The organism is Pseudomonas fluorescens (genome assembly GCF_041354075.1).
In the GTDB taxonomy this organism is placed as follows: domain Bacteria; phylum Pseudomonadota; class Gammaproteobacteria; order Pseudomonadales; family Pseudomonadaceae; genus Aquipseudomonas; species Aquipseudomonas fluorescens_CE.
Genome location: NZ_JARZGC010000016.1, coordinates 1 through 56418, shown reverse-complemented (window position 1 = coordinate 56418; position 56418 = coordinate 1). Strand labels below are relative to the sequence as shown.

50 protein-coding genes and 1 pseudogene (1 of these 51 only partly in view) are annotated in these 56418 nt (G+C 62.4%); 16 read left to right on the top strand and 35 right to left on the bottom strand.

Annotated features, from left to right (window positions below):
- The 7 genes from QIW53_RS19290 to QIW53_RS19260 all read right to left on the bottom strand — a co-directional run.
- On the bottom strand, window positions 1–1074 hold the 5' portion of the coding sequence (locus QIW53_RS19290; RefSeq protein ID WP_371051230.1) for an SfnB family sulfur acquisition oxidoreductase. Its footprint begins 120 nt before the window's first position; only the first 1074 of its 1194 coding nucleotides appear in the window; the start codon lies at window positions 1072–1074; the stop codon falls past the left edge of the window.
- A gap of 38 nt (window positions 1075–1112) precedes the next feature.
- Window positions 1113–2354, bottom strand: a complete 1242-nt coding sequence (locus QIW53_RS19285) for an SfnB family sulfur acquisition oxidoreductase (RefSeq protein ID WP_371051229.1) — start codon at window positions 2352–2354, stop codon at window positions 1113–1115.
- Window positions 2355–2637: 283 nt separating this feature from the next.
- On the bottom strand, window positions 2638–3384 hold the full coding sequence (locus QIW53_RS19280) for a hypothetical protein (RefSeq protein WP_371051228.1): 747 nt from the start codon (window positions 3382–3384) through the stop codon (window positions 2638–2640).
- A gap of 450 nt (window positions 3385–3834) precedes the next feature.
- Complete coding sequence (tcyN, locus tag QIW53_RS19275; RefSeq protein WP_371051227.1) at window positions 3835–4590, bottom strand: L-cystine ABC transporter ATP-binding protein TcyN; 756 nt, start codon at window positions 4588–4590, stop codon at window positions 3835–3837.
- Window positions 4591–4594: 4 nt separating this feature from the next.
- Window positions 4595–5260, bottom strand: coding sequence for a cystine ABC transporter permease (gene tcyL, locus QIW53_RS19270; RefSeq protein WP_192307450.1), 666 nt, complete (start codon window positions 5258–5260; stop codon window positions 4595–4597).
- Window positions 5260–6054, bottom strand: a complete 795-nt coding sequence (gene tcyJ, locus QIW53_RS19265) for a cystine ABC transporter substrate-binding protein (protein ID WP_371051226.1) — start codon at window positions 6052–6054, stop codon at window positions 5260–5262. Before tcyJ ends, tcyL begins: the two co-directional genes overlap by 1 nt.
- A gap of 325 nt (window positions 6055–6379) precedes the next feature.
- Window positions 6380–7372, bottom strand: a complete 993-nt coding sequence (locus tag QIW53_RS19260; protein ID WP_371051225.1) for a D-cysteine desulfhydrase — start codon at window positions 7370–7372, stop codon at window positions 6380–6382.
- A 189-nt stretch (window positions 7373–7561) separates the two neighbouring features.
- Here QIW53_RS19260 and epsC point away from each other — a divergent pair, with 189 nt between their 5' ends.
- Window positions 7562–8488, top strand: coding sequence for a serine O-acetyltransferase EpsC (gene epsC / locus QIW53_RS19255; protein WP_371051224.1), 927 nt, complete (start codon window positions 7562–7564; stop codon window positions 8486–8488).
- A 424-nt stretch (window positions 8489–8912) separates the two neighbouring features.
- A complete protein-coding gene (gene betT / locus QIW53_RS19250; RefSeq protein ID WP_371051300.1) occupies window positions 8913–10868 on the top strand; it encodes a choline transporter BetT in 1956 nt (651 codons plus the stop codon).
- 15 nt (window positions 10869–10883) lie between these two features.
- Here the strand turns inward: betT and QIW53_RS19245 are convergent, their stop codons facing one another.
- Complete coding sequence (locus tag QIW53_RS19245; RefSeq protein ID WP_371051299.1) at window positions 10884–11144, bottom strand: hypothetical protein; 261 nt, start codon at window positions 11142–11144, stop codon at window positions 10884–10886.
- Between the two features lie 138 nt (window positions 11145–11282).
- Window positions 11283–12023, bottom strand: coding sequence for an SDR family oxidoreductase (locus QIW53_RS19240; protein ID WP_371051223.1), 741 nt, complete (start codon window positions 12021–12023; stop codon window positions 11283–11285).
- A 119-nt stretch (window positions 12024–12142) separates the two neighbouring features.
- Here QIW53_RS19240 and QIW53_RS19235 point away from each other — a divergent pair, with 119 nt between their 5' ends.
- Together QIW53_RS19235 and mgrA are read left to right on the top strand one after the other, a co-directional pair.
- Window positions 12143–13033, top strand: a complete 891-nt coding sequence (locus QIW53_RS19235; protein WP_371051222.1) for a LysR family transcriptional regulator — start codon at window positions 12143–12145, stop codon at window positions 13031–13033.
- A gap of 185 nt (window positions 13034–13218) precedes the next feature.
- Window positions 13219–14256: an L-glyceraldehyde 3-phosphate reductase gene (gene mgrA / locus QIW53_RS19230; protein ID WP_371051221.1), complete on the top strand. Its 1038-nt coding sequence runs from the start codon at window positions 13219–13221 to the stop codon at window positions 14254–14256.
- Between the two features lie 89 nt (window positions 14257–14345).
- Here mgrA and tauD read toward each other — a convergent pair whose 3' ends face one another.
- The 7 genes from tauD to QIW53_RS19195 all read right to left on the bottom strand — a co-directional run bounded on the left by tauD (window position 14346) and on the right by QIW53_RS19195 (window position 22716).
- Window positions 14346–15188, bottom strand: a complete 843-nt coding sequence (gene tauD / locus QIW53_RS19225) for a taurine dioxygenase (RefSeq protein ID WP_371051220.1) — start codon at window positions 15186–15188, stop codon at window positions 14346–14348.
- Window positions 15189–15327: 139 nt separating this feature from the next.
- The gene (gene tauC, locus QIW53_RS19220) at window positions 15328–16158 is read right to left on the bottom strand and encodes a taurine ABC transporter permease TauC (protein WP_371051219.1); all 831 of its coding nucleotides are present in this window, start codon (window positions 16156–16158) and stop codon (window positions 15328–15330) included.
- Window positions 16155–16949 (bottom strand): taurine ABC transporter ATP-binding subunit, encoded by a 795-nt coding sequence (tauB, locus tag QIW53_RS19215; RefSeq protein WP_371051218.1) that lies wholly within the window; start codon window positions 16947–16949, stop codon window positions 16155–16157. Before tauB ends, tauC begins: the two co-directional genes overlap by 4 nt.
- Window positions 16950–16964: 15 nt before the next feature.
- Entirely contained in the window at window positions 16965–17942 is a 978-nt protein-coding gene (gene tauA / locus QIW53_RS19210) for a taurine ABC transporter substrate-binding protein (RefSeq protein WP_371051217.1), read from the bottom strand.
- A 218-nt stretch (window positions 17943–18160) separates the two neighbouring features.
- A complete protein-coding gene (gene gshA, locus QIW53_RS19205; protein ID WP_371051216.1) occupies window positions 18161–19744 on the bottom strand; it encodes a glutamate--cysteine ligase in 1584 nt (527 codons plus the stop codon).
- A gap of 270 nt (window positions 19745–20014) precedes the next feature.
- A complete protein-coding gene (locus QIW53_RS19200) occupies window positions 20015–20398 on the bottom strand; it encodes a PaaI family thioesterase (protein ID WP_371051215.1) in 384 nt (127 codons plus the stop codon).
- Window positions 20398–22716 (bottom strand): Tex family protein, encoded by a 2319-nt coding sequence (locus tag QIW53_RS19195; protein WP_371051214.1) that lies wholly within the window; start codon window positions 22714–22716, stop codon window positions 20398–20400. The genes QIW53_RS19200 and QIW53_RS19195 overlap by 1 nt, the downstream gene beginning before the upstream one ends.
- A 360-nt stretch (window positions 22717–23076) precedes the next feature.
- Between QIW53_RS19195 and ompR the strand changes: the two genes are divergently transcribed.
- Entirely contained in the window at window positions 23077–23817 is a 741-nt protein-coding gene (gene ompR, locus QIW53_RS19190; protein ID WP_201196372.1) for an osmolarity response regulator transcription factor OmpR, read from the top strand.
- 103 nt (window positions 23818–23920) lie between these two features.
- Entirely contained in the window at window positions 23921–25234 is a 1314-nt protein-coding gene (locus tag QIW53_RS19185) for an ATP-binding protein (protein ID WP_371051213.1), read from the top strand.
- A gap of 88 nt (window positions 25235–25322) precedes the next feature.
- Here QIW53_RS19185 and rimK read toward each other — a convergent pair whose 3' ends face one another.
- From rimK to rimA, 3 genes are read right to left on the bottom strand one after another with little or no spacing between them, the layout of a single operon-like run.
- The gene (rimK, locus tag QIW53_RS19180; RefSeq protein ID WP_371051212.1) at window positions 25323–26228 is read right to left on the bottom strand and encodes a 30S ribosomal protein S6--L-glutamate ligase; all 906 of its coding nucleotides are present in this window, start codon (window positions 26226–26228) and stop codon (window positions 25323–25325) included.
- Window positions 26225–26704, bottom strand: a complete 480-nt coding sequence (gene rimB / locus QIW53_RS19175; protein WP_442439650.1) for a retropepsin-like aspartic endopeptidase RimB — start codon at window positions 26702–26704, stop codon at window positions 26225–26227. Before rimB ends, rimK begins: the two co-directional genes overlap by 4 nt.
- A 16-nt stretch (window positions 26705–26720) precedes the next feature.
- Entirely contained in the window at window positions 26721–27500 is a 780-nt protein-coding gene (gene rimA / locus QIW53_RS19170; RefSeq protein ID WP_371051211.1) for a S6 modification regulatory phosphodiesterase RimA, read from the bottom strand.
- Between the two features lie 116 nt (window positions 27501–27616).
- On the opposite strand from rimA, the gene QIW53_RS19165 reads away from it, so the two are divergent.
- Entirely contained in the window at window positions 27617–28024 is a 408-nt protein-coding gene (locus QIW53_RS19165) for an RNA-binding S4 domain-containing protein (protein WP_371051210.1), read from the top strand.
- 125 nt (window positions 28025–28149) lie between these two features.
- On the opposite strand, the gene QIW53_RS19160 is transcribed toward QIW53_RS19165, so the two are convergent.
- Window positions 28150–28950, bottom strand: a complete 801-nt coding sequence (locus QIW53_RS19160; protein WP_371051209.1) for a phosphatase PAP2 family protein — start codon at window positions 28948–28950, stop codon at window positions 28150–28152.
- Between the two features lie 103 nt (window positions 28951–29053).
- On the opposite strand from QIW53_RS19160, the gene hslO reads away from it, so the two are divergent.
- On the top strand, window positions 29054–29956 hold the full coding sequence (gene hslO / locus QIW53_RS19155; RefSeq protein WP_371051208.1) for an Hsp33 family molecular chaperone HslO: 903 nt from the start codon (window positions 29054–29056) through the stop codon (window positions 29954–29956).
- A 179-nt stretch (window positions 29957–30135) separates the two neighbouring features.
- Entirely contained in the window at window positions 30136–31677 is a 1542-nt protein-coding gene (locus QIW53_RS19150) for a phosphoenolpyruvate carboxykinase (protein WP_371051207.1), read from the top strand.
- Between the two features lie 49 nt (window positions 31678–31726).
- Here QIW53_RS19150 and QIW53_RS19145 read toward each other — a convergent pair whose 3' ends face one another.
- The 3 genes and pseudogenes from QIW53_RS19145 to QIW53_RS19135 all read right to left on the bottom strand — a co-directional run bounded on the left by QIW53_RS19145 (window position 31727) and on the right by QIW53_RS19135 (window position 34065).
- Window positions 31727–32581: an EamA family transporter gene (locus QIW53_RS19145; protein WP_371051297.1), complete on the bottom strand. Its 855-nt coding sequence runs from the start codon at window positions 32579–32581 to the stop codon at window positions 31727–31729.
- A 152-nt stretch (window positions 32582–32733) separates the two neighbouring features.
- Window positions 32734–32904: pseudogene (locus QIW53_RS19140) on the bottom strand (helix-turn-helix domain-containing protein); the annotation flags it as partial.
- A 102-nt stretch (window positions 32905–33006) separates the two neighbouring features.
- Entirely contained in the window at window positions 33007–34065 is a 1059-nt protein-coding gene (locus QIW53_RS19135) for a S8 family peptidase (RefSeq protein WP_371051206.1), read from the bottom strand.
- 254 nt (window positions 34066–34319) lie between these two features.
- On the opposite strand from QIW53_RS19135, the gene QIW53_RS19130 reads away from it, so the two are divergent.
- The 3 genes from QIW53_RS19130 to QIW53_RS19120 all read left to right on the top strand — a co-directional run bounded on the left by QIW53_RS19130 (window position 34320) and on the right by QIW53_RS19120 (window position 38218).
- Window positions 34320–36254, top strand: a complete 1935-nt coding sequence (locus QIW53_RS19130; RefSeq protein ID WP_371051205.1) for a RecQ family ATP-dependent DNA helicase — start codon at window positions 34320–34322, stop codon at window positions 36252–36254.
- Window positions 36255–36485: 231 nt separating this feature from the next.
- Window positions 36486–37712: a 3-hydroxyacyl-CoA dehydrogenase gene (locus QIW53_RS19125; protein ID WP_371051204.1), complete on the top strand. Its 1227-nt coding sequence runs from the start codon at window positions 36486–36488 to the stop codon at window positions 37710–37712.
- Window positions 37713–37798: 86 nt separating this feature from the next.
- Window positions 37799–38218 (top strand): acyl-CoA thioesterase, encoded by a 420-nt coding sequence (locus QIW53_RS19120; RefSeq protein WP_371051203.1) that lies wholly within the window; start codon window positions 37799–37801, stop codon window positions 38216–38218.
- A 69-nt stretch (window positions 38219–38287) separates the two neighbouring features.
- Here QIW53_RS19120 and QIW53_RS19115 read toward each other — a convergent pair whose 3' ends face one another.
- The 4 genes from QIW53_RS19115 to QIW53_RS19100 form a co-directional block, all read right to left on the bottom strand.
- Complete coding sequence (locus QIW53_RS19115; RefSeq protein WP_371051202.1) at window positions 38288–38773, bottom strand: glycine zipper domain-containing protein; 486 nt, start codon at window positions 38771–38773, stop codon at window positions 38288–38290.
- A 334-nt stretch (window positions 38774–39107) separates the two neighbouring features.
- Entirely contained in the window at window positions 39108–41456 is a 2349-nt protein-coding gene (locus tag QIW53_RS19110) for an FdhF/YdeP family oxidoreductase (RefSeq protein WP_371051201.1), read from the bottom strand.
- Entirely contained in the window at window positions 41453–42292 is an 840-nt protein-coding gene (fdhD, locus tag QIW53_RS19105; RefSeq protein WP_371051200.1) for a formate dehydrogenase accessory sulfurtransferase FdhD, read from the bottom strand. Before fdhD ends, QIW53_RS19110 begins: the two co-directional genes overlap by 4 nt.
- A gap of 94 nt (window positions 42293–42386) precedes the next feature.
- On the bottom strand, window positions 42387–43274 hold the full coding sequence (locus tag QIW53_RS19100; RefSeq protein WP_371051199.1) for a LysR family transcriptional regulator: 888 nt from the start codon (window positions 43272–43274) through the stop codon (window positions 42387–42389).
- A gap of 138 nt (window positions 43275–43412) precedes the next feature.
- Here QIW53_RS19100 and lysM point away from each other — a divergent pair, with 138 nt between their 5' ends.
- Window positions 43413–43862 (top strand): peptidoglycan-binding protein LysM, encoded by a 450-nt coding sequence (lysM, locus tag QIW53_RS19095; protein ID WP_371051198.1) that lies wholly within the window; start codon window positions 43413–43415, stop codon window positions 43860–43862.
- 108 nt (window positions 43863–43970) lie between these two features.
- On the opposite strand, the gene yrfG is transcribed toward lysM, so the two are convergent.
- Window positions 43971–44633, bottom strand: coding sequence for a GMP/IMP nucleotidase (gene yrfG / locus QIW53_RS19090; RefSeq protein WP_371051197.1), 663 nt, complete (start codon window positions 44631–44633; stop codon window positions 43971–43973).
- Window positions 44634–44723: 90 nt separating this feature from the next.
- On the opposite strand from yrfG, the gene nudE reads away from it, so the two are divergent.
- Together nudE and cysQ are read left to right on the top strand one after the other, a co-directional pair.
- Window positions 44724–45290 (top strand): ADP compounds hydrolase NudE, encoded by a 567-nt coding sequence (gene nudE / locus QIW53_RS19085; RefSeq protein ID WP_371051196.1) that lies wholly within the window; start codon window positions 44724–44726, stop codon window positions 45288–45290.
- Complete coding sequence (gene cysQ / locus QIW53_RS19080) at window positions 45287–46114, top strand: 3'(2'),5'-bisphosphate nucleotidase CysQ (protein WP_371051195.1); 828 nt, start codon at window positions 45287–45289, stop codon at window positions 46112–46114. The genes nudE and cysQ overlap by 4 nt, the downstream gene beginning before the upstream one ends.
- Before the next feature lie 33 nt (window positions 46115–46147).
- Here the strand turns inward: cysQ and QIW53_RS19075 are convergent, their stop codons facing one another.
- The 7 genes from QIW53_RS19075 to rfbB are packed head-to-tail and all read right to left on the bottom strand — an operon-like array spanning window position 46148 to window position 53230.
- Window positions 46148–46603 carry a YiiD C-terminal domain-containing protein gene (locus tag QIW53_RS19075; RefSeq protein WP_371051194.1) on the bottom strand — a complete coding sequence of 152 codons (456 nt, stop codon included), beginning with the start codon at window positions 46601–46603 and terminating at the stop codon, window positions 46148–46150.
- A gap of 28 nt (window positions 46604–46631) precedes the next feature.
- Window positions 46632–48026, bottom strand: coding sequence for a sigma-54-dependent transcriptional regulator (locus QIW53_RS19070; protein ID WP_371051193.1), 1395 nt, complete (start codon window positions 48024–48026; stop codon window positions 46632–46634).
- Window positions 48023–49831, bottom strand: coding sequence for a sensor histidine kinase (locus QIW53_RS19065; protein WP_371051192.1), 1809 nt, complete (start codon window positions 49829–49831; stop codon window positions 48023–48025). Before QIW53_RS19065 ends, QIW53_RS19070 begins: the two co-directional genes overlap by 4 nt.
- 36 nt (window positions 49832–49867) lie before the next feature.
- Window positions 49868–50737: a dTDP-4-dehydrorhamnose reductase gene (rfbD, locus tag QIW53_RS19060; RefSeq protein ID WP_371051191.1), complete on the bottom strand. Its 870-nt coding sequence runs from the start codon at window positions 50735–50737 to the stop codon at window positions 49868–49870.
- Window positions 50734–51279, bottom strand: a complete 546-nt coding sequence (rfbC, locus tag QIW53_RS19055) for a dTDP-4-dehydrorhamnose 3,5-epimerase (protein WP_371051190.1) — start codon at window positions 51277–51279, stop codon at window positions 50734–50736. Before rfbC ends, rfbD begins: the two co-directional genes overlap by 4 nt.
- Entirely contained in the window at window positions 51276–52151 is an 876-nt protein-coding gene (gene rfbA, locus QIW53_RS19050) for a glucose-1-phosphate thymidylyltransferase RfbA (RefSeq protein ID WP_371051189.1), read from the bottom strand. Before rfbA ends, rfbC begins: the two co-directional genes overlap by 4 nt.
- Window positions 52148–53230 (bottom strand): dTDP-glucose 4,6-dehydratase, encoded by a 1083-nt coding sequence (rfbB, locus tag QIW53_RS19045; protein WP_371051188.1) that lies wholly within the window; start codon window positions 53228–53230, stop codon window positions 52148–52150. The genes rfbA and rfbB overlap by 4 nt, the downstream gene beginning before the upstream one ends.
- Window positions 53231–53407: 177 nt before the next feature.
- Between rfbB and QIW53_RS19040 the strand changes: the two genes are divergently transcribed.
- Window positions 53408–56320, top strand: a complete 2913-nt coding sequence (locus QIW53_RS19040; RefSeq protein ID WP_371051187.1) for an aminotransferase — start codon at window positions 53408–53410, stop codon at window positions 56318–56320.
- Window positions 56321–56418: the final 98 nt, after the last annotated feature.

The window sequence follows — 56418 nt, the reverse complement described above, 5'->3', positions numbered from 1 at the left end:
GAGGCCGTGCTCGATCAGGGTGGCTTGGCTGCCGGCCAGTTCGAACAGTGTGCTACCGGCCGCGAGGGAAATTTCGGTGCTGATGGCGCGGGCCTCGGCCACGGCAATCGAGGCGGCCGCGACAGTCTCGTCGTTGGTCTCGGCCTGGGCCTTGTCGAGGTACTCACCAGCGCGTTCCAGCAGGGCCTCGGTGGCATGCAGGCGAACGCTCAGGTGGCCGAAGCTCTTGAGGGTCAGCGGGTCTTCGCTGGCCTTTTCATGGGTGGCGTCGATCCACGGACGGGTTTTAGTGCGCACGAAATGCAGCGCATCTTCGTAGGCCGCGCGGGCGATGCCGGTGTCGATGGCCGCATGAAGAATCTGTGCCAGCGGACCGACGGTCGTCGGGCGCTCGAATGCGCTTTGAAAGGCGATGACGTCCTCGGCGTCGACATGGACGTCTTCGAACACCACCGAGCCGCTGCCGGTGGTGCGCTGACCGAAGCCGCTCCAGTCGTCGATGACCGTCAGGCCTTGGCTGTCACGCGCCACGAATGCGAGTTGCTGTACACCGTTTTCATCCACCACCGAGGTCGGGATGCGTTGTGCGTAGATCGCCCCCGTGGCGTAGAACTTGCGACCGTTGATGCGATAACCGTCACCAGAGCGGGTGAGGCGCGTGGTACGGTCGTGGGCCGTTTTAGTGCCGAGTTCGGCGAGCGCGTTGCCGAATCGCTGACCGGCCAGCACTTCGGCATAGAGGCGTTTTTTCTGCGCTTCGCTGCCGTTTACCCGCAGCACTTCGAGGGCATAGAAATGGTTCTGCGGAATCTGTCCCAGGGAGCCATCGGCCTGGGCGATCAGAGCGATCACCTTGGCCAGGGTGACATTGGAAACGCCGGCGCCGCCGTATGCCTTTGGCACGCTGATGCCCCAGAGGCCCGAGCGGGAAAACACTTCCAGCTCCGGCAGCGGCAGACGACGCTCGCGGTCGCGCAGGGCGGCATCGCGTTTGAAATCCTCGGCCAGGTCACTGGCGACGATCAGGGCTTGCTCATCGCTGGTGATGACCGCGACGTGACGAGAAAGAGACATGTGTTTCTCCAGAGATCTGGTCAAAAGTGGTCGGGTCGTTAAATCCAGGAGTGACGAGCCGGCAGCGTGCCGTTCAGGCGATAACCGCCGATGGCGTGATACTTCCAGCGCGCCGGGTCATGCAGGGTGTGCACGCGGGCGTTGCGCCAGTGGCGGTCGAGGTTGAATTCTTCGAGGGTCGCGCGGCTGCCGGCCAGCTCGAACAGCTTCTCGCTGGCCAGCAGCGAGATTTCCGTGGTCAGCACCTTGGCTTCGGCCACCGCAATCGAGGCGCGCGCAGCGGATTCGGCCGTGAGCGGCTCGGCGTTGACCTGGTCCAGCACTCGCCCGGCCTTGCGCAGCAGCGCTTCAGCCGCGTGCAGTTCGATCTTCAGTTTGCCGATGTCGGCAATCACATACAGGTCATCGCTGGCGCGATCGACCTTGGCCTCGATCCATGGGCGGGCACGGGTCTTGACGAATTCGATGGCGTCGTCGATGGCGCCGCGCGCGATGCCGGCGTCGATGGCCGCTTGAATCAACTGCGACACCGAGCCCTGGATGTTCGGCTTGTCATTGATCTTCCAGTTGTCCACCACCAGATCGGCGTCGACCCGCACGTTGTTGAGCAGGATCGTCCCGCTGGCGGTGGTGCGCTGACCGAAGCCGGACCAGTCGTCGACGATGCGCAGCCCCGGGGTGCCGCGACGAACGAAAGCCAGGACCTGCTTGCCGTCGTCGTTCAAGGCCTTGACGGCGACCCAGTGGGCGAACAGGGCGCCAGTGGAATAGAACTTCTGCCCGTTGATGACAAACCCGTCGCCATCGGCGGTGATCCGGGCCTTGAGCTCCAGGGTATTTTTGGTGCCGCGCTCAGGCCCCGCATTGCCGATGCGCCAGCCTTCGAGCACGCTCTTGAACAGCTGCTTTTTCTGCGCTTCGGTGGCACTGCCGAGCACCAGGTTGAGGATGCCGAACTGGTTCTGCGGGATCTGGCCCAGCGCCGGATCGGCCGCAGAAATGATCGCGAACACCTCGGCCAATGTGACGAATGAAACCTGCGGGCCACCGTACTCGCGCGGGATGGCAATGCTGCCCAGGCCACTGCGGGTGAACTGTTCGATTTCCGACCAGGGCAGCTTGCGCTGCCGGTCGCGCCTGGCCGCCTGCACACGGGCGACCTGCGCCAACTCGTGGGCGGCCTTGATGGCCTGGGCGTCGTTGCGCAAGACCTGCGCGGGCAACAACAACGGGGCGATGTCCTGATCACTCTGGACGATTGCATCTGCCAGACTGGACATCAGTGCCGCTCCTTGGCTGCACGCAATGCCCTGGCGATCTGCACTGGGGTGATTGTGTTCCGGACCATACCTAAACCTCACATTTCATGGGACACCGCAGGGGCGGCGAAATAAAAACAAGAAGGTCCGGTGGTCCGGTTCATATACCCTAAATGCGTATAAAAAATTAATAAACTAGCTTTTTGGAATATGAATAGAAGTGTGTCGTCACCAACTGTTGGCGGGGGAACAGTTGTTTGTGGGGCAACAGTTGGATGCCTGGAAATGCATGGAAGTGTGGGTTTCAGGCTTCGCCGGAGGTTTGCACGGGGCGCTTCGAACAGGGCTGGCTGCAACCGATTTTCAACGTGCGTGCCGGAGCCCAGCGCGAGTTGTTGCCGACCCGATCGAGAATGCAGTAGGTCACTTCCAGCCGCAGGTCTTCGCCGGCCTCGAGAATCATCGCCGGCGGCACCCAGACGTGAATCGGCTGACCCACTTCGCTGGCCTTGAGCCGTGGCAGGTCCATGCGTGCATCGCCCCAGCGCAGGGTGATTTCGTCATCGACGGCCATGTTCAGGTAGGGCTCGATGGTCAGGGGCACGCCACGTTTGATCTGGTTCGGATTGACCCCCTGGCGGCGTATGGTTTCGGGAATCGCGACCGGCGCCAGGCGCTGGTTTTCATCGTCGCACAAGGCACAGGGTGGCCCGCCTGGGCAGTCGAGCTTGACCTGGACCCGGGTGGCGGCGGATAACGCCGGGCCCTGGCCGACTTGCATCAGACGGTAGTGAATGCGCGAAGAACCATTGGCGATGAACCGTGGTGGCACCCGCAGGCTCAGAGTGTTGCCGAGGTCGTGGGCATCCAGCACCTTGGACGCCACGTAGCAGTCGTCCCAGAACAGTTCGATCAGATCACCGTCGTCCATCCCGGGATAGGGCGCGACCTCGATCCACAAATCAGCAGCCGAGGTGATATTGATGCCGCTGCGGTGGGATGGCGCCACTGTCGGTGCCGCCAGTTCGCATGTGTTCGAGGGTGTTTTCATGAGTATTCTCCTTGAGTTCCAGCAGCGAAGTCCGTTTCTTGAATAACTGAATGACCGAGTCACAAACGCCTGATGAATGACAATTCAAACAAGTGCGTTCTGATGGATGGGCGCTAGATAAAAGTGCGCACGAACAAGTGTCAATAGAGCGAGTTGCTGAAGTAATGAATATGCTGTTATTCAGAAAGCTCCTACGTGTTCAGGTTAAGAAGCTGCAATGACCGGTCGAACATGCCCACGGGATCAGCCCGCGCGAGCGCGGCGGCGAGGCAGACCGTTGCCGAGGCGCTGAAGGTGAACTGGATTCTAGGCGAGTTGAATGCCGTGCAGGACATAGATATGTACCGCACACCAAAAGAGGGCAGGAATGTTTGGTTCAGTTTGGGGGAGAGAAGTATCGAAGTATGAAATGACTTCCATCCATGGAAGTTAGCATTCTGTCATTACAACTTAGTTGTGGGAGTTGTTGAGGAACTTGCTGAGAAACTGTTTGGTCCGCTCTTCCTTTGGATTGGCAAACAGCGCCTTGGCTTCGCCCTGCTCGACGATTACGCCCTTGTCGAAAAACACCACGCGGTTGGCCACGTCACGGGCAAATCCCATTTCGTGGGTAACGATCACCATGGTGCGGTTTTCTTCGGCCAGGCTGCGGATGGTCGCCAGCACTTCACCCACCAGTTCCGGATCCAGCGCTGAAGTGGGTTCATCGAACAGGATCACTTCCGGTTCCATCGCCAGCGCCCGGGCGATGGCCACGCGCTGTTGCTGACCGCCGGAAAGGCGTCGCGGGTAAGCATCTTCCTTGCCGGCCAGGCCGACCCTGGCCAGCAGCTTCCTGCCCAGGGCAATGGCTTCGGCGGGCGGTGTCTTCTTCACCACGATCGGACCTTCGACGACGTTTTCCAGTGCCGTGCGATGGGGGAACAGGTTGAAGTTCTGGAACACGAAGCCAACGTGCTGGCGCAAGCGCCGCACCAGGGCCTGCTGCTGGTTCAACGGGCGGCTGCCATCGATCTCGATGTCGCCGACCTTGATCCGGCCGCTGCTAGGCTCCTCGAGGAAGTTCAGGCAACGCAGGAACGTGGTTTTACCCGAGCCGGAGGGCCCGATGATCGCCACCACCTCACCTTCCTTCACCTCCAGATCGATGCCGTTGAGCACGACCTGACCCTTGAACTGCTTTGTCAGTTTTTCCACGACAATCATGGGGTCAGGACTCCTGGTCGTGCCGATTGACCCGTGCTTCCAACTGGTTCTGCAGGTGCGACAACACCGTGGCCAGAACCCAGTAGATCAGCGCGGCGGCCAGATACATGGTGAAAATTTCGAAGGTCCGGGCGGTAATCAGTTGCGCCTGGCGGAACAGTTCCGGCACCTGGATGGTGGCGGCCAGCGCCGTGTCCTTGACCAGCGAGATGAAGCTGTTGCCCAGCGGCGGCAGCGCCGTGCGCATGGCCTGGGGCAGGATGGCCCGGCGCAGGGTTTGCGCACGGGTCATGCCGATACTGGCCGCAGCTTCCCACTGGCCGCGCTCGATGGAGCTGATCGCGGCCCGCAGGATTTCGCAGGCATAGGCCGCCATGTTCAGCGAGAAGCCGATCAGGGCGGCTGGCAACGGATCCAGCTCGACGCCCAGTTGCGGCAAGCCGTAATAGATCACGAACAGTTGCACCAGCAACGGCGTGCCGCGAAAGAACGACACGTAGATGCGGGCAATCCAGCTCACCAGTTTGAAGCGCGACAGACGCATCAGCGCCAGGCCGAAGCCCATCAGCAGGCCGAAGAACATTCCGCCCAGGCTCAGGATCACCGTGTAGTACGCGCCCTTGAGCAGAAAGGGCGCGGAATCCAGTGCGAGTTGGAAAGCTTCTTCCATTATTGAGTGACGTCAGCGCTGAAGTATTTTTCCGAAAGCTTCTTCAGCGTGCCGTCGGCGCGCAGCTTGTCGATGGCGGTGTTGACCGCTGCCAGCAGTTCCGGCTCGCCTTTGCGCAGGGCAATACCGGCTTCCTGGCGGGAGAAGGCTTCGCCGGCTGCGGTGGTGTCCTTGGCCTTCTTGGCGTATTCCAGAGCGGCCAGGCGGTCGATCAGGATGGCGTCGATGCGGCCGACGCGCAGGTCCTGGAACTTGGTCGGATCATCTTCGTAGGTGCGCACGTCAGCCTGGGGTACGTTGGCTTTGACCCACTGTTCGTAGTTGGTGCCCAGACCCACGCCGACTTTCTTGCCGGCCAGGTCGGCCGCGGTCTTGATGGTGTTTTCGTTCTTTTTCAGCACCAGTGCCTGGATCCCGGAAACGGTGTAGGGCTCGGAGAAGTCATACTTCTTCTTGCGTTCCTCGGAGATGGTCACCTGGTTGATCACTGCGTCCAGACGCTTGGATTCCAGGGCCGCGAGGATGCCGTCCCATTTGGTCGGCTGCAGTTTGACCTTCACGCCCAGTTCCTTGGCCAGGGCTTCGGAGAATTCAACTTCGAAACCGGCCAGCTTGCCGTCGGCATCAACGAAGCTGAACGGTGGATAAGTGCCTTCCAGGCCGACGTTGATCACGCCTGCGTCCTTGATTTTTTGCAGCTGCTCACCGGCAACAGCCTGCCCCAGCAGGCCGGCGCTCAATGCCAGGCCCAGCGAACCGACCAGCAGATTTCGACGTAGTGCGGAAAAATTCATGACAAGCCCCTGTGTTTTCTTATGAAGACGCTTCTTGGATGTTGGCGAAATCGGGATTTGAACGACTGCAATATCCTGCCCTAAAGCAGCTTATGCGTCTCGCGGCAATTTGCCTGCGTTATGACTATATGATGGCTCTTTTAGATAGGAAAATAATGAATGTTATTTCTGTTATTCGAATCTGGAATAAACGCTGTCCTGTAGGAGCGATCATGCTCGCGAAGGACGTTAACGATGACGCGGGAAGCCTGACACCCCTGCGGCGCCCTCAGGTTCTTCGCGAGCATGCTCGCTCCCACAGGGTCTGCGTGGGTCCATGCAGAGCCTACAGAAAATCCTTGTAGGCAAACAACGCCGGTGCGCCGCCGGTGTGCAGGAATATGATCGGCCCGTCCTCGAATCGCTGGCGACCGATGCCGTCGAGCAAACCGGCCATGGCCTTGCCCGTGTAGACCGGGTCCAGCAGCAGGCCTTCCTGGCTCGCCAGCAGTTTGACCGCCGCCAGCGTCCCGGCATTCGGCTCGCCGTAGCGCGGAGCGAAATATTCGTCCCACAACTCGACCTTGAAAGCGGCCGGCAGGTTCACTTCCAGCAGCGCTGCCGTCCTTTCGGCCAGGCCCTGGACTTTGGGGCGCTGATCTTCATCGCTGCGCGACACCGTCACGCCAATCACCGGCAGCTCGGGCAAGGCTTCGCTCAACGCCAGTGCCAGGCCACTGTGGGTGCCGGCGCTGCCTGAGGCCAGGACCACCGCGGCGAAGTCCAGGCCGGTGTCCTTGATCTGTTCGGCCAGCTCCAGGCCGGCCCGTACGTAACCCAATGCACCCAGCGCATTGGAGCCGCCGATGGGCACCAGGTACGGCTTCTTGCCGGTATTGCGCAAGCGCGCCGCCAGTGCCAGCAGTTGCTCGTCGGCGTTGTCGAGGTTCTCCACCAATTCGACCTTGGCGTCGAACAGGTCAAGCAGCAGTCGATTGCCATTGCCGATGTAGTTGCTGTCGTCGGTGCCGATGGGGTTCTCCAGCAGCGCGACGCAACCCAGGCCCAGCCGGGCGGCGAGGGCGGCGGTCTGGCGCACATGGTTGGATTGCAGTGCGCCGGCGGTGATCAGCGTGTCAGCACCCTGGGCCAGGGCGTCGGCACCCAGGTATTCAAGTTTGCGCAGCTTGTTGCCACCCATTGCCAAGGGTGTCAGATCATCGCGTTTCACGTAGACGTCGCGGCCCAGCCAGGTCGACAGGCGCTCAAGCTTTTCCAGTGGGGTCGAATGGTCGAGCAGGTCGAGGCGGTCAAAGCGGGCGAGCTGTTGTTTGATCATTGGTCCGTACTGGCGGTGGAGGATAAGGGACTATAAGCACGGCCAAAAAGACCGGCAACCCTCAATCGCATATAGCCAAACGTGCTGAGCACAGCACAATCGGTTCTTAATTCGGCTTCCAGCGCTTGCCGTAAAGTAAGCGCCGTCAGCGCGGCCAGACAGTCCGGCCGCCCGTATGGAGTTTTTAACGTGAGCGAGCGTTCCAGCCATTGGCAATTGCAGACCATCGTCAGCCAGCTGCGCAGCGCGCGCGACCAGTGGCGTTTGCAGAACGGCCGCGCCAGCGGCGAGCAGGGCGGTCGCGAATTGCCTTCGAGAGCGGCCATGGCGGAGATTCTCGAGGCACTGTGCGGCGCCTTGTTTCCCATGCGCCTGGGGCCGGTGGACCTGCGCGAAGAGAGTGAAGACTTCTATGTCGGCCACACCCTGGACGTTGCATTGAACGCATTGCTGGGCCAGGCGCGCCTTGAGTTGCGTTACGTTGCGCGCCACAACGCCGAGGCGGATGACGAGGTCGAAGCCAGGACCATTGCGATCATTCAGGCGTTCGCCCTGGCCCTGCCAGGGTTGCGCAGCCTGCTGGATACCGATGTGCTGGCGGCCTATCACGGCGATCCGGCGGCCCGCAGCGTCGACGAAGTATTGTTGTGCTACCCGGGAATCCTGGCGGTGATTCACCATCGTCTGGCCCATCATCTGTACCGTGCCGGGCTGCCATTGCTGGCGCGGATCAGCGCGGAAATCGCCCATTCGGCGACGGGCATCGACATCCACCCCGGCGCGCAGATCGGCCGCAGTTTCTTCATCGACCACGGCACCGGCGTGGTGATTGGCGAGACGGCGATCATCGGCGAGCGCGTGCGCATCTATCAAGCCGTGACCCTGGGCGCCAAGCGCTTCCCGGCGGATGAAGACGGGCAGTTGCAGAAGGGCCATCCACGCCATCCGATCGTCGAAGACGACGTGGTGATCTATGCCGGTGCGACCATTCTGGGGCGAATCACCATCGGCAAGGGCTCGACCATTGGCGGCAACGTCTGGCTGACTCGCAGCGTGCCGGCGGGGTCGAACCTGACGCAGGCCAATCTGCAGCATGATGACGGGACCCAGAAATAGACCCGGAACTTTCGCCGGCTGAGCGGGCCTCATCGCGAGCAGGCTCGCTCCCACAGATTATTCGGGTGTTCACAGAATGTGTGATCGGCACAGGCCCCTGTGGGAGCGGGCTTGCTCGCGAATGGATTTCAAGCCAATGCCAGTTCGGGGTTTTGCGCTGATTCCAACTGAACCATCCCCCGAATCACGCCTCCTACCCTTCCTTGAGCTAGCGTAACCACAGGACCGCCGAGCCGGTGGATTAGTCCTTAGCACCCTATCCATGTTTAAATTGAACGCTCATTCAAGTTAAACCGCCGGTTTGCTGCCCGCTCACAACAGGAGGCTTGCCCTTGCCGAGTCCGTTATTGATTGCCTTGTTTCACTGCCTCGAGGCGCACCGTTCATGAGTGTGCCATCCAGCCCCGCCAGCGAGCCGGTGCGCATGAACCCGCCGGTGTTCTACTTCGCGGCGACCTTCATCCTGCTCTTCGGCATTGTTGTCATCACCCTGCCGGAACAGGCCGGCGCCTGGCTGCTTGAAGCGCAAAACTGGGCGGCCAACACGGTTGGCTGGTATTACCTGCTGGCGATGGCCCTGTATCTGGTCTTCGTAGTGGTCACCGCCTTGTCCGGCTACGGCAAGATCAAGCTCGGCGCCGACCACGACGAACCCGAATTCAGTTACCTGTCCTGGGCCGGCATGTTGTTCGCCGCCGGGATCAGCATCACGCTGTTCTTCTTCTGCGTCTCGGAACCGCTGACCCACCTGGCGCAACCTCCTCAAGGGGCGGCGGGCACGGCTGACGCGGCGCGTCAGGCCATGCAGATCCTGTTTCTGCACTGGGGGCTGCATGGCTGGGGCGTGTTCGCCTTTGTCGGCATGGCATTGGCCTACTTCGCCTACCGCCACAACCTGCCGCTGGCCCTGCGCTCGGCGCTGTACCCGCTGATCGGCAAGCGCATCAACGGCCCCATCGGTTACGCCGTCGATGGCTTTGGCATCATTGCCACGGTGTTCGGCCTCGGCGCCGACATGGGCTTTGGTGTGTTGCACCTCAACTCGGGGCTCGACTACCTGTTCGGCGTCGCCCACACCCAATGGATCCAGGTGGGCCTGATCACCCTGATGATGGGCGCGGCGATCATCGTCGCCGTGTCCGGTGTCGACAAGGGCGTGCGGGTGATGTCCGACATCAACATGCTGCTGGCCTGCGCGCTGCTGCTGTTCGTGTTGTTCGCCGGCCCCACGCAGCACCTGCTCAACACCCTGATCCAGAACGTTGGTGACTACCTCGGCGCCTTGCCGATGAAGAGTTTCGATCTCTACGCCTACGACAAACCCAGCGACTGGCTGGGCGGCTGGACGGTGTTTTACTGGGCCTGGTGGATTGCCTGGTCGCCGTTCGTGGGATTGTTCATTGCGCGGATTTCCCGGGGGCGGACCATTCGCGAATTCGTCTTCGGCGTGCTGCTGATTCCGTTGGGCTTCACCCTGGCGTGGATGTCGATCTTCGGCAACAGCGCCATCGATCAGGTGCTCAACCACGGCATGTCGGCGCTGGGCCTTTCGGCCATCGACAACCCGTCGATGACCCTCTACCTGCTGCTGGAAACCTACCCGTGGAGCAAGACGGTGATTGCGGTCACGGTGTTCATCAGCTTCGTGTTTTTCGTCACTTCGGCCGACTCCGGCACCGTGGTGTTGTCGACGCTGTCCGCCAAGGGCGGCACTCCAGACGAGGACGGGCCGAAATGGCTGCGGGTGTTCTGGGGGGCGATGACCGCGCTGGTAACCAGCGCGCTGTTGTTCTCCGGCAGCATCGATGCACTGAAATCGGCGGTGGTGCTGACCTCGCTGCCGTTCTCGATGATCCTGCTGCTGATGATGTGGGGGCTGCACAAGGCGTTCTATCTGGAGTCCCAGAAGCAGATCGCACAACTGCATTCCCTGGCGCCAGTGTCCGGTGCGCGACGTGGCGGCTGGCGCCAGCGCTTGAGCCAGGCGGTGCATTTCCCGTCGCGGGACGAGGTTTACCGTTTCATGGAAAGCACCGTGCGGCCGGCCATCGAAGAGGTGACCGCCGTGTTTGTCGAGAAGGGCTTGAACGTGGTCACGGTGCCGGACCCGGCCCATGACAGCGTGAGCCTGGAGATCGGCCACGGCGAGCAGCACCCGTTCATCTACCAGGTGCAGATGCGCGGGTATTTCACTCCGTCGTTCGCCCGGGGCGGCATGGGTTCCAAGCAGCTCAACAACCGGCGTTACTACCGGGCCGAGGTGCATCTGAGCGAGGGCAGCCAGGACTATGATCTGGTGGGCTACACCAAGGAACAGGTGATCAACGACATTCTCGACCAGTACGAACGGCACATGCAGTTCCTGCATCTGGTGCGCTGAGGAACATCGGGTTGTCTAGGCTTGCTCGGTCAACACCATGAATAACACCAGCGCCGCCACCGGCACGCCGAACACGATGCTGCCGACCATCATCTCCGTGGTCACGGACTGGCCGGCCGTGACGACGCCTATGGCACCGTTGATCATCGTCAGCGCCAGCCACAGGACGATGAAGCTGTAGGTCAGCGTCTGTCGGCTGAAGCCGATCTGCTCGCCGATGAACAGCATCAGCGCGAGGAGAATCAGGCCGAACGTGATGATGATGGTGGTGTGCATGGTCAGTGTAGCCTGCTGGATGTGTGGCGACTGATCGGCCGCCTTCGCGGGCAAGCCCGCTCCCACAAGGATTTGCGCGATTCCTGTAGGAGCGGGCTTGCCCGCGATGGCGTCACCTCGGTATCCAATTGAGCTTAGTCAAACCAGCCCACCATTGGCGCGCAGGATCTGCCCATTGACCCAGGCCGAATCCGGCCCCACCAGAAACGACACCACCCGCGCGATATCCTCAGGCTGGCCCAGGCGCTCCAGCGGCGCCATCTTCGCAAAGTTCTGGATCTGCTCCTCGCTCTTGCCGTGCAGGAACAGGTCGGTCGCCACCGGACCCGGTGCGACCGCGTTGACCGTGATCTGGCGCCCACGCATCTCCTTGGCGAACACCTGGGTCAGGGACTCCACCGCCGCCTTACTGGCAATGTACACCGCGTAGCCCGGCAGGTTCAGGCCCACCGTGCTGCTGGAAAAATTGACGATTCGTCCGCCGTCGTTCAGCCGCGTGGCCGCTTCGCGCAGGGTGTTGAAGGTGCCGCGGGCGTGGATGTTGAAGGTCTGGTCGAACAGCTCGTCGCTGTGTTGTGCCAGCGGCATGACCTTGAGAATGCCGGCGTTGTTGATCAGCACGTCGACCTTGCCCAGTTGCGCTTCGGTTTCGTCGAACAGCCGGCGCACGTCGTCGGCGTTGGCCACGTCGGCCTTGATCGCTATGGCTTGATGGCCGGCCTGGCGCAACTGCACCACAAGCCTCGAGGCTTCATCGGCACTGCTGGCGTAGTTGATGGCCACGGCGAAGCCTTCGCTGGCCAGCTGTTGGGCGATGACCGCGCCGATACCACGGGAGGCGCCGGTGACGATGGCAACTTTCGAACGTTGAGCAGACATGGTGGTGGTTCCTGTCGAGGGGGATGGCACCAATCTCACATGTTTACTCCACCGGATAAATGCAGCAGAGTTGCCTTGACTATTCAATATTCGCCAACAATCGAAAGCCGGAGCGACGCGTGGATCAAGTCAAGGCGATGAAGGTTTTCGTGCGAATCTATGAACGCAACAGCTTCACCCTGGCCGCCGAAGACCTGAATCTGCCGCGCGCCACCCTGACGCACACCCTGAATCAGTTCGAGGCCTGGCTGGGCACCCGATTGATGGAACGCAGTACGCGCAAGGTTCGTCCGACCCTGGATGGCGAGGCGTACTACCTGCGCTGCGTCCAACTGCTGGCAGAGCTGGAGGAGGCTGAACTGGCGTTCCGTGGCTGCGCCCCGAAAGGTCGGTTACGCGTCGACCTGCACGGCACCCTGGCGAAAAATTTCGTGATTCCGGCGCTGCCGCAGTTCATGCAGCGCTATCCGCAGATCGAGCTGTCGATCAGCGAGTCCGATCGCTTCGTCGACCTGATCGCCGAAGGCGTCGATTGCGTCCTGCGCGCCGGCACGCTGACCGACTCGACGCTGATCGGCAAGCGCCTGGCCAACCTGCGTCAGATCACCTGCGCCAGCCCCTCGTACCTGCGCAAGTACGGCGAACCGAAAACCCTCGAAGACCTCGAGCATCACCGTGCGGTGAACTACGTCTCGCGCACGACCGCGAAACTGTTCCCGTTCGAATTCATGGTCGATGGCGAGTTGAGGGAAGTCCCCATCAAAAGCGCGATCTCGGTGTTCGGTACCGAAATCTACGCCGCCTCGGCCATCGCCGGGCTGGGCCTGATCCAGTGCCCGCAATACCGCATGGCAGCCCAGATCGCCGAGGGCCTGATCCAGGAAGTCCTGCCCGCCAACCCCCCGCCACCCATGCCGGTTTCGGTGCTCTACCCACACAACCGACACCTGTCGCCACGGCTCCGCGTGTTTGTGGACTGGTTGGAAGAAGTGTTCGCGGGGGCGCGGTAGCCACCGGTCTGGCTTTTTGGCAGCAGCCGCACTGCGTGAATTATCGGAGCAGGGTTCTGGCGAAAGAATTGTGAAACGTTTCAGCAATTCATCGAGTCGTAGGGTTTTTGGCGTTTGTGTCGGCGTATGCTGGGCAACTTGCGAAGCAGTCGATACCAACTTCAAGACAGACAAGAGAGGATTCGATGACCTATACCGCTGCCGAAAACCGCTACGACTCCATTCCCTACCGCCGCGTCGGTCGCAGCGGTCTGGTGCTGCCGGCCTTGTCCCTGGGCCTGTGGCACAACTTTGGTGACAGCACGCCGATCGACACCCAGCGCGCGTTGCTGCGTACAGCGTTCGATCTGGGGATCAATCATTTCGACCTGGCCAACAACTACGGGCCCCCGTACGGCAGTGCCGAGATCAATTTCGGGCGTTTGCTGCGCGAGGACTTCAAGCGCTACCGCGACGAGCTGATCATCTCCAGCAAGGCGGGCTGGGACATGTGGCCCGGCCCTTACGGTCAGGGCGGCGGTTCGCGCAAGTATGTGCTGGCGAGCCTCGATCAGAGCCTGCAACGCCTGGGCCTGGACTATGTGGATATCTTCTACTCGCACCGCTTCGACCCGGACACGCCGCTGGAAGAAACCGCCAGTGCCCTGGCCACTGCCGTGCAGCAGGGCAAGGCGCTGTACATCGGCATCTCGTCCTACTCCGGTGTGAAAACCCGGGAGATGGCCGCATTGCTCAAGGAATGGAAAGTGCCGTTGCTGATTCATCAGCCGGCCTACAACCTGCTCAATCGCTGGGTGGAAAGAGACCTGCTGGACGTGACCGAAGAGCTGGGCGCCGGGGTCATTGCCTTCACGCCTCTGGCTCAAGGCTTGCTGACCGACAAGTACCTGAACGGGGTGCCGGCGGATGCGCGGGTCAATCGTCCGGGGGGTGGTTCTCTGCAGGCATCGCACCTGTCCGACGCCAACATCGCCCATGTGCGGGCGCTGAACGAGATTGCCCAGCGTCGTGGCCAGAGCCTGGCGCAACTGGCCCTCGCCTGGACCCTGCGTGACCCGCGCGTGACCTCGGCGCTGATCGGTGCGAGCCGGCCGGAACAGATTATCGAGAACGTCGGCGCGTTGAAGAACCTGAGTTTCAGTGTGGAAGAACTGGCGGAGATCGATCGGTTCGCCCAGGAGGGCGGGATCAATCTCTGGGAGAAGCCTTCGACGGCGGAGTAAGTGCCTGGTGCTGGATGCCCGGCATACCTCAGAAAGCTATCGCGAGCAGGCTGAATACCTGTGGGAGTGAGCCTGCTCGCGATGGGGCTTCATCGAAAAAACGGCACATCCCCCAGAATGGTCGCCCGCTGCATCACCCGCCGTGCCGGACGGTAGTCATCCACCGCGTAATGCTGGGTCACGCGGTTGTCCCAGAACGCGATGTCGTCCTGCTGCCAGCGCCAGCGGATGGTGAATTCCGGGCGGGTGGCGTGGGCGAACAGGAACTTCAGGATCGTCTCGCTCTCGGTGTCCGACAGCTCATTGATCCTGGCAGTGAAGCCCTCGCTGACGAACAGCGAGCGCCGCCCGCTCACCGGGTGCGTACGGATCACCGGGTGCGACAGCGGCGGGTTTTTGCGCCGTGTTTCTTCCCATTGCGCCAGCGCTTCCGGCGTATTGCCGTAACGCTCAACCGGAAAGGAACGGGTGAAGTCGTGGGTGGCCGTCAAGCCTTCGAGCAGGCTTTTCATCGGTGCGGACAGCGCCTCGTAGGCGGCAATGCCACTGGCCCACAGCGTGTCGCCGCCGAATTCCGGCAGCAGCTTGGCGCTCAGCACCGCGCCCATTGCCGGGGTCGGCAGGAACGTCACGTCGGTGTGCCAGATCGCATTGTCGCGCACGTCGGTGACGGCAGTGTCGAGGATCAGCACTTCCGGCTGTTCCGGCACGTTGGGGTAGATCGGGTGGATGTGCAGGTCGCCGAAGTTGGCGGCAAAACGTGCCTGCTGTTGCGGGGTGATCGGCTGGTTGCGGAAGAACAGGACCTGGTATTTCAACAGCGCCTGTTCGATGGCATCGCGCTGGGCCACGGACAGCGGCTGGCTGATGTCGATGCCGCGGATTTGTGCGCCGAGGGCGGCGCTTAAAGGAGTGATGTTCAGGCTGCTCATGGTGGTTCTCTTCGAATTCGGGGTGTGCCGCGTTTTTTTGTGGGAGCGGGCTTGTTCGCGAATGCGTCGTGTCAGTCAACACAGATGTTGAATGTAAAACCGCATTCGCGAGCAAGCCCGCTCCCACAGAGGTCAGTGTTCAATGCGCCTGGCCGTGCCACGGCACCAGCTTGCGTTGCAGGGCGCGCAGGCCCATTTCCAGGGCGAAGGCGATCAGCGCAATCACCAGAATCCCCAGCACCACCACATCGGTGACCAGAAACTGCGCGGCTGACTGCACCATGAAACCCAGGCCGCTGGTGGCGGCGATCAGTTCAGCGGCGACCAGGGTCGACCAGCCCACCCCCAGACCAATGCGCACGCCCGTGAGGATGTCCGGCAGAGCGCTGGGCAAGATCACATGGCGGATCAGTTGCGCGCGGGTCGCCCCCAGGGACTGGGCCGCGCGCAGTTTGGCCGGGTCCACGGTGCGTACACCGGTGGCCGTGGCGATGGCGATCGGTGCGAAAATCGCCAGGTAGATCAGCAACACTTTCGACAGCTCACCGATGCCGCACCAGATCACGATCAGCGGCAAGTAGGCCAGTGGCGGAATCGGTCGATAGAACTCGATCAGCGGGTCGAGAATGCCGCGCGCAATGCGATTGGCCCCTATCGCGATACCGACCGGCACGGCCGTCAGCACCGCAAAGAACAGGCCCAGGCCGATCCGGCCGAGGCTCGCGCCCAGGTGCTGCCAGAGCGTCGAATCCATGTAGCCGGTGGTCGCCAGCAACCAGCCTTTGTTCAGCACGGCGGCCGGTGGCGGCAGAAACAGCGGCTCGATCAACCCCGTGGCGGTGACCGCCCACCACAGGGCAAGCAGTGCGACGAGCGTCAGGACGCTGATCCAGCGGGTGCTCAAACCGCGACGAAGCGCGACCGGTGAGGCCGCGCTGACGGCGACGGCGGGAATCTCATAGCTGCTCATGCGCGCTCCTGCCGCGTGGCGGCGCTGCGTTGGGAGAACACTTTGGCGAGCACGTGCTCGCGGGTTTCGATGAAGCGCGGGTCGGACTTGATCGCGCGGGCTGACTCACCGGCCGCGTAGCGCTGGCCGAAATCCAGGTGCAGGCGCTCGACGATCTGTCCGGGATTGGGCGCCAGCAGAATCAGGTCCGTGGCGAGAAATACCGCTTCCTCGATGTCGTGAGTGATCAGAAACACCGGTTTGGCGGCGCGCTGCCACACCTGTAGCAGCAGCTCCTGCATCTGTTCGCGGGTGAAGGCATCGAGGGCGCCGAAGGGCTCGTCCATCAGCAATACACGAGGGTCGGCGGCCAGGGCGCGCGCCAGGCCGACGCGTTGCTTCTGCCCGCCCGAGAGCTGCCAGATGCGCCGCTGTTCGAAACCAGAGAGGTCCACCAGCGCCAGCATCTCGCGGGCGCGGGCTTCGCGTTGTTCACGGGGCACGCCGGCCAGTTCGAGCCCGAAACCGACGTTGGCCAGTACGTCCTGCCACGGCAGCAGGGCATCGTCCTGAAACACCACGCCGCGCTCGGCGCTCGGGCCTTTGACCGGCACGCCGTCGAGGGTGATGCGCCCGGCGCTGGGTTCGACGAAGCCGGCAATCAGGTTCAACAGCGAGGTCTTGCCACTGCCGGAGGGACCGAGGGCGACCAGCAGTTGCCGGGGCCCCAGGCTCAGGGAAATGTCTGCCAGCACCGGCTCCGGGCTGCCGGGGTACTGTGCGCTGATACGCTCCAGTTGTAGCAAGGCCATCGCGATTGACTCCGATCAGTTGGTGATGAACTTGGCGCTGACGTACGGGGCGTAGTCCGGCAGCACGGCCTCGACCTTGCCTTGTTCCTTGAGGAACACGGCGGTGTCGGTGATGGCTTTGGTCGTTGGTGCGCCGAGGCTGCTCACCTGGTCAGCCGCCAGCGGGTAGACGTTGCCTTGCAGCAGCAGCGGAATGTCGCTGGCCTTGGCGCCGGACAGCTTCACCAGCTTGTCGACGTTGCTCTGGTTGGCGAGCCAGGCTTTCGGGTCCTTGCGGTAGTCGGCGTAGGCGTCGAGGGTGACTTTGGCGAAGGCGGTGACGATTTCCGGGTGCTTCTCGGCGAAGTCCTTGCGCACGATCCAGGCATCGAAGGTGGGCGCGCCGAACTTGGCCAGCTCACCGGAGGTGATCAGCACCTTGCCGTTCTCCTTGGCCACGCCAAGGGCCGGATCCCACACGTAGGTGGCATCGATGTCACCGCGTTTCCAGGCGGCGATGATCGCCGGTGGCGCGAGGTTGAGCACGGTGACTTTCGACGGGTCGATGTTCCAGTGTTTCAGTGCGGCCAGCAGGCTGTAGTGCCCAGTGGAAACGAACGGCACGGCGATTTTCTTGCCGACCAGGTCTTGCGGCGTCTTGATCCCGGAACCGTCGCGGGCGACCAGGGCTTCGGCGGCGCCGATCTGGGTGGCGATGAGGAAGGTTTCCACCGGGACCTTGCGGGTGATGGCGGCGGTCAGGGGGCTGGAACCCAGGTAGCCGATCTGCACGTCGCCGGAGGCGATGGCAGCGATGATGTCGGCACCGTTATCGAATTTGCGCCAGTTGATGTCGGCTTTGGTGGCCTTCTCATAGGCGCCGTCGGCCTGGGCGACTTTGGCCGGGTCGACGGTGGTCTGGTAGGCGACAGTCAGGTCGGCCGCCTGGGCAAACAGACTCGCGGCAGCCAACGAAGCGGCCGCCAGGAGGCGAAGAGGGAAGTGCAGTTTCATGGGGAAGCTCCTTGTCAGGCGACCGAGGATCGGCGTGAAAGGAGACTAAATGATCTAAGAATTAGAAAATAAATAACTTTTTCGAATTAGCTTAGCGTGGAAGGATTTTAAGGTGACCGCTGCGCGGTCCAGGGCGAGCAGGCTCGCGGCCACAGGGATGACACTGAGCCTGTGGGCACGAGCCGGTTCGCGACAAAGGTCCGCAGGACCTTCGAGGATCAGTTGCTGATCGCCAGGATGCTCGCCTGATACGACCCGACAAATACATCGAAATCGCCGACTTCGTTCTGCTCCAGTTCCACTTGCTCGGCCAGCGACGCCCGCGCGCGCTCTTCAAACGCGGCCTGCGCTTCGCGGCTCAGGGGCTCGCTGCGGAAAAATTCCGCATGGGCCTGGCTCTGGCGCAGGGAGAACTGGCTGAAGCTCTCCTTGTGTTCGGCCATCGCCGCCAGCACCTGGGCCGAAGGTGTCAGGGACGGGTCCCTGACCTTGGCCAGTTGTGCGTCCAGCGCCTTGCTGTGGGCGTCGCCGCCATGGCTCTGATCCAGTAACGCCGCCAGGGGGGCAATCTTCTCCAGCAACTCGCTGGCCCACTCCTTGAGGTCGACCGGCTGACCGTCGCGTTGCAGTTGCAGGCCCGGACGGCGGCCCTCCTTGACCACGCTGAGGAAGTTCGAGGTGGCACCGCTGCATGAGTTGTTGGTCAGCAGCGGGCTGTCATTCAGCGCGCAGTACAACAGGAAGGCGTCGATGAAGCGCGACTCGGTCAGGTCGATGCCCATCGGCAGGAACGGGTTGATGTCCAGGCAGCGCACTTCGACGTACTGGATGCCCCGGGCCATCAGCGCCTGGATCGGCCGCTCGCCGGTGTAGGTCACGCGTTTCGGGCGGATGTTGGAGTAGTACTCGTTTTCGATCTGCAGGATGTTGGTGTTGAGCTGAACCCACTCACCGTCCTGATGGGTGCCGATTTCCACATAGGGCGCGTAGGGTGTTGCCACGGCCTGGCGCAGGCTGTCGGTGTAGCTCGGCAGATCGTTGTAGCACGGTGTCAGTCCGGCCTGGGCGCTGCTCTGGTAACCCAGGTCACTCATGCGCAGGCTGGTGGCGTACGGCAGGTACAGGGTGTCCGGGTCCAGTTGTTCCAACTGGTGGGAGCGGCCGCGCAGGAAACCGGCGTCCAGCGCCGGCGACGCACCGAACAGGTACATCAGCAGCCAGCTGTAGCGACGGAAGTTACGGATCAGGGCGATGTAGGACGACGACTGATAGTCGCGGTCGGTGCCGACAAAACCCTCGGCCTGCTTGAGCAGTGGCCAGAGTTGTTCCGGCAGGGAAAAGTTGTAGTGGATGCCGGCAATGCACTGCATGGTCTTGCCGTAACGCAGGGCCAGGCCCTTGCGGTACACATATTTGAGCTGCCCGATGTTGGAGGTGCCGTAGTAGGCGATCGGGATGTCTTCCTCGGCCGGCAACGGGCACGGCATCGATGGACTCCACAGGTACTCGTTGCCGAGCTTGCTGTAGGCAAAACGGTGAATGCTGTCCAGGCTCGCCAGCGTATCGGCCGGGTCAGGCAGTGCCGGGGTGATGAACTCCAGCAGCGACTCGGAATAGTCCGTGGTGATCTGTTCGTTGGTCAGCGCGGAACCCAGGCTTTCCGGGTGCGGCGTTTGCGCCAGCCGACCTTCGCTGGTCACGCGCAGGCATTCACGTTCGATGCCGTGAAGGCACTGTTCGAGCAGAGAGAGGTTAGCGCGCTCGCCAAGCAGGGCCAGGCGGCGGTTGAGAAGTTCGCTCAAGTTGGATTCCTTCACGCGTCAGTCGCCCCAATATGGGGGTGGGCAAGACGGTCTACAAGGGTGAAGTTAAAACTGGCGTTTTCGCCTGGTTTTTTGCCGCCGGTTGATCAATTTCTGCGCCCCCCCTATAGGAGCGAGCATGCTCGCGATGGACTCAAGAACGCCGCTGGGTGTCAGGCTTCCAGCGTCATCGTTGACGTCCATCGCGAGCATGCTCGCTCCTACAGTGAGAGCATTGCGCCGAAATTAACTCAAATCGATGAGCTCTAGCTACAGGACAGCGAACGTGCCTTGTGCTTTTGCGACGAGCTTGTCGCCCTGCCTCACGTCCGCTTCGACCACCAGCGTGCGTCGGCCCGGATGGATCACCCGCGCCGTGCACATCACTTCGCCGTCGGACACGGCGCGAATGTAATTGATCTTGCATTCGATGGTCGCGCTCTGCTGGTCAAAGCCGTGGGTGCTGGAACAGGCCAGCCCCATGGCAATGTCCACCAGGCTGAACAGTGCCCCGCCGTGCAGCTTGCCGCCCCGGTTGCGCAAGGGCGGTTCAAGGGCCAGGGCGACCTGCGCCACCCCGGTTTCCAGGCTGTGCAGGCGACAGCCCAGGAGCTTGAAGAACGCGCTTTCGGTCAACCCGGAGGGGATGTCCATCAGCGTTTCTTCAACTGCTTGGCGTTGGCGAACAGCGATGCCATGGCGTTGTTGGCCGGGGCCGCCGCCGTGGTTTCCTTGCGCGGTGCATTGGCCTGGCGCGGTGCCGAGCCTGGACGTGCGCCACGGGCGCCGTCGATCTTCTCGCCCGGGGTGTCGCCCATGCGCATCGACAGGCCCACGCGTTTGCGCGGAATGTCGACTTCCATGACCTTCACTTTCACCACGTCACCGGCTTTCACCGCTTCACGCGGATCCTTGATGAACTTCTCCGAAAGCGCGGAGATGTGCACCAAACCGTCCTGATGCACGCCGATGTCGACGAAGGCGCCGAAGGCGGTCACGTTGGTCACCACGCCTTCGAGGATCATCCCCGGCTGCAGGTCCTTGAGGTCTTCGACGCCTTCCTGGAACTCGGCGGTCTTGAACTCCGGGCGCGGGTCGCGACCGGGTTTCTCAAGCTCTTGCAGAATGTCGGTGACCGTTGGCAGACCAAAGGTTTCATCCGTGTATTTCTTCGGGTCGAGGCGCTTGAGGAACGACGCGTCACCGATCAGCGAGCGGATGTCGCGGTCGGTTTCAGCGGCGATGCGTTGCACCAGCGGGTAGGCCTCCGGGTGCACCGCCGAGGAATCCAGCGGGTTGTCGCCGTTCATCACGCGCAGGAAGCCGGCGGCCTGTTCGAAGGTTTTTTCACCCAGGCGCGCGACTTTCTTCAACGCTGCGCGAGTCTTGAACGCGCCGTGCTCGTCGCGGTGACTGACGATGTTCTGCGCCAGCGTCGCATTGAGGCCGGAGATGCGCGCCAGCAGCGCCACCGAAGCGGTGTTCACGTCCACGCCCACGGCGTTCACGCAGTCTTCGACCACGGCGTCCAGGCCACGCGCCAGTTTCAACTGCGACACGTCATGCTGGTATTGGCCGACACCGATGGATTTCGGATCGATTTTCACCAGTTCGGCCAGCGGGTCCTGCAAGCGGCGGGCGATCGACACTGCGCCACGGATCGACACGTCGAGGTCAGGGAATTCTTTCGCCGCCAGTTCCGATGCCGAATACACCGATGCACCGGCCTCGGACACCATGACCTTGGTCATCTTCATGGCTGGGTATTTCTTGATCAGCTCGATCGCCAGCTTGTCGGTTTCGCGGCTGGCGGTGCCGTTGCCGATGGCGATCAGGTCCACCGAGTGCTTGGCGCACAGGGCGGCGAGAACGGCCAGAGTCTGGTCCCACTTGTTGTGCGGCACGTGCGGGTAAACCGTGGCGTGGTCCAGCAACTTGCCGGTGGCATCGACCACGGCCACCTTGCAACCGGTGCGCAGGCCCGGGTCGAGGCCCAGGGTCGCGCGCGGGCCGGCCGGTGCCGACAGCAGCAAGTCGTGCAGGTTGTGGGCGAACACGTTGATCGCCTCGGTTTCCGCGCCGTCGCGCAGCTCGCCCAGCAGGTCGGTTTCCAGGTGGGTGTAGAGCTTGACCTTCCAGGTCCAGCGCACCACTTCGCCCAGCCATTTGTCGGCCGGGCGGTTCTGGTTCTGGATGCCGACGTGCTGGCCGATCATGCCTTCGCACGGGTGCAGGGTGCCCGGCAATTCTTCACCGACTTTCAGTGCGGAGCTGAGAATGCCTTCGTTGCGGCCACGGAAAATCGCCAGGGCACGGTGCGACGGCATGCTTTTGAGCGGCTCGTCGTGTTCGAAGTAGTCGCGGAACTTGGCGCCTTCCTCTTCCTTGCCGGCGATGACGCGGGCACTGAGGATGGCTTCCTGCTTCAGGTAGCTGCGCAGCTTTTCCAGCAGGCCGGCGTCTTCGGCGAAGCGCTCCATGAGGATGTACTTGGCACCCTCGAGGGCGGCCTTCACATCGGCCACGCCTTTTTCGGCGTCGATGAAGCGGGCGGCTTCGGCGTCCGGCGTCAGGCTCGGGTCGTTGAACAGCGCATCTGCCAGTTCGCCGAGCCCGGCTTCCAGGGCGATCTGCCCCTTGGTGCGGCGCTTCTGCTTGTACGGCAGGTACAAGTCTTCGAGGCGGGTCTTGGTGTCGGCGAGCTTGATGTCGCGCTCAAGGGCCGGGGTCAGTTTGCCCTGTTCCTGGATGCTGGCGAGGATGCTGATACGCCGTTCGTCGAGTTCTCGCAGGTAGCGCAGACGCTCTTCCAGGTGCCGCAGTTGCGTGTCATCGAGACTGCCGGTCACTTCTTTCCGGTAACGGGCGATGAAGGGAACGGTAGAACCTTCATCGAGTAGCGCGACGGCCGCTTCGACCTGTTGTGGGCGGACGCCGAGTTCCTCGGCGATGCGGCTGTTGATGCTGTCCATAAAACCACCTGACAAATTGTGAAAGCAGGCTCGCGGGCGCACGAACAAGGGCTCGGCGAGTCTGGTTGAGCGGCCTGGCCAGCGCCGCTGCCTGGATCAACAGGCTTGCCGTTGACCCGTGAAATCGAACAATTACTGCGGCGACCAGGAAAAAAAACAGAGGCCGCGGCAGGGATGATCAGACGTTGCCTGACACAAATGGCCGCGCATTATAACCAGCGTTCTGTCATTCGGGGGCATCAGAGGGTGTAGGCACAATGCCCGTATTCCTGGCGCTGAAGGAAAAATCTGCTAACAATGCTCACGGTGCGTATAACGGCAGCTACGCCATAATGCGCGCCGAGATCAAAGGAGCATCCAATGAGCAGCACTGCAAACATTGCTGAAGGCGAAAAAATTCTTATCGTTGACGACGATCCGGGGCTCAGCAGCCTGCTGGAGCGCTTTTTCGTCAGCAAGGGCTACCGCGCCCGCGCCGTCCCGAACACTGAGCAAATGGACCGCCTGCTGGCGCGCGAGGTGTTCAACCTGGTCGTCCTCGACCTGATGCTGCCCGGCGAAGACGGTCTGACCGCCTGCCGCCGCCTGCGCGGCGCGAACAATCAGATTCCGATCATCATGCTCACCGCCAAGGGCGACGAGCTGAGCCGTATCAAGGGCCTGGAGCTGGGTGCCGACGATTACCTGGCCAAGCCGTTCAACCCCGATGAGCTGATGGCTCGCGTCAAGGCGGTTCTGCGCCGTCAATCGGCCCCGGTCCCGGGCGCGCCGGGCAGCGAAGAGGAAAGCGTGACCTTCGGCGACTACGAATTGTCCCTGGCCACCCGCGAGCTCAAGCGCGGTGCCGAAGTGCACATGCTCACCACCGGCGAGTTTGCGGTGCTCAAGGCACTGGTCATGAACGCCCGTCAGCCACTGACCCGTGACAAGCTGATGAACCTGGCCCGTGGCCGTGAGTGGGATGCGCTGGAGCGTTCCATCGACGTGCAGATCTCTCGCCTGCGCCGGATGATCGAACCTGATCCGTCCAAGCCGCGTTACATCCAGACCGTCTGGGGTGTGGGTTACGTGTTCGTACCGGATGGCGCCGCCACCAAGTGATCGGCGATTTGTAGGAGCGGGTGCTGCGGATGAAGTTGTCCGCAGACTCGCAATCCGCAATATGCGAGCATCGCTCGCTCCTGCAAGTGTGTAGCGGTTATCCATGAAGACCCCCGTGTGGTTCCCCCAGAGTTTCTTCTCCCGCACCCTGTGGCTGGTGCTGATCGTCGTCCTGTTTTCGAAAGCACTGACGCTGGTTTATCTGTTGATGAACGAGGACGTGCTGGTGGATCGCCAATACAGCCACGGCGTCGCCCTGACGCTGCGAGCCTATTGGGCTGCCGATGAAAACAACCGTGACAAGATTGCCGAGGCCGCGACCCTGATCCGGGTGGTGGGTGCCGGCGTGCCCGAAGGCGAGCAGCACTGGCCTTACAGCGAGATCTATCAGCGCCAGATGCAGGCCGAACTGGGCGCCGACACCGAAGTGCGCTTGCGCATGCACTCGCCGCCGGCCTTGTGGGTCCGGGCGCCGAGCCTGGGCGACGGCTGGCTGAAAGTGCCGCTGTACCCGCATCCGCTGCGCGGCCAGAAAATCTGGAACGTGCTCGGCTGGTTCCTTGCCATCGGCCTGTTGTCCACGGCATCGGCCTGGATCTTCGTCAGCCAGCTCAACCAGCCCCTCAAGCGTCTGGTCTATGCCGCCCGGCAACTGGGCCAGGGTCGCAGCGTGCGCCTGCCGATCAGCGACACCCCCAGTGAGATGACCGAGGTGTATCGCGCCTTCAACCAGATGGCCGAAGACGTCGAGCAGGCGGGCCGCGAGCGGGAGCTGATGCTCGCGGGTGTCTCCCACGATTTGCGGACACCGCTGACGCGCTTGCGCTTGTCGCTGGAACTGATGGGTGATCGCAACGACCTGACGGACGACATGGTGCGCGACATCGAGGACATGGACGCGATTCTCGACCAGTTCCTGGCCTTCATTCGTGACGGTCGTGACGAGTCGGTGGAAGAGGTCGACCTGACCGACCTGGTGCGTGAAGTCGCGGCGCCGTACAACCAGAATGAAGAAAAGGTCAGGCTGCGCCTGGAACCGATCCAGCCGTTTCCATTGCGGCGGGTGTCAATGAAGCGCCTGCTGAACAACCTGATCGGCAATGCGCTGCATCACGCCGGCAGCGGTGTGGAGGTGGCGGCGCATGTGTCCGGGGATGTGAATGCGCCTTACGTGGTGCTGAGCGTGATGGACCGGGGGGCGGGGATCGACCCGTCGGAGCTGGAGGCGATCTTCAACCCGTTCACCCGGGGTGATCGCGCCCGAGGCGGCAAAGGCACCGGCCTGGGGCTGGCCATCGTGAAGCGGATCGCTTCGATGCATGGCGGCAATGTCGAACTGCGCAACCGCGACGGCGGTGGGCTGGAAGCGCGGGTGCGGTTGCCGCTGGGGTTGCTGTTGCCAAGGGATGCAGTTTGAGGGCAGCGGCAGGCTACGAGCTTCAAGCTGCGACAGCAGCCAAAGCAGATGCTGCTTTGGCTTTTTACTTGTCGCCAAGCCGCTGCTCTTAGCCCTTGCCTTTGGTCCGAGTCATATTCGGCCCGCCATTCTTCTCGAGGTGTTCGATGATGATCCCCGCCACGTTCTTCCCTGTGGTGGTTTCGATGCCTTCCAGTCCCGGTGACGAGTTCACTTCCATCACCAGCGGCCCGTGATTGGATCGCAGGATATCCACCCCCGCCACCGTCAGCCCCATGACTTTCGCCGCGCGCAACGCGGTCATGCGTTCCTCCGGCGTGATCTTGATCAGGCTGGCGCTGCCACCCCGATGCAGGTTGGAGCGGAACTCCCCGGGTTTGGCCTGACGCTTCATCGCCGCGATCACCTTGTCGCCGACCACGAAGCAGCGAATGTCTGCACCGCCGGCCTCCTTGATGTACTCCTGGACCATGATGTTCTGCTTGAGGCCCATGAATGCCTCGATCACCGATTCCGCCGCCGTCGCGGTTTCGCACAGCACCACGCCGATGCCCTGGGTGCCTTCGAGCACCTTGATCACCAACGGCGCGCCGTTGACCATGGCGATCAGGTCGGGAATGTCATCCGGGGAGTGCGCAAACCCGGTCACCGGCAGGCCGATACCACGACGCGAGAGCAATTGCAGCGAACGCAGTTTGTCCCGCGAGCGGGCGATGGCCACCGACTCGTTGAGCGGAAACACCCCCATCATTTCGAATTGGCGCAACACGGCGCAGCCGTAAAAGGTTACCGAAGCACCGATCCGCGGGATCACGGCGTCAAAGCCCTCCAGCGGCTTGCCCCGGTAGTGGATCTGCGGCTTGTGACTGGCAATGTTCATGTAGGCGCGCAGGGTGTCGATCACCACCATTTCATGGCCACGCTCGGTACCGGCTTCGACCAGACGACGAGTGGAATACAGACGCGGGTTCCGCGACAGCACAGCGATCTTCATGCAACACCTGTGGAGGAGGTAGATACCGGGAACACCGGCTTGTCTTGTACATATTTGACGCCCGGACTGACGACCAGCTGGCCGTCGATCAAGGCCTTGGAGCCCAGGAGCAGGCGATAACGCATGGATTTGCGGCAGGCGAGGGTGAACTCGACCTGCCAGACCCGGTCGCCCAGGGCCAGGGTAGTGCTGACCACGTAGCGCTTCTGCGCCTGGCCGTTGGAGCTCTTGATGGACTTCATCGTCACCAGCGGGGCCTCGCAGCGTCGGTGACGCAGTTGCACCACCGTGCCCAGGTGCGCGGTGAAGCGCACCCAGCTTTTGCCATCGCGCTCGAACGGTTCGATGTCAGTGGCATGCAGGCTGGAGGTGCTGGCACCGGTGTCGATTTTCGCCCGCAGGCCCGCGACTCCCAGATCCGGGAGCGCCACCCACTCGCGCAGACCGACGACGGTCAAATGGTCAAATGTCTTCAATGGGAAAAGCCGCTGTTTAACGTGCCCAGGCTTCAGGCGATACCTGAGCCATTGCGTTGAATGCAGGCTTGGCGAACCAGTAACCCTGCATCAGGAAAACCCCGCAGTCCGCCAGGAAATCACGTTCACCGGCGCTTTCGATACCTTCTGCGATGACTGTAACGTCCAACTCCGCACAGATTGTGACAATCCCCCGCACGATGACCTGACGGACACGATCGCGGTCGACATCGCGGATCAGCGCCATGTCGAGTTTGATCAGGTCCGGTTGGAAATCCGCTAACAGATTGAGCCCCGAGTGGCCGGCACCGAAATCGTCGATGGCGGTCTTGAAGCCGAATTCGCGGTATTCACGCAGAATATTAGTCAAATGGCGATAGTTATCTACCTGCTGGCTTTCAAGGGTTTCAAAAATCAGCCGCTCGATGGGGAAACCGTGTTTTTGCGCGGCCTCCAACGTGCTGCGAATACACAGTTCCGGACGGTACACGGCGTTGGGCATGAAGTTGATCGACAAGTGTGTCTGCATATTTAAGCGGGCTGCCCCCTCGATCGCGCGGGTCCGGCACAACTGATCGAAACGGTAGCGATTGGCATCGGTGATCTGTTCGAGCACCGTCATTGCGCCTTCGCCGGCGGGGCCGCGCACCAAGGCTTCATGGGCGAAAATCGACTGGTCCCTCAGGTCGACGATCGGCTGATAGGCAAAGGCAAAATCGAAGCTCAGCGGCTCGCTTTGCTGGCAGCCCTTGCAAGCGCCCTTCGGCGAAGTCAATGAAGATGGAAATTGGGTCACTCGATTCCTCCATGCCGCAATCGCGGCGAGGTCGACAGTCTATCTGGAGAGCCGAGTTCTTGCGCCCGACAGAAACGGTAGTACAGTTCCGACTATTCTCGGAAAGAGGAATTCAAGTGGCACAAAAAAACGAAGAGGACGACAAGGTTCGTCTCGATAAATGGTTGTGGGCCGCGCGTTTCTACAAGACCCGTGCGTTGGCCAAGGCGGCGATAGAAAGCGGCAAGGTGCATTGGCGAGGTGATCGCTGTAAACCGGGCAAGGAGCCGCGGGTGGGCGATGAGTTCGAGATTCGCACCGGATTCGATGAGCGCACGATTGTGGTTCAGGCCTTGTCGATCGTGCGTCGTGGTGCGCCCGAGGCGCAGGCACTGTACACCGAAACCGAAGCCAGCATCGCCAAGCGCGAAGCGGCAGCGGCCATGCGCAAGGCGGGTGCGCTGGGGGTCAGCACCGATGGCAAGCCGAGCAAGAAGCAGCGGCGGGACCTGTTCAAGTTTCGTGGGAACAGCGGCGAGGAGTAAGCCGCAGCTTCCTGGTCGTGCGCACTGACGTCATCGTCGAAATGCCGCCCGGAGCCGGCTCGCTCCCACGCAAGCGGTGCATTGCAGCGTGGGGGCGGGCTTGCTCGTGAACGAGTGCAGATTGATCAGGCGCTACGCACCACGCTCATCCGCGAGACCAGCGGCAGTTTCTCCAGCAACTCGAACACTGGCGCCGTGACCTTCAGGAAAAACCTCGATACGTGACAGGCAAACGGCGTGTAGTAACCCCAGCCCAGTGCCCATACCGCCATCAATACCCCGCCGATGTAATCGTCCTGGCCCCAATGCGCACCGGCTACCAGGCGGGGCATCATGAACAGCAGCGCCAGGGCCCAGATCGTCACGGTCTGCCAGGTCGTGCGGCTGAACAGGGTCATGAACAGCGCCCAGATCAGCAGCACCGAGGCATGATCGCCCGGAAAGCTCTGGGTCGAGCGGTCCTTCAATTCCCAGCGTGCCTCGAGTCCCGGGAAGTAGTCGCTCATCCGCACGGCGCTGTCGATCATCATCGACGGGCTGTTGTGTTGCCAGCCCATGTAGCCGGTCAGCTTGGAAAACAGCATGCGGATGAACAGCAACAGCAGCAGCACGGCGAAGAATCCGAAAAACGCCTGGCGCACCTCGCCGGTCTTGAACACCCAACCGCCCTTGATCAACAGGCTCAGCAGAATCACTCCGACCACTGCGTCGAAAGGTCGCAGACTTGCAATTGCCCACACGTGGAGCCATATCGGGTGAGTGGCCAGTGGCGAGTTGAGCAGGTGAAACAGCCACTCGTCGAAAAGCACACACAACATCTGCCCCGTAGGCCATAACCAGAAGGCCAGCAGTGCCACCGGCACCAGATTGCAGAACGCCAACCGGCGGAAGTTCCACCTTGCTTGGAACAAACCCGGATTGTTCATAAAATGCCTCCCTTGGCGGAACATCGCGCACCGACAGGGTGGCGCGGGGGCGCAATCTTCATGCTTTGTAATCATTTTGTCATCCATTCAGATACCCAGACCTATGACCGATCTTCCGGATACCGACTACACCCAACGCTTCATCTTTGATGACAGCGACACCCGCGGCGAGCTGGTTTCGTTGGAACGCAGCTACGCCGAAGTCCTCGCCAAGCACCCCTATCCGGATCCGGTCGCACAACTGCTCGGTGAATTGATGGCGGCCGCGTCGCTGCTGGTCGGTGCCTTGAAGTTCGATGGGCTGCTGATTCTCCAGGCCCGCTCCGACGGCCCGATTCCACTGCTGATGATCGAATGCTCCAGCGAGCGTGACATCCGGGGTCTGGCCCGTTACGAGGCCGACCAGATCGCCCCGGATGCGACGCTGGCCGACCTCATGCCTGGCGGCCATCTGACGCTGACCATCGATCCTCGCCAGGGCCAGCGCTACCAGGGCATCGTCGATCTCGATGGCGCGACCCTGTCCGAATGCTTCACCAACTACTTCGTCATGTCCCAGCAGGTTGGCACGCGATTCTGGCTGTACGCCGATGGCCGTCGCGCCCGTGGCCTGTTGCTGCAGCAACTGCCCGCCGACCGTCTGAAGGACGAAGAAGAGCGCGCGGCCAGCTGGCAGCACATCACCGCGTTGGCCAGCACCCTGACGGCGGATGAATTGCTCAGCCTGGACAACGAAACCGTGCTCCATCGCCTGTACCACGAAGAGCAGGTGCGCCTGTTCGATGCGCAACGCCTGCGCTTCCGTTGCAGCTGCTCGCGCGAACGTTCGGCCAATGCGCTGGTCAGTCTGGGTCAGGAAGATGCCCAGAGCCTGGTGGTCGAACACGGTGGCAACATCGAGGTCGACTGCCAGTTCTGCAACCAGCGTTACCTGTTCGATGCCGCCGATATCGCTCAATTATTCGCCGGTGCGGGTGTCGAGACACCGTCAGATACCCGTCACTAAAACGGTTCAGCGCAGGTAAATTCACTGGTTTGTGCCGGAATAACGCCGTTACGACGGGAGGGCCCTACTTTTTTTGGGCTTTTCTGGCATAATCCGGCCCACTTTTTTCGCGGTAGTAGTGCACGACTTTCTACTACAACACGTTTGGAGCACTCGGCCACTGGCCGACGGGGAACCTCATGACGCAAGCCAATAACGCCGTGTACACCGATCTGAGTGTCGATGATCTGGTTAAAGAAGCCCTGAATCGCGGTGAAGGCGAGCTTGCCGATACCGGCGCGCTGGTGGTTCGCACCGGTCACCGTACCGGCCGCTCGCCAGTCGACCGTTTCATCGTTGAAGAGCCGACCACCCAGGACGCCATTGCCTGGGGCCCGATCAACCGCAAGTTCCCGGCCGACAAGTTCGATGCCCTGTGGGCTCGTGTCGAGGCGTTCAACAACGCGCAAGAGCATTTCGTTTCCCACGTCCATGTAGGCGCAGCGGAAGATCACTACCTCGCCGTGAAGATGACCACCCAGACTGCCTGGCAGAACCTGTTCGGTCGTTGCCTGTTCATCAACCCGGCTCAGTACAACCCAGCGGGTCGTGAAGAGTGGCAGGTACTCAACGTGGCCAACTTCGAGTGCGTGCCTGAGCGTGACGGCACCAACTCCGACGGCTGCGTGATCCTCAACTTCGCACAGAAAAAAGTGCTGATCGCCGGCATGCGTTACGCCGGTGAGATGAAAAAAGCCATGTTCTCGGTGCAGAACTTCCTGCTGCCGGCCGCCGATGTGCTGCCGATGCACTGCGCTGCCAACATCGGCGAAGCGGGCGACGTGACTCTGTTCTTCGGCCTGTCCGGCACCGGCAAGACCACCCTGTCCGCCGACGAAAGCCGTTACCTGATCGGTGACGACGAGCACGGTTGGGGCGAAGGCGTTGTCTTCAACATCGAAGGCGGCTGCTACGCCAAGTGCATCGACCTGTCCGAGAAAAACGAGCCGGTGATCTGGAAAGCCATCAAACATGGCGCCGTGCTGGAAAACGTCGTCATCGATGACGCCAAGCACGCCGACTACGCCGATGTCAGCCTTACCCAGAACAGCCGCGCCGCTTACCCGCTGGAGCACGTTGCCAAGCGTTCCGAGAAAAACCTCGGTGGCGAGCCAAACGCTGTGATCTTCCTGACCTGCGACCTGACCGGCGTACTGCCGCCCGTGTCGATCCTCAGCGAAGAGCAAGCGGCCTACCACTTCCTGTCCGGCTACACCGCTCTGGTGGGATCGACCGAAATGGGTTCCGGCGGCGGCATCAAGTCGACCTTCTCCACCTGCTTCGGCGCACCGTTCTTCCCGCGTCCGGCCGGCGAGTACGCAGAGTTGCTGATCAAGCGCATCCGTGGCTTCGGCTCCAAGGTCTACCTGGTCAACACTGGCTGGACCGGCGGCGGCTACGGCGTTGGCAAGCGCTTCAACATTCCGACCACTCGCGGTGTCATCGCTGCGATCCAGAGCGGCGCATTGGTCGGTGCTGCAACCGAACACCTGGACACCATCAACCTCGACGTGCCACTGGCCGTACCGGGTGTTGAAACCGGCCTGTTGAACCCACGCAACACCTGGGCCGACAAGGCTGCCTATGACGAAGCCGCCAAGGCACTGGCTGGCCTGTTCATCGAGAACTTCAAGAAGTTCGACGTGAGCGACGCGATCAAGGCTGCCGGTCCGACGTTGTAAGATCGGTTGGAATGAAAAGCCGCCCTTCGGGGCGGCTTTTTTGTGGGCGTCAGGTTTTCAGGTGCAGGACGAAGGCGCCCACGAGCACCAGCACGACGCCCAACATCGGTATCTTCCCCAGCCTTTCCTTGAAGAACACGTACCCCAGGATCGCCGCGATCCCGCCGGACAGCGTGCTGATCACGGTCACCACCGACACCGAGCCCGCCACCGCGCCCCAGGCGAACGCCGAGAACCCGCCGAGGTTCATCAGGCTGGCGCCGGTCAGCGTCAGGCAGTTTTTCAACGCGGGAACCTTCAGCCCGTCTTCAAGCCGCAGCACGATCACCACCAGCACGAACAAGCCGATCAGGTACACCAGCCAGAGCACCATCACCGGCCCCAGTGTCGGCAATACGAACTGGCCTTGCAGCCAGAAACTGCTGCCGTAGAAACACGCGGCCAACAGCGCGTAGGCAATCGAGCGACTGGATTGAGTGCTGTGCGGGATCTTCGAGTCAGCATGAATACTCGAGAGCACCACGCCCACCACGCACAGGGCGATGCACAGCAATTGCAGCAGGCTGATCTGCTCACCACTGGCCCAGGACAGCAACGTTGTCACCACGCCATAGGACGTGACCAGCGGTGCGACGATAGACGCCTTGCCCAGGGCAAACGCCTTGGACAGTGCCAACGCTCCGGACACTGTCAGCGCGGCGGCGAACACGCCGAACAACCAGACCTGCAGTGAGGCCGACATCGATTTGACAATGAACGCCGGAAACGCGACCAGCAGCAGGCTCATGATGCAAAAGCCCAGTGCCTGACCGAAGAACACCGCCCGTTTGACCCCCACGGCACGGGCATTCAAACCCACCAGGAAATCCGTACCGCCCCACAACACGGCGGCCAACAACCCCATCAATACGTCCAAACCCAATCCTTAGCGTTGTACGCGATGGCCGTCAGGGACTTCGATACCTCGGTGTCGCTGTCCTGCGCCTTGATTGGCCAGTAAAGCATGCCGATGGTCAACGGCAGGTTCTGTCCGCGACCGTGGCTTCCATCAGATGGTTATTGCGATAGCGCATTCAATACATGGACCGGATCATTGTGTATAGCTTTGAGCAGAGCTTTCGCCGGCCCTGTCGGTTCGCGACGTCCTTGCTCCCAGTTCCGGAGCGTACTTAATTGAACATCGATCAACGCTGCGAATCTGGCTTGCGTCAGCCCGTCAGTCCTTTGGGGAGTCGGGCAGTCTCGCCGGTGGCGATCCACTGTCAGCGGCAGAAAAACTCCATGGCGGGTGGCGGTGTTGCTGCCCTGGCGCCACCCGTTGCTCTCGCATCAGTTGACCATCGTCTCCAGGCGCGAGGCTGCTTCAAGGTCCATCAGGCCCCGACCATAGGCTTCGCTGTTGGCGTAGATGCCGGTGCGGTTCGCGGTCGCCAGCAAGCGTTCACGCACTTGCTGCGCGGTCAGCTCCGGATAGCGGCTATGAAGAGCGGCCAGTGCGCCGCTGACCATGGCAGTCGCCGCCGAAGTGCCAGCGGTATGAACGTATTTCCCGTCCTTGCCGGTGGTCAACAGCCCGTGTTCCGCTCCCCCGTCGCCACCCGGAACGGCGATGCACCACGCAGCGGCCACGCCGCAGTAATTGGATTTCGCGTTGATGGCGGTGCCGTCGGCTTTCAAGGCGACCACCGCGATCCAGCCCTTTTCCAGTTCAGGAAGGGCATGGGGCAGGCCGGGTTCGGCCAAAGCTTCCCGCTTGAGCTCATTGCCGGTGGGGAAAACGAATACCGCGCCATCCTCAACCAGCTCCCGGGCGACCTTCAGCGACTTCGGCATCACCGCGTTGTAACGCGCTTCGGTGATCTCGGTGGCCGGAATGGAGTTGGCCCACGAGTTGTTCAGGATGAAGGCGCCATGGTTGAAAGCGAATTGCCAGGACTCGGAAATTTCGCTGTCGTAGAACAAGGGCTCGTCCTTGTCGGCAAAACGGTAGGGGATGAGCTGTGCGTTGAACGCGACGCCGTGCATCCCCTGATCATCCTTGTTGGCGGCGATGATCCCGGCCATCTGGGTGCCGTGGCCGGTCACGTCACGGGTGCCCGGGCGTTTGTCGACGAAGTCATGGCCGGGCTCGTCGACTCTGCCCTTGAATTCCGACAGCGTCTGGTTGAGGCCCGAGTCGATCAACGCGACCGTCTTGCCCTGGCCGGTCCCGCCACGCGCGTAAAGGCTTGAAGCCTTGACCACGGCCAGGCCCTGCTGGCCCTTGTATTCGATCGTCTCGAACGGGGCGGTATCGAGCATGGGTTTGGCCGGGTTGGTCAGGCACCCGCTCAACAAGAACGGAGCGGTGAGCACGGTGGTGAATGCAAGCAGGTTAGGTTGGCGCATGATCGGTCCTTCACAAGGTTTGCTGCTGCGCTGCACAGTGTGCGCGGCCAGGTTTTCGGGAAGCTGAACCTTACCGGTGGAGCGGGCAGTCCCGTCATGGAGGCCAAGTGCCCTGTGTGTATCAACCTGTGGCGAAGGGGGAGCAAAGCGGACGCGGTATCATCGCGTTGCATTTTTTAACCCGGCCTTTTCTCGACCTGCTGCGTTTGCCGACTAGCCTTTGGGCTTCGCAGCGGTCAAAGGAGTGACAGCATATGCGCAACACCCTGGAACAGGTTTTCGGTTATCCACAGTTTCGTCCCGGCCAGGAAGCGGCGGTCAGCGCGGTACTCGACGGACGCTCGGCGGCGGCCATTTTCCCCACCGGCTCGGGCAAGTCGCTGTGTTACCAGTTGCCTGCCGTGCTCCTGCCGCACCTGACGCTGGTGGTTTCACCGCTGCTGGCGTTGATGCAGGACCAGCTGGCGTTCCTGCAACGCCATGGCATTGCGGCGGGCAGCATCGATTCGGCCCAGAGTCGCGAAGACGCGAGCGCCGTGATGGCCCGCGCCAGGTCGGGCGAATTGAAGATCCTGATGATCTCGGTGGAGCGCTTGAAGAACGAGCGCTTTCGCCACTTCCTGCAACAGGTGCCGATCTCGCTGCTGGTGGTGGACGAGGCTCACTGCATCTCGGAGTGGGGCCATAATTTCCGCCCTGACTACCTCAAGCTCCCCGACTACCAACGTCAGTTCAATATTCCTCAGGTGCTGCTGCTCACCGCCACGGCCACGCCCCAGGTGATCGCGGACATGCAGGCCAAATTCGCCATCGCGCCGGCTGACGTGGTGACCACCGGTTTCTACCGTCCCAACCTCAACTTGCTGGTGGAGCCGGTGCAGGGTGAGGACAAGCGCCGACGCCTGGTCGACTGGATGCGCGAACGGTCCGGCCAACCGAGCATCGTCTACGTCACCCAACAGAAAACCGCCGAGCAGGTTGCGCAGCTTCTGGATCGTAACGGCATCCAGGCCGAGGCTTATCACGCCGGGTTGCCCCATGAGCAGCGCGAGGCGATCCAGCAGCGCTTCATGACCGGGCAATCCGATTGCATTGTCGCGACCATCGCTTTCGGCATGGGCATCGACAAAAGCGACATCCGCAACGTCGTGCATTTCGACCTGCCCAAATCCATCGAAAACTACAGCCAGGAAATCGGCCGCGCCGGGCGTGACGGACAGCCATCGGACTGCCTGGTGCTGGCCAATCGCGACAGCCTCAACGTGCTGGAAAATTTCGTCTACGGCGATACGCCGGAACGGGAGGGCATTCGCTGTGTGCTCGACCAATTGCAGGACGCCGCGCCGCACGGGCAATGGGAGTTTCTGCTGGGGCCCCTGGCGGATCAGAGCAACATTCGCCTGTTACCGCTCAAGACCCTGCTGGTGCAGTTGGAGCTGCGGGGCATCATCGCGCCGCGTTATGCCTATTACGCCGAATATCGGTTCAAGTATCTGCTGGAACCTGAAGCGCTGTTGGCCCGGTTCGACGGTGAGCGCAGGGATTTCGTGGCGGCCATCATCCAGGCTTCGCCGCGCGCACGGACCTGGGCCACAGTGAACTTCGACGCGCTCTACGCGCAGTTTTCCGCCGAACGCAGCCGGGTGGTCAAGGCGCTGGATTATTTCCAGGAGCAGGGTTGGGTCGAGCTTGAGAGCAAGCAGATGACCGAGGTTTACAGCCTGTTGCAAACCCATGTCGACAGTCAGGCCCTGAGTGCCGAGCTGCACGCAGGTTTCACGCGGCACGAGCGTAGCGAGATCTCGCGGATTCACGCGATGCTGGAGTTGTTCGCCACCGAACGCTGCCTGGGCTATCGGCTGGCCGAATACTTCGGCGATGAAAACGCGCCGCAGCAGTGCGGGCATTGTTCGGTGTGCCTGGGGCAGGTGGCGCGTCTCCCTGAGCCGCCAGCGTTGCCAGCGCTTGTGGATAAGTCCTTTGAGGCGCTGTGCGGCGATTTTATCCACAGGCACCAGCAGCACACGGGGAGCGTGCCCTCTGCCGAGCGGGTGACGCGCTTCCTTTGCGGGATCAGCGTGCCGCTCTTTACCAAGCTCAAGGCGCGGTCGATTTCGGGGTTCGCGGCGCTGGAGGCGTATCCGTATGGCGATGTTCGAACCTGGGCGGAGGGCCATCTGGCGTGCTGAAACGGCCGTGGCAGACAGCGCATCCATCCGCTGAATGCCCGTCATCACAGGAATAAATTTCAAAAATGTACCTTGGCTCTCTATGGTGACGATGAGCCCCCTGTAGGAGCGAGCATGCTCGCGATGGAGGACCGGACACTGCGGGCATTCAGGATGCCCGCGTCATCGTTCACCCCCATCGCGAGCATGCTCGCTCCTACAAAAGGCAACACTCCACATCGAGAATAAAAAATGAGCCAGACGCCGTTCAACCTTCAGCGCGCCGCCGTCATCGGTGCGGGCACCATGGGCCGTGGCATTGTCATGTGCCTGGCCAACGCCGGCGTGCCGGTGCAGTGGGTCGACAACAATCCGCAGATGCTCGAGCAGGCACTGGCCGCCGTGGCCGAGACCGGTGCGCATAATGTACGCCAGGGGCGGATCGATCAGGCCGAGGCGGACGCGCGCATGGCCCGGATCGAAACCGCTGCCGATTACCTGGCCATCCGTAACGTCGATCTGGTGATCGAGGCGGTTTACGAGAATCTGGAACTCAAGCAGAAAATCTTCCGCGAGCTGGACGGCCTGCTCAAGCCCGAGGCCATCCTGGCGAGCAATACCTCGGCGCTGGACATCGATGCGATCGCCGCCGCCACGCGCCGCCCGCAACAGGTGCTGGGCCTGCACTTCTTCAGCCCGGCGCACATCATGAAGCTGCTGGAAGTCGTGCGCGGCGCACAGACCGCGCCGGCGGTGCTGGACGCTGCGCTGGCGCTGGGAAAACGCATGGGCAAGGTCAGTGTGGTGGCTGGCAATTGCGATGGCTTCATCGGCAACCGCATGCTCAATACCTACGTGCTTGAAGCGCGCAAGATGCTGCTGGAAGGCGCACTTCCCTATCAGGTCGATGCGGCGTTGCAGGGCTTCGGGTTTGCCATGGGGCCTTTTCGCATGTACGACGTGGTCGGGATCGACCTGGAGTGGCGTGCCAGGGAACTGGCCGGTGTCGGCCAGGATGCGCCGCAGGTCCAGGTGGATAACCGGTTGTGCGAAAGGGGGCGTTTCGGCCAGAAGAGCGGCAATGGCTATTACCACTACGAACCCGGCAGCCGTCAGGCCGAACACGATGTGGAGGTGGATGCGCTGGTGCTGGAAGTCAGCGAAGGGCTGGGGTATCAGCGTCGCGAGATCGGGCCCGAGGAGATCCTTGAGCGCTGCCTGCTGGCCCTGGTCAACGAAGGGGCGAAAATTCTTCAGGAAGGCATCGCGGCGTCTGCGCATGACATCGACCTGGTGTACCTCAACGGCTATGGTTTCCCGGCCGCCAAGGGCGGGCCCATGGCCTGGGCGGATCAGCAGGGGCTGGCGGACATTCATCAGCGGTTACTGGCCCTGGAAACCCGTCAGGGCGATCACTGGCAGCCGGCGCGGCTGATTGGCGAGCTGGCGGCGCAGAACAAAGGATTTGCCGACCACTGAGCCTTTCAGGGGCGAGCCCGCTCGCGATGAATACGACGCGGTATTACGCCTTACACTGACGTATCAGCCCAAGGAACCCATCACCGATGCCCCTACGCACCGAATACCCGCACTTGCAGCCCATCACCACCCGCTGGCACGATAACGACGCCTACGGCCACGTGAACAACGTCACTTACTACAGCTTCTTCGACACCGCCGTGAACACCTACCTGATCGAAGTCGGCGGCCTGGATATTCACGATGGCGAGGTCGTGGGTTTCGTCGTGAGTTCGGCCTGTGATTACTTCGCTTCCATCGCTTTCCCCGACCGCATCGAGATCGGCCTGCGCGTCGCCAAACTCGGTAACAGTTCGGTGCAGTACGAGTTGGCGGTGTTCAAGGCGGGAGAAGACGAAGCCTGCGCGGCGGGGCGGTTCGTGCATGTGTTCGTGGATCGGGCGTCGAACCAGCCCGTGGCGATTCCTGCCGGTTTGCGTGGTGCGCTGGAGCGGTTGGTGGTTTAACCGGCAAAAAAAAATCGCAGCCCTGAGGCTGCGATTGTTCGATCGACCGGTCAACGAGGCCGTCAAGCCTCAGTGGCGATAGTGATGCTTGTGCTTGCGGTGGCCGTAGGCATGGCCGCGCCCCGGATGGCCGTCACGGTAGTAGCGACGATCATCATGGCCACGGCGGTACGAGCGACGATCATCGTCTTCGTCGCTCTTGTTGCCCATGTAGTTACCCAGCGCGCCGCCGGCGCCACCGCCTGCGGCAGAGCCGATCAGGCTGCCGGTGCTGCCGCCCAGGCTGCGACCGACCACGTTACCGCCAGCAGCGCCCAACGCACCGCCAATGGCGGCTTCGCCACGGCTGCGTTTGTCTGCGCCGACTGCGCTACCACCCGCGCCGCCGAGGGCTGCGCCAATGGTTGAACCTGTATTGCCGCCCAACGACTGACCGACGACCGAGCCTAGAACCCCGCCCAATGCGCCGCCCACACCTGCTTCGGTGGTGCCGCCGGCAGAGGCAATGCCACTGACCAGGCCAAGGGACAACAAGAGAATCGAGGAAAACTTCATGGAGGAACCTCAAGGGGATGACGCCGCGATCCTGAGGCCCTGTCAGGGGCGTGACAATCGAAATCCGACGAGTAACACGACTTCGGCACATTTCTATAAGTTACTGTTTTTTAGACGGAACTTAATGTTTTTTCGCCGGTCTTTAGCTACTTCGGATGGGCCGTTTTTGTGAAAAAACGGCCTTTTTTGTGGGCGCCTGAAAAGTGCCTGGCCCGAAAGATTCGTCGGTCTTGCCAATGCAAATCGCGAGCGGGCTCGCGCCACAGGTTGAGTGCATGACCAGCCTGTGGGCGCGAGCCCGCTCGCGATGGGTTCAGTGAAACCGTCGGGCCTTTTACGCCGACCTGGCCATGATCAACCCATTATCACTCGCCGCTTCCAACCGAATCGCGACGAACTTCGAGGTCGGCGTATGGCTGCCGTCTCCGATGCTCTCCAGCGGTACCAGCGGGTTCACTTCCGGATAGTACGCCGCCGCCTGCCCGGCCGGGATATCGAAGGCCAGCAGCGTGAAGCCCTTCACCCGACGCTCGCGGCCGTCGTCCCAGAGCGAGACGATGTCGGCTTTCTGGCCCGGTTTGAAGCCCAGGCGAATGATGTCCGCCTCGTTGGCGAACAACACGTCACGCTGACCTTTGACGCCACGATAACGGTCGTCGAGACCATAGATGGTGGTGTTGTACTGATCGTGCGAGCGCATCGACTGCATGATCAGGTCCGGCAATACACCAGTGGCACGAGTGCGCTCGTGCACCAGGTCCTTGGGCAGTACGTTGGCGCGGAAGTTGGCCCGCCCGGACGTGGTGTTCCACTTGCGCGCGCCGGCCGTGTTGCCGAGGTAGAAACCGCCCTTGTTCTTGATCTTCTCGTTGAAGTCCTTGAAGTTCGGCAGGGTATCGGCAATCAGGTCACGGATGCGGCTGTAGTCGGCCACCAGCCAGTGCCAGTCCACCGGATGGCTGCCCAGCGTGGCGGCGGCGATGCCGGCCAGAATCGCCGGTTCCGAACGCATCTGGTTCGACAGCGGCTGCAATTGGCCATTGGAGGCATGGACCATGCTGAACGAGTCTTCCACGGTCACCGCTTGCGGGCCTTCGGTCTGGATATCGATGTCGGTACGGCCCAGGCACGGCAGGATCAGCGCGTCCTTGCCGTGGGCCAGGTGGCTGCGGTTGAGCTTGGTGCTGATCTGCACGGTCAGGTCGCAGTTGGTCAGCGCCTTGAAAGTACGCGGGCTGTCCGGGGTGGCCTGGGCGAAGTTGCCGCCCAGGCCGATGAAGACCTTGGCCCGGCCTTCGGCCATGGCGTGAATCGCCTCGACCACGTTGTGGCCGTTCTCGCGGGGCACCTTGAACTGGAAGCGACGCTCCAGAGCGTCGAGGAACGCCACCGGTGGGCGTTCGTTGATGCCCATGGTGCGGTCGCCCTGCACGTTGCTGTGGCCACGCACCGGGCACAGGCCGGCGCCCGGCTTGCCGATGTTGCCGCGCAGCAGCATCAGGTTGGCGATTTCCTGGATGGTCGGCACCGAGTGGCGGTGCTGGGTAATGCCCATCGCCCAGCACATGATGACGTTCTTGCCCTTGAGGTACATGCGCGCCGCTTGTTCGATCTCGACCAGGGTCAGGCCCGATTGCTCGACGATCTGCTCCCACGAGGTGTCGTCGATGACGGCCAGGTAATCCAGCACATTGACGCTGTGCTCGTTGAGGAAGTCGTGGTCGAACACCGCCGGCGCGCCAGCCTTCTGCGCATCGCGTTCCCATTGCAGGAGGAACTTGGCCATGCCGCGCATCACCGCCATGTCGCCGCCCAGTGCCGGACGGAAGTACGCGGTGTTGGTCGGCTTGTCGCCGTTGGTGAGCATTTCGATCGGCTTCTGCGGATTCTGGAAACGTTCCAGACCGCGCTCCTTGAGCGGGTTGATGCACACCACTTGCGCACCGCGCTTCACCGCTTCACGCAGCGGCTCGAGCATCCGTGGGTGGTTGGTGCCGGGGTTCTGGCCCCAGACGAAAATCGCATCGGCGTGTTCGAAGTCATCGTAGGTCACGGTGCCTTTGCCGACGCCAACGCTCTGCGACAGCGCGACGCCGCTGGCTTCGTGGCACATGTTCGAGCAGTCGGGGAAATTGTTGGTGCCATAGGCGCGCACGAACAATTGATAGAGGAACGCCGCTTCGTTGCTGGCCCGACCCGAGGTGTAGAACTCGGCTTGATCCGGGCTCGACAGGCCACGCAGGTGCTTGGCGATCAGGGCGAACGCATCGTCCCAGCTGATGGGCTGGTAGCGGTCGGTTTCAGCGTTGTAGCTCATCGGCTCGGTGATACGGCCCTGGTATTCGAGCCAGTAGTCGCTCTGTTCCAGCAACGAGGTGACGCTGTGCTTGGCGAAGAACTTGCTGTCGACGCGGCGCTTGGTCGCTTCCCAGTTCACCGCCTTGGCGCCGTTCTCGCAGAACATCACCATGCCGCCTTCCAGCGAATCGCCCCAGGCACAACCCGGGCAGTCGAAGCCGCCGTTCTTGTTGGTCTTGAGCATCATGCGCAGGTTTTTCAGCGCGTTGTCGCTGGTCAACCAGGCCTGGGCGACGCTGATCAGCGCACCCCAGCCACCGGCCGGGCCTTTGTAGGGTTTGTAACGGGGAACGGGGGTCTGATCGGCTTGACGGTGTTGACTCACGCTTGATTCTCCAACGCCGGGCTGTAGACCCGTGGGGCGTTCTTCTGTGGCAAATGAATGAGATTGAGGTTGTGGCGGCGGGCCCATTGCACGGCAAGGCCGGTGGGCGATGACAGGCTGACCAGGGTCTGGATACCGGCGCGCAGGACTTTCTGGATCAGTTCCAGGCTGCAACGGCTGGTGACAATGGCCAGGCCGCCGGTGGTCGGGATCTTCTGGCGAACCAGCCCACCAATGAGCTTGTCGAGGGCGTTGTGTCGGCCAATGTCCTCGCGACCCAGGCGCAGCTCACCGCTGGCGTCCATGAACACCGCCGCATGTACGGCGCCGCTGTGCTGGCCCAGGGGCTGGAACGCACCGATGCGCTGGCGCAGGCCGTCGAGCCATTGCGCAGGGGGCAGCGGGGCGCCGGGCATGACCTTGAGGTCGGGCAGGGCCTGCTCGACCGCTTCCACGCCGCACAGGCCGCAGCCGCTGGTGCCGGCCAGTTGCCGACGCTGCTGCTTGAGGTTCCAGAACGCGCGGTTGGCAATGGTCACTTGCGCGTATTGCGCCGAACCCGAGCCGCTCAGTTGCAGGTCGTAGATGTCCGAGGGGTCTTCGATGATGCCGCTGCCGAGGCTGAAACCGACGATGAAATCTTCGAGGTCGGTCGGCGTCACCAGCATCACCGCCTGGCTGATGCCGTTGTAGGCAATCGCCAACGCGACTTCCTCAGCCAGTGCGGTGCTGGCGGATTCAGTGTGTTGCAGGTCGCTGTAGGTGTACGTCTGGCTGGCGGCGGGCGCGGGCGTTTCGAGAGCGGGCGCCGCGCAGGCAGTGCGCTTGGCGTTCATGGGGCATCACCAACGGTTTGGTCAGTGTTAAGCCTAAGCGCGACAATGTGTCGCGTCTAATTGCTATTACTGATCTACCGATAGATGACATCGATCAAGAGTCGCTTGGCGATTTCTGATACAGCGCAAAACAGGCTTCCGCCAAAACCGAGCGCGGGGCGCTACGACGCATGATCAACCCCAGCCGGCCAAGGGTCTGCGCGTTTTCGATCGGTTGCAGGCGCAGGTGATCGGTCAGGTTTTCCAGGCCGCCTTCAAGTGGCATGACCGCGCAGCACAATCCGCCGTGCACGGCTTGAAGCAGTTGATGCACGGCATCGGTCTGCAAAAGCGGTTGCGGAATCAGGCCACGGCTGTGGAAATTGTGGTCGATGGACTGGCGGAAATGCATGCCGCTGGTGAGCATGCCCAAGGGCAGTTCGATCAGCGACTCCCAGCTCAGCGGCGCCTCGCCGAAGTCGAAATAACGCTGGTCGTAGAGCAGGCCCATGTGGGTTTCGCTGAAGCTCAGGGAGTCGAAACGTTCGGCGTCCAGGCGTTCGAGGTAGGACACGCCGAGGTCCAGGCGATTGTTCGCCAGTTGCTCCAGGATCTGCTCGGAGCTCAAGGCCGACAGTTCGAAGCGCAGGTTCGGGTGTTCGCCGTGCAGGCGTTGCATCATCGGCAGCGGGTCGAAACTCGAGAGGGGCACCACGCCCAGGCGCAGCGTGCCGATCAGGTTGCCGCGACACGCTGCGGCCTCGGCCTGCAACCCGTCGCAGGCCGCCAGCACGGTGCGCGCCCAGGCCAGTACCCGTTCGCCCGGGGCGGTGAAACCCTCGAAGCGCTGGCCCCGGTTGACCAGCGGCAGTTCCAGCTCTTCCTCCAGGCTGCGCAGACGCATGGACAGGGTCGGCTGGGTGATGTGGCAGCGTGCGGCGGCCTGGCCGAAGTGCCGGGTTTCGTCGAGGGCGATGAGGAATTTCAGCTGCTTGATGTCCATTTTCGCTCCAGGGCACGGGGAGTGGGCGATTCTAGCGGTTGCGGGCAAGTGGCGTCATTGGTCGGCTTGGATCCGTTTCCGGCAAGGGTGGACTAGGCTTTTGCGTCTGGACACTTAACTTCCCAGGGAGAGCACACAATGAGCCTGTTCAGTTTTCTGAAAGAAGCCGGTGAAAAAATCCTCGATGCCCTGACGCCGGACAAGGCCGAAGCCAACAGCGAGGCACTGACCAAGCACGTGAAGGACGCCCTGACCGGGATCGACACGTCGAAGATCCAGGTGAAGGTCGAGGGTGAAAAAATCATCGCCACCGGTGAAGCCTCCAGCCAGGAAGAGAAGGAAAAAATCCTTCTGGCGCTGGGTAACGTGGCCGGAATCAGCGGCGTTGACGACCAGATCACGGTGACCGGTCCGGTGGTCGTCGCTTCGCAGTTCGTCGTGGTGCAGAAGGGCGATACCCTCAGCGCGATTTCACTGCGGGTGTACGGCGACGCCAACAAGTATCAGAAGATCTTCGAGGCCAACAAGCCGATGCTCAAGGACCCGAACAAGATTTATCCGGGGCAGTCGTTGCGCATTCCCGAGTAAGGCTCCAAACCGAGTGATGGCCTTCGCGGGCAAGCCCGCTCCCACAGGTATTGTAAACGCTGCGAAACCTGTGGGAGCGAGCCTGCTCACGATGGGCGCGACTCGGCCTTAAAGCCCAGCAATCAAAGCCCGATAATCCTCCACCGCCGCAAACTCCGCCGTGTCCTTCGGCCCTTTGCGGCTGTCCGGCTCGCGCACGGCCAGCAGGTGCGCCACGCCGAAGTCCCGGGCACTGCGCAGGATCGGCAGGGTGTCGTCAATGAACAGGCTGCGCGCCGGGTCGAAGTCGATGTCCGCCTGCAAGGCGTCCCAGAACTGCGGATTCTCCTTGGGAAAGCCATAGTCGTGGGAGCTGATCAATCGCTCGAAATAGGGCGCCAGTTCGATTCTCTCCAGCTTCAACGACAGCGAGTCGCGGTGCGCGTTGGTGATCAGCACCACACGTTTGCCCGCCTGCCTGATCGCGGCCAGGAAGGTGTCTGCATCCTGGCGCAGGGCGATCAGGTGCGCGGTTTCCAGTTTCAGCTCGCGCACCGGCAGTTTCAGCTCGGCGCTCCAGAAATCCAGGCAATACCACTGCAACTGGCCGGCGTTGCGTTCGAACAGCGGCTGCAACTCCATGTCCGCCATGGCCCGGCTCACTCCGTGCAACTCGGCGTAACGCTGCGGCAGGTGTTCGAGCCAGAAATGATTGTCGAAATGCAGGTCCAGCAACGTGCCGTCCATATCCAGCAGCACGGTATCGATGTCGTGCCAGGGCAGCAGTGACATAAAAAACGTCTCCAACGGTAAAAAAGATATCCGCGATCAACAATCAGGATAGGCCGGGTATAGTAACCCGTTCACGCCAAGGAGCTTTTCATGCGCCAGAAACCCACTGTCCTCGCCCGCGAGATCGTCGCCACCAGCCGCCTGTTCTGCGTTGAAGAACTGAAACTGCGCTTTTCCAATGGTGCGGAGCGCACCTATGAGCGGTTGGTGGGCAAGGGTGCGGGTTATGGCGCAGTGATGATCGTGGCGATGCTCGATGCCGAACACGCGGTGCTGGTCGAGGAATATTGCGGCGGCACAGACGAGTATGAGTTGTCGCTGCCCAAAGGCTTGATCGAGCCGGGTGAAGACGTACTGGCGGCGGCAGAGCGCGAGCTCAAGGAAGAAGCCGGGTATGGCGCGCGCCAGCTGATGCACCTGACCGAGTTGTCGTTGTCTCCCGGCTACATGAGCCAGAAGATCCAGGTGGTATTGGCCATGGACCTCTACGAGGAGCGGCTGGAGGGCGACGAGCCGGAGCCCATGGGCGTGGACAAGATCAATCTGCGTGAGCTGTCGGGACTGGCGCAGAACCCCAGATTCACCGAAGGTCGTGCCCTGGCGGCGTTGTACCTGGCCCGTGACCTGCTGACCCAGCGTGGGGAGTTCCTGCCATGACGTTCGCGCATCCGTTGATGGCCCCGGTCGTGGAACTGGCCTTGCAGGCGGGCGAGGCGATCCTGCCGTTCTGGCGCACCGGCACCGCGGTGACGACCAAGGCTGACGAATCCCCGGTCACTGCCGCCGACCTGGCCGCCCACCACCTGATTCTGGCCGGGCTGACCGCGCTGGCCCCGGACATTCCGGTGTTGTCCGAGGAAGACGCCGATATTCCACAAAGCGTACGGGCCGGCTGGCAGCGCTGGTGGCTGGTCGATCCGTTGGATGGCACCAAGGAGTTCATCAACGGCAGCGAAGAGTTCACCGTGAACATTGCCCTCATCGAGCGGGGCCAGGTGGTGTTTGGCGTGGTGTCGATGCCGACCAACGGGCGCTTCTACGTCGGTGGGGCGGGCCTGGGGGCCTGGCGGGGCGATCAGGGGGCGGAGCCGCTGGCGATACAGGTTCGCCAGGCGCCTGCCGCGGGGCAGGCGTTTACCGTGGTTGCCAGTCGTCGCCATTCGAGCCCCGAGCAGGAGCGCCTGCTGGCCGGCTTGAGCGCCAGTCTGGGGTCACTGGAGTTGGCCAATATCGGCAGTTCGTTGAAGTTCTGCCTGCTGGCCGAAGGTGCAGCGGATTGTTACCCACGCCTGGCGCCGACCTCGCAATGGGACACGGCGGCCGCTCAGGGCGTGCTCGAAGGTGCGGGCGGTGAAGTGCTGGATCTGGGCGGTGCCACGTTCAGCTACCCGGCTCGGGAATCGTTGCTGAATGAGTTCTTCCTGGCGTTGCCGGCGAAGGCGCCGTGGCGCGAAAAACTCCTGGAGCTGGCCCGCGCCTGACGGCCGGGTCATGCATGGTCCCCTGTGGGAGGTTCAGCGGTGCAGGACGTACTGCCCGCTGAAGGTCACGGCGTCTTCATCACTGCCTTCATTGACGATCCGCGATTGCAGCGTCAACCGGGCCCGGCCATAACGCTGGTACATCGCCAGAAACTTCTTCCACACCGCCGCACTCGGCGCCTGGCAGATCGCAACTGCATCACGGGTGACCGGCAGCGGATAACTGATCTGTCCTTCGTGGATCACGATGTGCCCGTTCTCGATCCCTTCCTCGCGCAGGCGCAGGTGCAGCCAGCCCCAACCGGCCAGCACCGCGCCGCAATACAGGCTGCCACCGAACATGGTGCTCTTGTGATTGACGTTGGCCTCCAGCGGCAAATGCAGGCGCAGTTGCTGGTCGTGCCAGTCGAGTACCTTGACGCCCATCGCCTGGGTCAGGGGGATGTCGTGGTGCAGGACGGATTCCAGGTGGCGACTGTCGAGGTTCATGCGCGGCCTCTTGTGGGAGGTGAAGGGTTCAATCGGATTCGTCGGCAGCGTGTTGCGCTCCGCTGTCGGCGAAGTTCAGCCCGTGCTTGCGCAGCTTGTCGTGCAAGGTCTTGCGCGGAATGCCCAGGGCTTCGGCAAGGCTGCGCACCGAACTGTGGGAGCGTGCCAGTTCGGCGGCAATCAACGATTTCTCGAAGTTCTCCACCTGCTCGCTCAGCCCGCCACTGACCAGTTCGACCGGAGCGCCGGGCACGCCGCCCGCTGCGCTGTTGTCCAGCGCCAGCTCCAGGCCCAGGGCGAAGCGTTCGGCGGCGTTTTGCAGTTCCCGCACGTTGCCCGGCCAGGTGTGGCGCAGCAACAGCGCCCGTTGCCCCGGTTGCAGTTCATGGGGTGGCAGGCCATGGCGGGCACTGGCTTCGTCGGCGAAGTGCTGGAACAGCATCAGTGCGTCCTCACCGCGCTCGCGCAGCGGGGGAATGCGCAGTGGCGCGACGTTGAGCCGGTAATACAGGTCGGCGCGGAAGCGTCCCTGATCGGCGGACTGGCGCAAGTCCTCCTTGGTCGCGGCGATGATGCGAATGTCCAGCGGGATCAGCTGGTTGCCGCCCAGACGCTCGACCACGCGCTCCTGCAGCAACCGCAGCAGTTTCACCTGCACGTCCAGGCTCATGCTTTCGATTTCATCGAGGAACAGCGTGCCGCCATTGGCGAACTCGAACTTGCCGATACGGCGTTTTTGCGCGCCAGTGAAGGCGCCGGGTTCGTGGCCGAACAACTCGCTTTCCACCACCGACTCTGCCAGGGCGCCGGCGTTGATCGCCACGAACGGACCATTACGCCGGCTCGACAGGTCGTGCAGTGCCCGCGCCACGACTTCCTTGCCGGCACCGGTTTCGCCGAGGATCAACACGTCGGCCTTGGTCGCCGCGAGTGCGCCGATCTGCTCGCGCAAGCGCAGCATGGAGGCCGATTGCCCGACCAGCCGCGCGCTCAGTTCATGGCGGTCGCTCAGGGCCAGGCGCAGGCTGCGGTTGTCCAGCACCAGCCGGCGCACGGCCAGTGCGCGGCGCACGCTGTCGAGCAGGGCGTCGCTGGCGAAGGGTTTTTCCAGAAAGTCGTAGGCGCCGGCGCGCATGGCCTGCACCGCCAGCGGCACATCGCCGTGGCCGGTGATCAGCAACACCGGCAACTCCGGGTCCATGGCATGCAGTTCGCCCAGCAGCTCCAGGCCGTCCATGCCCGGCATGCGGATGTCGCTGACCACCACACCCGGCCAGTCACGCTCCAGTTGCCCGGCCAGGCCCTTGGCTTCGCCCAGCGGCAGGATCTTCAGGCCGGCGAGGTCCAGGGTCTGGCTGAGGGCCTGACGCAGATGTGGGTCATCGTCGATCAGCACGACCTGAATGCGGTTGTCGATGGTCATGCACTTCGGTCCTCGGACGGTTGCAGGCTCACGCCCGGTGCGCCGGCGCGCAGTTTCAGGGTAATCAGCGCGCCGCCTTCCTTGTGGTTGGAGAACAACAGTTCGCCGCCGAAGGCGCGCATCAGCGTCTCGCAGATCGCCAGCCCCAACCCCAGCCCTTGCGTGCGGGTCTTGGTGGTGTAGAACGGTTCGCTGGCGCGCCCCAGGGCTTCCATGCAAAAGCCCGGGCCGTTGTCGCGAATGGTCAGGTTGACGCCTTCGGCGGTGGATTGAGCACTTAACCAGAGTTTACGTGGCGGGCCCTTTTCCGTCAGGGCATCGAGAGCGTTGGCCAGCAGGTTGCCGAGCACCTGGCGCAGGCGGGTTTCCCCGGCCTCGACCCACAGGGCGGCGGCCGGCAGATCACGAATCAGCTCCACTTCCATGCTGCGCCGGCGCTTGGCCAGCAGCGCCAGCGCGTCATCCAGCGCCGGTTGCAGCGCCACGCTTTCCGGCGCGTGGCGATCACGGCGGGCAAAGGCGCGCAGGTGGGCAATGATCGAGGCCATGCGCCCGGTCAGTTCGCTGATCAGCTTGAGGTTGCCGCGTGCGTCGTCGGTGCGCTGATGATCGAGCAGTACTTCGGCGTTTTCCGCGTAGCTGCGGATGGCCGCCAGCGGTTGATTGAGTTCGTGGCTGATACTCGCCGACATGGTGCCAAGCGCCGACAACTTGCCGGCCTGCACCAGGTCATCCTGGGCGCGCACCAGTTCCTGTTGCGCGTGTTCGCGTTCCAGCACCTCCTGCTTCAGCCGACGGTTGAGGCCTTCCAGGTCGCTGGTGCGCTCCGCAACCCGACCTTCCAGTTCCCGTCGGGCCTTGGCTTCGAAGGCGATCCGCTCCAGATAATGGCGGCGGCGCTGCATCATCAGGCCGAGCAGCAGCATCAACACCAGCAGCGTCGCGCCGCCGATGGCGACCACTGTGCGCACGGGCCGGTCGATCAGGGTGCGTGGCGCGAGGATGCTCACGCTCCAGCCCGTTTCATCAATCTGCTGGGTCTGGGTCAACCAGGCATCGGAGCTCAGGTGCAGCGGCTTCGGCTCGCGGGTCGGATAAGGCTGAATGGCGATGATTGCCGCGCGCTCGGCGTCGCTCAGGTCGCGGGTCGCGCGAAAACGCCATTCGGGGCGCGAAGTGAGGATGACCACGCCGTTGTGGTCGGTGACCAGCAGCTGTTCGGGGGTCTTGCCCCAGAGGCTTTCGGTGTGGTCCAGATCGACCTTGGTCACCAGCACGCCAATGACCTTTTCCCGGTCACGCACCGCTGCGGCGAAGAAATAGCCGCGTTTGGCCGAGGTGGTGCCCAGGCCGAAAAAACGCCCCAGGCGGCCAGCCATGGCCTCGCTGAAATAAGGCCGGAAAGCGAAGTTGCGGCCGACGAAGCTGTCGTGTTTGTCCCAGTTGGAGGCGGCAATCGTATTACCCTGCGTGTCCATCAGGTACATGACTTCGGCGCCGGTCTGCGTGGCGATGTTCTTCAGCAGGCGGTTGGCGTTGCCCTGGATGACGCCATCGTCCGGTGCCGACAGGTCGGCACGCAGGGCCGGCAGGTCGCCGAGGATCTGCGGCAGTACCTCATAGCGGTGCAGGGTGCCCAACAGGTTGGCGACGTACAGGTCCAGGGTCTGACGGTTCTGCCCGGCCAGTTCGCTGCGGTAGTAGCGCTCGGCCAGATGCTCCAGCGGCCACAGCAACGGCGCCAGGCACAGTGCGAGCAGGGCCAGGCTGCGCCAGCGGGGTCTGCGGGGAAGGGTCGGAGTCATGAGCATCAGGCGCCTGTGGGTACAGGCGCATTATGCCTAGGCTTGTTCGGCAAGGCACTCGTGCAGCGCGGTTTGCCAGTCGGGTTGGCTGACGCCCCATTCACGTTGCAGACGTTGGCCGTCCAGACGCGAATTCAGCGGTCGGGTCGCCGGGGTCGGGTAGTCGCTGGACGGGATCGGCACCAGGTTGGCGCAGGGCTTGCCCTGTGTGCGCAACGCTTCGCCGATGGCCTGGGCAAAACCGAACCAGGACGTTTCGCCCTGCGCCGTCAGGTGATAAGTGCCCCAGGCGCCGGCTTCTCCCGCCTGCCAGCGCTCGATCAGGGCGAGCGTGCTGCGGGCGATGGTGCCGGCCCAGGTGGGTGCGCCGATCTGATCGGCGACCACACGGAGCTCAGGCTTTTCCTGCAGCAGGCGTTGCATGGTCAGCAGGAAATTGCGCCCATGGGCCGAATAGACCCAACTGGTGCGCAAGATCAGGTGCTGGCCTTGCACCGCGCTGATCGCCTGCTCGCCCGCCAGCTTGCTCTGGCCGTAGACGCCCAGCGGATTCGGCGCGTCGTCTTCGGTGTAGGGCGAGCTTTTGCTGCCGTCGAACACGTAGTCGGTGGAGTAGTGAATCAGCGGAATACCCAATGCCGCGGCTTCTTCGGCGAGGATGCCTGGCGCCACGGCGTTGATGGCGAAAGCCACCTGCGGTTCGGTCTCAGCCTGATCGACCGCGGTGTAAGCTGCGGCGTTGATGATCAGGTCGGGACGAACGCATTGAACCTGCTGACGCAGTTGTTGCGGGTCGGTCAGGTCGAACTGACCGCGCCCTGGAACAACCAGTTCGCCAAGCGTTTTCAGGTGATGTTGCAGTTCAGTTGAAACCTGCCCATGTTGACCGCTGATGAGAATTCTCATGGAAACAGGTCGACCTCCTGCAGGGTTTTTCCCAGTTGGTCCTTGGCCGACAGTTGCGGCGCTTCGGTCAACTGCCAGTCGATGGCGAGCGTCGGGTCGTCCCAACGGATGCAGCGTTCGGCGGCCGGGTTGTAATAGTCGGTGGTCTTGTAGAGGAACTCGGCGACATCGCTCAACACCACGAACCCGTGGGCGAAACCTTCCGGCACCCAGAGTTGCCGAGCATTTTGTGCCGACAGGCGCACGGCTTCCCAGCGGCCGAAGTTCGGTGAGCTGCGACGAACGTCCACCGCCACGTCGAGCACTTCGCCGACCGTCACCCGCACCAGTTTGCCCTGGGTATTCTCCAACTGGTAATGCAGGCCGCGCAGCACGCCTTTCACCGAGCGCGAATGGTTGTCCTGCACGAACTGCCGGTTCAGGCCTGTCGCTTGCTCGAACGCCCTGGCGTTGAAGCTTTCATAGAAAAAGCCGCGCTCGTCGCCGAACACTTTGGGTTCCAGGATCAACACGCCGGGCAGGGCGGTTTCAATCACATTCATTGTCCAGCCTCGGCCAGTTTGTAGAGGTACTGACCATACCCGGTTTTGCCAAAATACTGTGCACGCTCCAGCAACAGCTCACGGCTGATCCAGCCATTGTCGTAGGCGATTTCTTCGAGACAGGCGACTTTCAGGCCCTGGCGATGTTCGATGGTCTGCACGTATTGCGAGGCATCGAGCAGGCTGTCATGGGTGCCGGTGTCGAGCCAGGCGAATCCACGTCCCAGTCGTTCGACCTGCAAGTCGCCGCGCTGCAGGTAGGCGTTGTTGACGTCGGTGATCTCCAGTTCGCCGCGAGCGGAGGGCTTCACGGCCTTGGCGATCTCGATCACATCGTTGTCATAGAAATACAGGCCAGTCACGGCGTAGCTGGATTTCGGGGCCTTGGGTTTTTCTTCGATCGACAGGGCGCGGCCTTCGCTGTCGAAATCGATCACGCCGAAGCGCTCCGGGTCATTGACCCAGTAGCCAAACACCGTGGCGCCGGATTTGCGATTCACCGCGTCTTTCAATTGGTCGCCGAAGTGCTGGCCGTGGAAGATGTTGTCACCGAGGATCAGGCACACCGGGTCATCGCCGATGAACTCTTCACCGATCAGGAAGGCCTGGGCCAGGCCATCCGGCGAAGGCTGCTCGGCATAGCTGAGATTCACGCCGAACTGACTGCCGTCACCCAGCAGGTTGCGATACTGAGGCAGATCCTGCGGGGTGGAAATCAGCAGGATGTCCTTGATGCCGGCCAGCATCAGCACCGAGATCGGGTAGTAGATCATCGGCTTGTCGTAGATCGGCAGCAGTTGTTTGGACACCCCCAGCGTGATCGGGTGCAAACGCGTGCCCGAGCCACCGGCCAATACAATTCCTTTCATCATGCGAGCAACTCCTTGGTATTGATGGCGCCCAATCGTTCACCCTGATAGCTGCCATCCTGAACGCGGCGGCACCATTCGAGGTTTTCCAGGTACCACTGGACGGTTTTGCGCAGGCCGGTCTCGAAGGTTTCTTCAGGCACCCAGCCGAGTTCGCGTTCGATCTTGCCGGCATCGATGGCGTAACGCAGGTCATGGCCGGGACGATCCTGGACGAAGGTGATCAAGTCGGCGAAATGTGCGACGCCTGCAGGTTTGTGCGGCGCGAGCTCTTCCAGCAGCGCGCAGATGCCGCGCACGACGTCGATGTTCTTCTGCTCGTTGTGCCCACCGATGTTATAGGTTTCGCCAACGACGCCTTCGGTCACCACCTTGAACAGTGCCCGGGCGTGGTCTTCTACAAACAGCCAGTCGCGGATCTGCAGGCCGTTGCCATAGACCGGCAGCGGCTTGCCGGCCAGGGCATTGAGAATCACCAGCGGAATCAGTTTTTCCGGGAAGTGGAAAGGACCGTAGTTGTTCGAGCAGTTGGTCAGCAGCACCGGCAGGCCGTAGGTGCGCTGCCAGGCGCGGACCAGGTGGTCGGACGCGGCCTTGCTGGCGGAGTACGGCGAGCTCGGTGCGTAAGGCGTGGTTTCGGTGAACAGGTCATCGACACCGTGCAGGTCGCCGTAGACCTCGTCGGTGGAAATGTGATGGAAGCGGAAGGCGCTTTTTTCCGGCTCAGCCAGGGTGTTCCAGTAGGCGCGGGTGGCCTCCAGCAGGCTGTAGGTGCCGACGATGTTGGTCTGGATGAAATCCGACGGGCCGTCGATGGAGCGGTCGACATGGGATTCCGCCGCCAGGTGCATGATCGCGTGCGGCTGGAAGCGGGCCAGCACCGCGCTCACCGTTGACTGATCGACGATGTCGGCCTGGACGAATTCATAACGGGTGTCGTTGGCAATGCTGGTCAGCGATTCCAGGTTACCGGCATAGGTCAGCTTGTCCAGGTTGAGCACTTCGTGCTCGGTGTGCCGAATCAGGTGGCGAACCAAGGCAGAACCAATGAAACCGGCGCCGCCGGTGATGAGAATTCGCATGTAAACCAGCCTTTATCAGTAAGAGCGTTCAAGCAAAAGAGCATAGCTTGTCGGCAGAAGACCCGTGGTGCAATAGCGTTGTGGCTGGTATTTGGGTTTTGGGGCATGAACGGGGGGTTGATTATCGATCGGCGCAGTGGCGATATACGTGCCTAATAATATTTCAGGAGTTGTCGTATGCCGCTCGCCACGTTGATTCATCGTGCCAGTTTGCCCAGCCCGCAGGTGTCTGCGGCGCAAGCGCTAGAGCTGCTCGAGGGGCATTACGGGTTGAGCGGACGCTTGCAGGCCCTCGGCAGCCAGCAGGACCTCAACTACCGCGTCGACAGCGCCGAAGGGCGTTTCGTCCTGAAAATCTGCCGGGGCGACTATTCGGTGCTGGAGTTGCAAGCCCAGCACGCCGGGCTCAAGCACCTGGCCGAGCACTCGGGGGTCAAGGTGCCGCGAGTCATTGCTTCGCGCACCGGCGCCGATCTGCTGTCGCTGGAGGTCGCCGGGCAGGCGGTACACGTGCGCCTGCTCGAATACATCGAGGGCCAGCCGCTCACCCACTTGGGCCATCTGCCCGGTTCGGTGGTAAGCGGTTTTGGTCGACTCTGCGGTGAAATGGACCTGGCGCTGGCCGAATTCCGCCATGCGGGGCTGGAACGGACGCTGCAATGGGACGCCCGTCACGCCAGTGCCCTGATCGCCCACCTGCTGCCGGTGATCAAGGACGACGCGCAACGAGCCCTGATCGCCCAAGCCGCCGCGCAGGCGGAGCAGGCCTTGCGGCCTTTGGTGGACACGCTGCCGGTGCAGGCCATTCACATGGACATCACCGATGACAACGTGGTCTGGCAGCGTGATGCGCAGCGCCAGTGGCAGTTGCAGGGTGTGATCGATTTCGGCGACCTGGTGCGCACCTGGCGCATCACCGACCTGTCGGTGACCTGCGCGGCGTTGCTGCACCATGCCGAGGGTGATCCCTTCTATATTTTTCCGGCGATCCAGGCCTATCACGCTGTCAACCCGATGCAACACGAGGAATTGCTGGCCCTGTGGCCGTTGATCGTTGCCCGGGCCGCCGTGTTGGTGCTCAGCGGCGAACAGCAGGTCAGCATCGATCCGGGCAATCAATACAGTCGCGATAACCTGACCCATGAGTGGGAAATCTTCCGTGTTGCCACGTCGGTGCCTCTGGCGCTGATGGAGGCCGCCATCCTCACGTGCGTGGGACAGCGCCTGCCGGAGATCGGCAGCGAGGGTTTTGCGCCGTTGTTGCCAAGCCTAGTGGGCGGCGAATTCGCCTTGATCGACCTGGGCGTGCTCAGCCCGCATTTCGAGGCCGGTAACTGGGAGCAGGCGGGCATCGATCAGCGCCTGCTGGATGAAGCGGCGGCGGTGCATGGCCTGGCGGCGAGTCGTTACGGCCAGTACCGTCTGTCGCGCACCCGTCCGGACTGCGCGGCGGAACCGGAAACCTGTCCACTGCATGTCGAGTTGCGCGTGCCCCAGGGGACGGCGGTCGAGTCGCCGTTTGCCGGGGTGGTGCATCAACCGGAACCGGGCCTGTTGCAACTCGACGGGCCGCAGTTGAGCCTGAGGCTGTGGGGCGTGACGCCCTCGCTGCACAGCGGTGCGGCGCTGGTCAAAGGCCAGGTGCTGGGCGCGGTCAGCGGGCCCTTGCGGGTGCAGTTGTGTCGAAACGCTTCGCTGCTGGCCCCTCTGTTCTGCACCCCTTCGCGCGCGCCCGCGTGGCAGGCGCTGTGCCCTTCACCGGCGGCGTTGCTGGGGCTGGCGTGCGACGCCGAAGCGGAACTGGATGCGCACACCTTGCTGGCCCGCCGCGACGCCAGCTTCGCCCGTACGCAAAAGCACTATTACGTTGACCCACCGCGCATCGAGCGCGGCTGGCGCAACCACTTGATCGACATGCAGGGCCGCTCCTATCTCGACATGCTGAACAACGTCGCGGTGCTGGGCCATGGCCATCCGCGCATGGCTGCCGTGGCGGCGCGTCAGTGGTCGCTGCTCAACACCAACTCACGTTTCAACTATGCGGCGGTGGCCGAGTTTTCCGAACGCTTGCTCAAGTTATCGCCCGACTCCATGGATCGGGTGTTCCTGGTCAACAGCGGCAGCGAGGCCAATGACCTGGCGATCCGCCTGGCGTGGGCCTACAGCGGCGGTCGCGACATCATCAGCGTGCTGGAGGCCTATCACGGCTGGACGGTGGGTGCGGATGCGGTCTCGACCTCGATTGCCGACAACCCCAAGGCCTTGAGCAGCCGCCCCGACTGGGTGCACCCGGTGCCAGCGCCGAACACCTATCGCGGTGAGTTCCGTGGCCCGGACAGCGCGCCGGACTACGTGCGCAGCGTCGAGCACAACCTGGCGAAAATCGCCGCGCAAGGTCGTCCGCTGGCCGGTTTCATTTGCGAGCCGGTGTACGGCAATGCCGGGGGCATCTCGTTGCCGCCGGGTTACCTGAAACAGGTCTACGGTCTGGTCCGCGCCCAGGGCGGCGTGTGCATCGCCGACGAAGTGCAAGTCGGTTACGGGCGCATGGGGCATTTCTTCTGGGGGTTTGAAGAGCAGGGCGTGGTGCCGGACATCATCACCATGGCCAAGGGCATGGGCAACGGCCAGCCGCTGGGCGCGGTGATCACCCGTCGGGAAATCGCCGAGGCGCTGGAGGCCGAGGGTTACTTCTTCTCGTCGGCCGGTGGCAGCCCGGTCAGTTGCCAGGTCGGCATGGCGGTGCTGGACGTGATGGAGGAAGAAAAGCTCTGGGAAAACGCCCAGGTCGTCGGCGGCTACTTCAAGGAGCGGCTCGAAGCGCTGATCGATCTCCATCCGCTGGTGGGAGCGGTGCACGGGTCCGGTTTCTACCTGGGCGTCGAATTGATCCGCAACCGCGAAACCCTGGAGCCGGCGACCGAAGAAACCACCGCGCTGTGCGATCGCCTGCGCGAGTTGGGGATTTTCATGCAGCCGACCGGCGACTACCTGAACGTGCTCAAGATCAAGCCGCCGATGGTCACTTCGCGCCGTAGCGTGGATTTCTTCGTGGACATGCTCTCGAAAGTGTTGGGCGAGGGGTTGTAACCGATATTTCTGGATGTCCTTGACCCCTGTGGGAGCGGGCTTGCTCGCGAAGGCGGAGTGTCAGAGAAAAATTTATCAACTGACACTCCGCCTTCGCG

Excerpts from the sequence above, each read along its gene's own strand:
- rfbC (WP_371051190.1), bottom strand. The coding sequence starts at position 51,279 with ATGAATGTGATTGAAACCGCCCTGCCCGGCGTGTTGATCCTGGAACCC.
- QIW53_RS19200 (WP_371051215.1), bottom strand. The coding sequence starts at position 20,398 with ATGGACATCCCCTCCGGGTTGACCGAAAGCGCGTTCTTCAAGCTCCTG.
- QIW53_RS19120 (WP_371051203.1), top strand. The coding sequence starts at position 37,799 with ATGCCCCTACGCACCGAATACCCGCACTTGCAGCCCATCACCACCCGC.
- yrfG (WP_371051197.1), bottom strand. The coding sequence starts at position 44,633 with ATGTCACTGCTGCCCTGGCACGACATCGATACCGTGCTGCTGGATATG.
- betT (WP_371051300.1), top strand. The coding sequence starts at position 8,913 with ATGAACCCGCCGGTGTTCTACTTCGCGGCGACCTTCATCCTGCTCTTC.
- QIW53_RS19260 (WP_371051225.1), bottom strand. The coding sequence starts at position 7,372 with ATGATCAAACAACAGCTCGCCCGCTTTGACCGCCTCGACCTGCTCGAC.
- tauD (WP_371051220.1), bottom strand. The coding sequence starts at position 15,188 with ATGAGCAGCCTGAACATCACTCCTTTAAGCGCCGCCCTCGGCGCACAA.
- tauA (WP_371051217.1), bottom strand. The coding sequence starts at position 17,942 with ATGAAACTGCACTTCCCTCTTCGCCTCCTGGCGGCCGCTTCGTTGGCT.
- QIW53_RS19075 (WP_371051194.1), bottom strand. The coding sequence starts at position 46,603 with ATGAACCTCGACAGTCGCCACCTGGAATCCGTCCTGCACCACGACATC.
- rfbD (WP_371051191.1), bottom strand. The coding sequence starts at position 50,737 with ATGAGAATTCTCATCAGCGGTCAACATGGGCAGGTTTCAACTGAACTG.
- tauB (WP_371051218.1), bottom strand. The coding sequence starts at position 16,949 with ATGGCCTTGCTACAACTGGAGCGTATCAGCGCACAGTACCCCGGCAGC.
- tcyJ (WP_371051226.1), bottom strand. The coding sequence starts at position 6,054 with ATGAATTTTTCCGCACTACGTCGAAATCTGCTGGTCGGTTCGCTGGGC.
- QIW53_RS19150 (WP_371051207.1), top strand. The coding sequence starts at position 30,136 with ATGACGCAAGCCAATAACGCCGTGTACACCGATCTGAGTGTCGATGAT.
- lysM (WP_371051198.1), top strand. The coding sequence starts at position 43,413 with ATGAGCCTGTTCAGTTTTCTGAAAGAAGCCGGTGAAAAAATCCTCGAT.
- QIW53_RS19185 (WP_371051213.1), top strand. The coding sequence starts at position 23,921 with ATGAAGACCCCCGTGTGGTTCCCCCAGAGTTTCTTCTCCCGCACCCTG.
- QIW53_RS19125 (WP_371051204.1), top strand. The coding sequence starts at position 36,486 with ATGAGCCAGACGCCGTTCAACCTTCAGCGCGCCGCCGTCATCGGTGCG.
- QIW53_RS19065 (WP_371051192.1), bottom strand. The coding sequence starts at position 49,831 with ATGACTCCGACCCTTCCCCGCAGACCCCGCTGGCGCAGCCTGGCCCTG.
- QIW53_RS19130 (WP_371051205.1), top strand. The coding sequence starts at position 34,320 with ATGCGCAACACCCTGGAACAGGTTTTCGGTTATCCACAGTTTCGTCCC.
- QIW53_RS19245 (WP_371051299.1), bottom strand. The coding sequence starts at position 11,144 with ATGCACACCACCATCATCATCACGTTCGGCCTGATTCTCCTCGCGCTG.
- QIW53_RS19280 (WP_371051228.1), bottom strand. The coding sequence starts at position 3,384 with ATGAAAACACCCTCGAACACATGCGAACTGGCGGCACCGACAGTGGCG.
- QIW53_RS19145 (WP_371051297.1), bottom strand. The coding sequence starts at position 32,581 with ATGGGGTTGTTGGCCGCCGTGTTGTGGGGCGGTACGGATTTCCTGGTG.
- mgrA (WP_371051221.1), top strand. The coding sequence starts at position 13,219 with ATGACCTATACCGCTGCCGAAAACCGCTACGACTCCATTCCCTACCGC.
- rfbB (WP_371051188.1), bottom strand. The coding sequence starts at position 53,230 with ATGCGAATTCTCATCACCGGCGGCGCCGGTTTCATTGGTTCTGCCTTG.
- rimK (WP_371051212.1), bottom strand. The coding sequence starts at position 26,228 with ATGAAGATCGCTGTGCTGTCGCGGAACCCGCGTCTGTATTCCACTCGT.
- cysQ (WP_371051195.1), top strand. The coding sequence starts at position 45,287 with ATGACGTTCGCGCATCCGTTGATGGCCCCGGTCGTGGAACTGGCCTTG.
- QIW53_RS19135 (WP_371051206.1), bottom strand. The coding sequence starts at position 34,065 with ATGCGCCAACCTAACCTGCTTGCATTCACCACCGTGCTCACCGCTCCG.
- QIW53_RS19195 (WP_371051214.1), bottom strand. The coding sequence starts at position 22,716 with ATGGACAGCATCAACAGCCGCATCGCCGAGGAACTCGGCGTCCGCCCA.
- fdhD (WP_371051200.1), bottom strand. The coding sequence starts at position 42,292 with ATGAACGCCAAGCGCACTGCCTGCGCGGCGCCCGCTCTCGAAACGCCC.
- QIW53_RS19040 (WP_371051187.1), top strand. The coding sequence starts at position 53,408 with ATGCCGCTCGCCACGTTGATTCATCGTGCCAGTTTGCCCAGCCCGCAG.
- QIW53_RS19285 (WP_371051229.1), bottom strand. The coding sequence starts at position 2,354 with ATGTCCAGTCTGGCAGATGCAATCGTCCAGAGTGATCAGGACATCGCC.
- rfbA (WP_371051189.1), bottom strand. The coding sequence starts at position 52,151 with ATGATGAAAGGAATTGTATTGGCCGGTGGCTCGGGCACGCGTTTGCAC.
- tcyL (WP_192307450.1), bottom strand. The coding sequence starts at position 5,260 with ATGGAAGAAGCTTTCCAACTCGCACTGGATTCCGCGCCCTTTCTGCTC.
- QIW53_RS19160 (WP_371051209.1), bottom strand. The coding sequence starts at position 28,950 with ATGAACAATCCGGGTTTGTTCCAAGCAAGGTGGAACTTCCGCCGGTTG.
- QIW53_RS19240 (WP_371051223.1), bottom strand. The coding sequence starts at position 12,023 with ATGTCTGCTCAACGTTCGAAAGTTGCCATCGTCACCGGCGCCTCCCGT.
- QIW53_RS19070 (WP_371051193.1), bottom strand. The coding sequence starts at position 48,026 with ATGACCATCGACAACCGCATTCAGGTCGTGCTGATCGACGATGACCCA.
- QIW53_RS19100 (WP_371051199.1), bottom strand. The coding sequence starts at position 43,274 with ATGGACATCAAGCAGCTGAAATTCCTCATCGCCCTCGACGAAACCCGG.
- tauC (WP_371051219.1), bottom strand. The coding sequence starts at position 16,158 with ATGAGCAGCTATGAGATTCCCGCCGTCGCCGTCAGCGCGGCCTCACCG.
- nudE (WP_371051196.1), top strand. The coding sequence starts at position 44,724 with ATGCGCCAGAAACCCACTGTCCTCGCCCGCGAGATCGTCGCCACCAGC.
- QIW53_RS19115 (WP_371051202.1), bottom strand. The coding sequence starts at position 38,773 with ATGAAGTTTTCCTCGATTCTCTTGTTGTCCCTTGGCCTGGTCAGTGGC.
- tcyN (WP_371051227.1), bottom strand. The coding sequence starts at position 4,590 with ATGATTGTCGTGGAAAAACTGACAAAGCAGTTCAAGGGTCAGGTCGTG.
- hslO (WP_371051208.1), top strand. The coding sequence starts at position 29,054 with ATGACCGATCTTCCGGATACCGACTACACCCAACGCTTCATCTTTGAT.
- ompR (WP_201196372.1), top strand. The coding sequence starts at position 23,077 with ATGAGCAGCACTGCAAACATTGCTGAAGGCGAAAAAATTCTTATCGTT.